The organism is Sphingomonas bacterium (assembly GCF_028292945.1).
GTDB lineage: Bacteria > Pseudomonadota > Alphaproteobacteria > Sphingomonadales > Sphingomonadaceae > Sphingomonas.
The window spans coordinates 1-57309 of record NZ_JAQGLJ010000008.1 but is presented as its reverse complement, the minus strand read 5'-3'; the positions used below and the strand labels follow the sequence as shown (position 1 = coordinate 57309).

At 68.3% G+C, this 57309-nt stretch carries 53 protein-coding genes (1 of these 53 only partly in view); 22 read left to right on the top strand and 31 right to left on the bottom strand.

The genetic code is table 11. The features are described from left to right. The 3 genes in view from JWN21_RS01230 to JWN21_RS01220 are tightly spaced (at most 59 nt apart) and all read right to left on the bottom strand, a layout consistent with a single transcriptional unit that may run on beyond the window. A protein-coding gene (locus JWN21_RS01230; protein ID WP_299645574.1) for a CPBP family intramembrane glutamic endopeptidase crosses the window boundary here: on the bottom strand, window positions 1-52 show its 5' end (the start). The gene continues 689 nt to the left of window position 1, outside the view; 52 of the gene's 741 nt are visible here — the first part of the coding sequence; its start codon is at window positions 50-52; the stop codon falls past the left edge of the window. After that, the gene (gene glpX, locus JWN21_RS01225; RefSeq protein WP_299645573.1) at window positions 45-1010 is read right to left on the bottom strand and encodes a class II fructose-bisphosphatase; all 966 of its coding nucleotides are present in this window, start codon (window positions 1008-1010) and stop codon (window positions 45-47) included. The genes JWN21_RS01230 and glpX overlap by 8 nt, the downstream gene beginning before the upstream one ends. A 59-nt stretch (window positions 1011-1069) precedes the next feature. Further along, a complete protein-coding gene (locus tag JWN21_RS01220; protein WP_299645572.1) occupies window positions 1070-1876 on the bottom strand; it encodes a hypothetical protein in 807 nt (268 codons plus the stop codon). A gap of 228 nt (window positions 1877-2104) precedes the next feature. Here JWN21_RS01220 and JWN21_RS01215 point away from each other — a divergent pair, with 228 nt between their 5' ends. Further along, a complete protein-coding gene (locus JWN21_RS01215) occupies window positions 2105-3061 on the top strand; it encodes a PIG-L family deacetylase (protein ID WP_299645571.1) in 957 nt (318 codons plus the stop codon). A 59-nt stretch (window positions 3062-3120) separates the two neighbouring features. On the opposite strand, the gene dapD is transcribed toward JWN21_RS01215, so the two are convergent. After that, the gene (dapD, locus tag JWN21_RS01210) at window positions 3121-3936 is read right to left on the bottom strand and encodes a 2,3,4,5-tetrahydropyridine-2,6-dicarboxylate N-succinyltransferase (protein ID WP_299645569.1); all 816 of its coding nucleotides are present in this window, start codon (window positions 3934-3936) and stop codon (window positions 3121-3123) included. Next, window positions 3933-4598, bottom strand: a complete 666-nt coding sequence (locus JWN21_RS01205; protein ID WP_299645568.1) for a pyrimidine 5'-nucleotidase — start codon at window positions 4596-4598, stop codon at window positions 3933-3935. The genes dapD and JWN21_RS01205 overlap by 4 nt, the downstream gene beginning before the upstream one ends. A gap of 356 nt (window positions 4599-4954) precedes the next feature. Here JWN21_RS01205 and JWN21_RS01200 point away from each other — a divergent pair, with 356 nt between their 5' ends. Both JWN21_RS01200 and JWN21_RS01195 read left to right on the top strand, forming a co-directional pair. Further along, a complete protein-coding gene (locus JWN21_RS01200; RefSeq protein WP_299645595.1) occupies window positions 4955-7030 on the top strand; it encodes a S8 family peptidase in 2076 nt (691 codons plus the stop codon). Window positions 7031-7047: 17 nt separating this feature from the next. After that, complete coding sequence (locus JWN21_RS01195) at window positions 7048-8046, top strand: LLM class flavin-dependent oxidoreductase (protein ID WP_299645567.1); 999 nt, start codon at window positions 7048-7050, stop codon at window positions 8044-8046. Window positions 8047-8171: 125 nt separating this feature from the next. Here JWN21_RS01195 and JWN21_RS01190 read toward each other — a convergent pair whose 3' ends face one another. Then, a complete protein-coding gene (locus JWN21_RS01190) occupies window positions 8172-8750 on the bottom strand; it encodes an arylesterase (RefSeq protein WP_299645566.1) in 579 nt (192 codons plus the stop codon). Window positions 8751-8872: 122 nt separating this feature from the next. Between JWN21_RS01190 and JWN21_RS01185 the strand changes: the two genes are divergently transcribed. Next, window positions 8873-10303 (top strand): phospholipase D-like domain-containing protein, encoded by a 1431-nt coding sequence (locus JWN21_RS01185; protein ID WP_299645565.1) that lies wholly within the window; start codon window positions 8873-8875, stop codon window positions 10301-10303. 31 nt (window positions 10304-10334) lie between these two features. Here JWN21_RS01185 and JWN21_RS01180 read toward each other — a convergent pair whose 3' ends face one another. Genes JWN21_RS01180 through JWN21_RS01170 form a run of 3 tightly spaced genes read right to left on the bottom strand, consistent with a single transcriptional unit; the run spans window position 10335 to window position 12612 of the window. Further along, window positions 10335-11720: a HAMP domain-containing sensor histidine kinase gene (locus JWN21_RS01180; protein WP_299645564.1), complete on the bottom strand. Its 1386-nt coding sequence runs from the start codon at window positions 11718-11720 to the stop codon at window positions 10335-10337. Window positions 11721-11724: 4 nt separating this feature from the next. After that, window positions 11725-12390 (bottom strand): response regulator transcription factor, encoded by a 666-nt coding sequence (locus tag JWN21_RS01175; protein ID WP_299645563.1) that lies wholly within the window; start codon window positions 12388-12390, stop codon window positions 11725-11727. A 12-nt stretch (window positions 12391-12402) separates the two neighbouring features. Further along, a complete protein-coding gene (locus JWN21_RS01170) occupies window positions 12403-12612 on the bottom strand; it encodes a hypothetical protein (RefSeq protein WP_299645594.1) in 210 nt (69 codons plus the stop codon). 348 nt (window positions 12613-12960) lie between these two features. Here JWN21_RS01170 and JWN21_RS01165 point away from each other — a divergent pair, with 348 nt between their 5' ends. Further along, window positions 12961-14739 (top strand): ABC-F family ATP-binding cassette domain-containing protein, encoded by a 1779-nt coding sequence (locus JWN21_RS01165; protein WP_299645562.1) that lies wholly within the window; start codon window positions 12961-12963, stop codon window positions 14737-14739. Here the strand turns inward: JWN21_RS01165 and JWN21_RS01160 are convergent. Genes JWN21_RS01160 through JWN21_RS01140 form a run of 5 tightly spaced genes read right to left on the bottom strand, consistent with a single transcriptional unit; the run spans window position 14736 to window position 22271 of the window. Beyond that, the gene (locus tag JWN21_RS01160; RefSeq protein ID WP_299645561.1) at window positions 14736-15527 is read right to left on the bottom strand and encodes a DUF815 domain-containing protein; all 792 of its coding nucleotides are present in this window, start codon (window positions 15525-15527) and stop codon (window positions 14736-14738) included. The two genes, JWN21_RS01165 and JWN21_RS01160, sit on opposite strands and share 4 nt — an antisense overlap. 10 nt (window positions 15528-15537) lie before the next feature. After that, entirely contained in the window at window positions 15538-17529 is a 1992-nt protein-coding gene (locus JWN21_RS01155; protein ID WP_299645560.1) for a tetratricopeptide repeat protein, read from the bottom strand. Then, entirely contained in the window at window positions 17522-18868 is a 1347-nt protein-coding gene (prsR, locus tag JWN21_RS01150) for a PEP-CTERM-box response regulator transcription factor (protein ID WP_299645559.1), read from the bottom strand. The genes JWN21_RS01155 and prsR overlap by 8 nt, the downstream gene beginning before the upstream one ends. Then, window positions 18865-20886, bottom strand: a complete 2022-nt coding sequence (gene prsK, locus JWN21_RS01145; protein ID WP_299645558.1) for an XrtA/PEP-CTERM system histidine kinase PrsK — start codon at window positions 20884-20886, stop codon at window positions 18865-18867. The genes prsR and prsK overlap by 4 nt, the downstream gene beginning before the upstream one ends. Further along, the gene (locus JWN21_RS01140; protein ID WP_299645592.1) at window positions 20883-22271 is read right to left on the bottom strand and encodes a TIGR03013 family XrtA/PEP-CTERM system glycosyltransferase; all 1389 of its coding nucleotides are present in this window, start codon (window positions 22269-22271) and stop codon (window positions 20883-20885) included. The genes prsK and JWN21_RS01140 overlap by 4 nt, the downstream gene beginning before the upstream one ends. Before the next feature lie 122 nt (window positions 22272-22393). Between JWN21_RS01140 and JWN21_RS01135 the strand changes: the two genes are divergently transcribed. After that, entirely contained in the window at window positions 22394-23452 is a 1059-nt protein-coding gene (locus JWN21_RS01135; protein ID WP_299645591.1) for a mannose-1-phosphate guanylyltransferase/mannose-6-phosphate isomerase, read from the top strand. Here JWN21_RS01135 and JWN21_RS01130 read toward each other — a convergent pair. Continuing rightward, the gene (locus tag JWN21_RS01130) at window positions 23439-25052 is read right to left on the bottom strand and encodes a DUF6311 domain-containing protein (RefSeq protein WP_299645557.1); all 1614 of its coding nucleotides are present in this window, start codon (window positions 25050-25052) and stop codon (window positions 23439-23441) included. The genes JWN21_RS01135 and JWN21_RS01130 overlap by 14 nt on opposite strands. Before the next feature lie 54 nt (window positions 25053-25106). Further along, on the bottom strand, window positions 25107-25985 hold the full coding sequence (locus JWN21_RS01125) for a hypothetical protein (protein WP_299645556.1): 879 nt from the start codon (window positions 25983-25985) through the stop codon (window positions 25107-25109). A 140-nt stretch (window positions 25986-26125) separates the two neighbouring features. Here JWN21_RS01125 and JWN21_RS01120 point away from each other — a divergent pair, with 140 nt between their 5' ends. After that, window positions 26126-26731: an aspartyl/asparaginyl beta-hydroxylase domain-containing protein gene (locus tag JWN21_RS01120; protein ID WP_299645555.1), complete on the top strand. Its 606-nt coding sequence runs from the start codon at window positions 26126-26128 to the stop codon at window positions 26729-26731. Window positions 26732-26884: 153 nt separating this feature from the next. Here the strand turns inward: JWN21_RS01120 and groL are convergent, their stop codons facing one another. The 7 genes from groL to JWN21_RS01090 all read right to left on the bottom strand — a co-directional run bounded on the left by groL (window position 26885) and on the right by JWN21_RS01090 (window position 33018). Then, on the bottom strand, window positions 26885-28519 hold the full coding sequence (gene groL / locus JWN21_RS01115; protein WP_299645553.1) for a chaperonin GroEL: 1635 nt from the start codon (window positions 28517-28519) through the stop codon (window positions 26885-26887). A gap of 76 nt (window positions 28520-28595) precedes the next feature. Then, window positions 28596-28883, bottom strand: a complete 288-nt coding sequence (gene groES / locus JWN21_RS01110) for a co-chaperone GroES (protein WP_299645552.1) — start codon at window positions 28881-28883, stop codon at window positions 28596-28598. A 41-nt stretch (window positions 28884-28924) separates the two neighbouring features. Beyond that, window positions 28925-29392, bottom strand: coding sequence for a hypothetical protein (locus JWN21_RS01105; protein WP_299645551.1), 468 nt, complete (start codon window positions 29390-29392; stop codon window positions 28925-28927). Beyond that, window positions 29278-29775: a PDZ domain-containing protein gene (locus JWN21_RS13925; protein WP_367182892.1), complete on the bottom strand. Its 498-nt coding sequence runs from the start codon at window positions 29773-29775 to the stop codon at window positions 29278-29280. Before JWN21_RS13925 ends, JWN21_RS01105 begins: the two co-directional genes overlap by 115 nt. A gap of 54 nt (window positions 29776-29829) precedes the next feature. Next, a complete protein-coding gene (locus tag JWN21_RS01100) occupies window positions 29830-30444 on the bottom strand; it encodes a hypothetical protein (RefSeq protein WP_299645550.1) in 615 nt (204 codons plus the stop codon). A 171-nt stretch (window positions 30445-30615) separates the two neighbouring features. Next, window positions 30616-32019 carry an MATE family efflux transporter gene (locus JWN21_RS01095; RefSeq protein ID WP_299645549.1) on the bottom strand — a complete coding sequence of 468 codons (1404 nt, stop codon included), beginning with the start codon at window positions 32017-32019 and terminating at the stop codon, window positions 30616-30618. 174 nt (window positions 32020-32193) lie between these two features. Continuing rightward, entirely contained in the window at window positions 32194-33018 is an 825-nt protein-coding gene (locus JWN21_RS01090; RefSeq protein ID WP_299645548.1) for a class I mannose-6-phosphate isomerase, read from the bottom strand. A 186-nt stretch (window positions 33019-33204) separates the two neighbouring features. On the opposite strand from JWN21_RS01090, the gene bamD reads away from it, so the two are divergent. The 7 genes from bamD (at window position 33205) to JWN21_RS01055 (ending at window position 43296) form a co-directional block, all read left to right on the top strand. Next, window positions 33205-34197, top strand: coding sequence for an outer membrane protein assembly factor BamD (bamD, locus tag JWN21_RS01085; protein WP_299645547.1), 993 nt, complete (start codon window positions 33205-33207; stop codon window positions 34195-34197). Window positions 34198-34380: 183 nt separating this feature from the next. Then, window positions 34381-36039, top strand: a complete 1659-nt coding sequence (recN, locus tag JWN21_RS01080) for a DNA repair protein RecN (RefSeq protein ID WP_299645546.1) — start codon at window positions 34381-34383, stop codon at window positions 36037-36039. Continuing rightward, entirely contained in the window at window positions 36036-36338 is a 303-nt protein-coding gene (locus tag JWN21_RS01075) for a hypothetical protein (RefSeq protein ID WP_299645545.1), read from the top strand. The genes recN and JWN21_RS01075 overlap by 4 nt, the downstream gene beginning before the upstream one ends. Next, on the top strand, window positions 36335-38407 hold the full coding sequence (gene ligA / locus JWN21_RS01070; RefSeq protein WP_299645544.1) for an NAD-dependent DNA ligase LigA: 2073 nt from the start codon (window positions 36335-36337) through the stop codon (window positions 38405-38407). Before JWN21_RS01075 ends, ligA begins: the two co-directional genes overlap by 4 nt. Window positions 38408-38550: 143 nt before the next feature. Next, complete coding sequence (locus JWN21_RS01065; RefSeq protein ID WP_299645543.1) at window positions 38551-41229, top strand: TonB-dependent receptor; 2679 nt, start codon at window positions 38551-38553, stop codon at window positions 41227-41229. Window positions 41230-41350: 121 nt separating this feature from the next. After that, on the top strand, window positions 41351-42487 hold the full coding sequence (locus JWN21_RS01060) for a sensor histidine kinase (RefSeq protein WP_299645542.1): 1137 nt from the start codon (window positions 41351-41353) through the stop codon (window positions 42485-42487). Then, on the top strand, window positions 42484-43296 hold the full coding sequence (locus JWN21_RS01055) for a LytTR family DNA-binding domain-containing protein (RefSeq protein ID WP_299645541.1): 813 nt from the start codon (window positions 42484-42486) through the stop codon (window positions 43294-43296). Before JWN21_RS01060 ends, JWN21_RS01055 begins: the two co-directional genes overlap by 4 nt. 348 nt (window positions 43297-43644) lie before the next feature. Here JWN21_RS01055 and JWN21_RS01050 read toward each other — a convergent pair whose 3' ends face one another. Both JWN21_RS01050 and JWN21_RS01045 read right to left on the bottom strand, forming a co-directional pair. Further along, entirely contained in the window at window positions 43645-43917 is a 273-nt protein-coding gene (locus JWN21_RS01050; protein ID WP_299645540.1) for a DUF3297 family protein, read from the bottom strand. A gap of 96 nt (window positions 43918-44013) precedes the next feature. Then, window positions 44014-44391 carry a hypothetical protein gene (locus JWN21_RS01045; RefSeq protein WP_299645539.1) on the bottom strand — a complete coding sequence of 126 codons (378 nt, stop codon included), beginning with the start codon at window positions 44389-44391 and terminating at the stop codon, window positions 44014-44016. Between the two features lie 132 nt (window positions 44392-44523). Between JWN21_RS01045 and JWN21_RS01040 the strand changes: the two genes are divergently transcribed. Both JWN21_RS01040 and JWN21_RS01035 read left to right on the top strand, forming a co-directional pair. Then, window positions 44524-44922, top strand: a complete 399-nt coding sequence (locus JWN21_RS01040; RefSeq protein WP_299645589.1) for an EVE domain-containing protein — start codon at window positions 44524-44526, stop codon at window positions 44920-44922. Between the two features lie 150 nt (window positions 44923-45072). Further along, entirely contained in the window at window positions 45073-45669 is a 597-nt protein-coding gene (locus JWN21_RS01035; RefSeq protein ID WP_299645538.1) for a L,D-transpeptidase family protein, read from the top strand. Window positions 45670-45685: 16 nt separating this feature from the next. On the opposite strand, the gene JWN21_RS01030 is transcribed toward JWN21_RS01035, so the two are convergent. The 3 genes from JWN21_RS01030 to JWN21_RS01020 all read right to left on the bottom strand — a co-directional run bounded on the left by JWN21_RS01030 (window position 45686) and on the right by JWN21_RS01020 (window position 48761). Then, window positions 45686-45889 (bottom strand): hypothetical protein, encoded by a 204-nt coding sequence (locus JWN21_RS01030; RefSeq protein ID WP_299645537.1) that lies wholly within the window; start codon window positions 45887-45889, stop codon window positions 45686-45688. Window positions 45890-46231: 342 nt separating this feature from the next. Beyond that, on the bottom strand, window positions 46232-48067 hold the full coding sequence (typA, locus tag JWN21_RS01025) for a translational GTPase TypA (RefSeq protein ID WP_299645536.1): 1836 nt from the start codon (window positions 48065-48067) through the stop codon (window positions 46232-46234). 145 nt (window positions 48068-48212) lie between these two features. After that, on the bottom strand, window positions 48213-48761 hold the full coding sequence (locus JWN21_RS01020; protein WP_299645535.1) for a DUF4142 domain-containing protein: 549 nt from the start codon (window positions 48759-48761) through the stop codon (window positions 48213-48215). Window positions 48762-48946: 185 nt separating this feature from the next. Between JWN21_RS01020 and JWN21_RS01015 the strand changes: the two genes are divergently transcribed. The 3 genes from JWN21_RS01015 to JWN21_RS01005 all read left to right on the top strand — a co-directional run bounded on the left by JWN21_RS01015 (window position 48947) and on the right by JWN21_RS01005 (window position 52169). Then, window positions 48947-50158, top strand: a complete 1212-nt coding sequence (locus JWN21_RS01015) for a toxic anion resistance protein (RefSeq protein WP_299645534.1) — start codon at window positions 48947-48949, stop codon at window positions 50156-50158. Between the two features lie 3 nt (window positions 50159-50161). Continuing rightward, on the top strand, window positions 50162-50881 hold the full coding sequence (locus tag JWN21_RS01010) for a hypothetical protein (protein WP_299645533.1): 720 nt from the start codon (window positions 50162-50164) through the stop codon (window positions 50879-50881). A 79-nt stretch (window positions 50882-50960) separates the two neighbouring features. Further along, on the top strand, window positions 50961-52169 hold the full coding sequence (locus JWN21_RS01005) for a vanadium-dependent haloperoxidase (protein WP_299645532.1): 1209 nt from the start codon (window positions 50961-50963) through the stop codon (window positions 52167-52169). Here the strand turns inward: JWN21_RS01005 and JWN21_RS01000 are convergent. The 3 genes from JWN21_RS01000 to ubiA are packed head-to-tail and all read right to left on the bottom strand — an operon-like array spanning window position 52166 to window position 55231. Further along, the gene (locus JWN21_RS01000) at window positions 52166-52951 is read right to left on the bottom strand and encodes a 3'(2'),5'-bisphosphate nucleotidase CysQ (RefSeq protein WP_299645531.1); all 786 of its coding nucleotides are present in this window, start codon (window positions 52949-52951) and stop codon (window positions 52166-52168) included. The two genes, JWN21_RS01005 and JWN21_RS01000, sit on opposite strands and share 4 nt — an antisense overlap. Continuing rightward, on the bottom strand, window positions 52938-54293 hold the full coding sequence (locus tag JWN21_RS00995) for a TldD/PmbA family protein (RefSeq protein ID WP_299645530.1): 1356 nt from the start codon (window positions 54291-54293) through the stop codon (window positions 52938-52940). The genes JWN21_RS01000 and JWN21_RS00995 overlap by 14 nt, the downstream gene beginning before the upstream one ends. 32 nt (window positions 54294-54325) lie before the next feature. Beyond that, complete coding sequence (ubiA, locus tag JWN21_RS00990; protein WP_299645529.1) at window positions 54326-55231, bottom strand: 4-hydroxybenzoate octaprenyltransferase; 906 nt, start codon at window positions 55229-55231, stop codon at window positions 54326-54328. 110 nt (window positions 55232-55341) lie between these two features. Between ubiA and JWN21_RS00985 the strand changes: the two genes are divergently transcribed. The 3 genes from JWN21_RS00985 to JWN21_RS00975 form a co-directional block, all read left to right on the top strand. Continuing rightward, window positions 55342-55506 (top strand): hypothetical protein, encoded by a 165-nt coding sequence (locus JWN21_RS00985; protein WP_299645528.1) that lies wholly within the window; start codon window positions 55342-55344, stop codon window positions 55504-55506. Continuing rightward, complete coding sequence (locus JWN21_RS00980) at window positions 55506-56252, top strand: 16S rRNA (uracil(1498)-N(3))-methyltransferase (RefSeq protein WP_299645527.1); 747 nt, start codon at window positions 55506-55508, stop codon at window positions 56250-56252. The genes JWN21_RS00985 and JWN21_RS00980 overlap by 1 nt, the downstream gene beginning before the upstream one ends. A 416-nt stretch (window positions 56253-56668) precedes the next feature. Continuing rightward, the coding region (locus JWN21_RS00975) for a glutamate-cysteine ligase family protein (protein WP_299645526.1) at window positions 56669-57309 on the top strand (641 nt) is incomplete at its 3' end.

Sequence of the window (57309 nt, the reverse complement as noted above, 5' to 3'; positions counted from 1 at the left end):
GGGCGGCGAGCTGCGCGGCGAGCAGGCCCGCCACGGCGAGCCGTTCAGCCAATCCGGTGTTCGCCCTTCACCCAGCGCACCGTACCCGACGACGCGCGCATCACCACGCTCTCGGTGGTCATGATCTTGCCCTTGCGCTTGACGCCCGCGAGCAGCGAGCCGTCCGTCACCCCCGTCGCGGCGAAGATGCAGTCGCCCTTGGCCAGGTCGGTCAGGTCGTATTGCCGGTCGAGGTCGGTCACGCCCCACTTCGCCGCGCGCGCGCGCTCGTCGTCGTTGCGGAACAGCAGCCGGCCCTTGAACTGCCCGCCGACACAGCGCAGCGCGGCGGCCGCCAGCACGCCCTCCGGCGCGCCGCCCGAACCCATGTACAGGTCCACCGTCGTGTCCGGGTTGGTGGTCGCGATCACGCCGGCGACGTCGCCATCGGGGATCAGCATGATGCCGCAGCCCAGCGCGCGCAGTTCGGCGATCAGCGCCTCGTGGCGCGGCCGGTCGAGCACACAGGTGATGATCTCGGCCGGCGACACGCCCTTCGCCGCCGCCACTGCGCGCACGTTCTCGGCCGGCGAGCGATCGAGGTCGATCACGCCGTCGGGATAGCCCGGTCCGACCGCCAGCTTGTCCATGTACACGTCGGGCGCGTTGAGCAGCCCGCCGGCTTCGGAGATGGCCAGCACCGCGAGGCTGTTCGGCCCCGCCTTGGCGCAGATCGTGGTGCCCTCCAGCGGATCGAGCGCGATGTCGATCTTGGGCCCCGTGCCCTGCGCGCTGCCGACCTTTTCGCCGATGAACAGCATCGGCGCCTCGTCGCGCTCGCCTTCGCCGATCACCACGGTGCCGTCCATCGCCAGGCTGTTCAGCGCCTCGCGCATTGCCTCCACCGCCGCCGCGTCCGCCGCCTTCTCGTCGCCGCGCCCGGTCAGCGTCGACGCGGCGATCGCGGCCGCCTCCGTCACGCGCACCATCTCCAGCACCAGCAGGCGGTCCAGCGGGTTTTCGTTCGGCATCAGGGCGTCCTCTTGTCGCGAGTCCGGTTAGGGGCGCGAGGGGGCCGGGGCAAGCGCGCTCACGACCCCAGCGCGGCGCAATGCGCGGCGAGATAGCCGTTGACGTCGCCCACCAGCGACCCGCCGAAGCGCGGGTTCAGCTCCAGGATCATCGCCCGCCCGTCCACCAGCTTGTAATTGAAGCAGCACGTGCCCTCGAACCCCAGCGCGTCCAGCATCGCCGCGCACGCCGGCAGCACGTCGCCGGGCTCGGCCGGCGCCATGGACCGATAATGGTCCACCGCGCCGCGCACGCTCAGCTCAATGCCCATGTCGTAGCGGTAACACAGCGAGTAGCGCACCCGCGCGTCGACGCGCAGCAGGTGCAGGACATATTCGTCCGCACCCTCCACCGCGACCTGGGCGAAGCTGTCGGGCGACGGCTCGTCCTCGCCCGGCGCGCGGACGATGACGACGCCCTTGCCGAAATCGCCGCGCCGCGCCTTGCGGACATAGGGGTAGCGGTTCGGCGGCTCGGGCAGCACCGCCGGGATCGCGTCGCCGAAGCCGAGCGCCACCATGTGTTCGTTGAACAGCAGCTTGTCGTCGCAGATGTCGAGCAGCTCCGCCTCGGGCAGCACCGCGCGACGCTTGTCGGTGTTGGCCGCCCGAGCGAGCGCGATCTGGTCGATGCGCAGCGGCACGACCAGATCGTAGGCGGCGAAGTTGACCGCATCGAACGCCGCCACCGTGATGTCGAAGCGCGCGTGATCGGCGAGCCGTTCGATCGCCGGGCCTTGCGTGGAATGGTCGCCGAACAGGATGCGGGGGCGTGGCGGCGCGGCGCGGGACTGGAGCCGGGGTTCGGGCTGTGGGTCGGTCGGCATAGAGGTGGCAACGGACAATCGAAGGAGGAACCGTCACGGCTGGCGACGCGGTGGCGCCCGATACCCGATCCGCCGCGTTCACGCCATCGCCAGCCCCCTGCGGTCCCCGCCCGACAGGTGCCGGCAACAGATTGCGCCGCGTGCACTTCGGTGTCGCAATCGCGCGAAGCGGGCTGGTTGAACGCACGCCCACCGCGTCGGACGGCAAGGTAATCGTGGGCAACCATCATGACAATGAAGCAAGCCGCTTCGCCCAGCATTGCGATCTGCATCCCGGTCCGTGACGAGGCGCGCAACCTGCCGTCGCTGTTCGCGGCGCTGGACGGGCTTGCCCACGCGACCACCGCGACGGCTCACGTTTGCCTGCTACTCGACGGATGCACCGACGAAAGTGCGGCACTCGCGGCCGCCTACCGGGCCCGGTCGCGCTACCGGGTGCGGATTGGCGAGGTCGTAGGCTCGCCACCCAATGCCGGCCGGGCACGCCGGCGTGCGCTGGAGCTGGGCGCGGAGGCGGTCGGGGTACAGGCGCTGTTCGTCGGCCATCCGCTCGCCGCGAAGATCGCCGATGTGTCGATGTACCTGCGCCAGCCCTGCCCCGACGCCCAGCGCATGCAGGTGGGGTGCCGCTATCGCCGATGGCGTCCTGCGTCCCCTGCTGTGAGACTGCGCGTGGGCAGTCCGCGTAGCCTTCTGACGATCGCGCCGCGTCCCGACGACGAGAGCATCGGCGCCTGGGCGCCCATTCGATTGCTGCGCGGGCGCGGCACGACAGTGCGGGTGCTGGTCGTGGCCGATGGCGCGGCGTCCCATTGCAACAGCCCTCGGTGGCCCCGCGCGCGGCTGGTGCGTGAACGACAACGAGAGACCCGCCGCGCGATGCGGGCGCTCGGCGTCGCCGCGAGCGCGATCACGTTCCTGGGCCTGCCCAACGGGGCGTTGGCCAGTGCGTCCGCGGCCGTCCGACGCGGTATCCGTATGCGATGGTCCGCTCGCCAAAGCCGCTGCTGGTGGTCGCGCCGACGATCGGCGCCGACCACGCCGACCACCGCGTCACCGCCGCCGCCCCACCGCCGCCATTCAACGCCGGTTCCTCACGCCGTCGCGTCGCGACTGCGGCAGCGAACCGTCGCACGGACGGGGCACTGGGCGGTGCCTGCCTGCCGTCGCGCCCGGCGGCGATGATCCATCCGTCCGACCGCCGCCGTGCCGAGGCCGCGCGGCACGATCCACGCAAACGCCCGTCAATCCCGCAACAGCTCGTTGATGCTCGTCTTGCTCCGGGTCCGCGCGTCGACTCGCTTGACGATCACCGCGCAGTACAGCCCCGGGTTCGCGCCGGTCGAACCCGGCACCACCACCGCATAGGGCGGCACCGCGCCCTGGAAGACCTCGCCGGTGGCACGGTCAATGATCTTGGTCGACGCGCCCAGATAGACGCCCATCGACAGCACCGCGCCCTCGCCGACGCGCACGCCTTCGGCCACTTCGCTGCGCGCGCCGATGAACGCGCCGTCGCCGATGATGACGGGATCGGCCTGCAGCGGCTCCAGCACGCCGCCGATCCCCGCGCCGCCGCTGATGTGAACGCCCTTGCCGATCTGCGCGCACGACCCGACCGTCGCCCAGGTATCGACCATCGTCCCCTCGCCCACATACGCGCCGATGTTGACGAAGCTAGGCATCAGCACCGCGCCCTTGCCGACGAATGCACCGCGCCTGACCACCGCGCCGGGCACTGCGCGGAACCCGGCGGCGCGGAACTGCGCCTCGTCCCAGCCCGCGAACTTCAGCGGCACCTTGTCCCAATAGCCGCCGGGCATGACCGCGTTGTCGTTGAGCCGAAAGCTCAGCAGCACCGCCTTCTTCAGCCACTGGTTGACGCGCCAGCCCTCGCCCCCAGAAGCAGAGGGGTCAGGCTCGGCCACCCGCGCGGTGCCCGCGTCCAGCATCGCCAGCGCCGCCTCCACCGCATCGCGCACCGGCCCGCGCGTATCCAGCCCGAGCGACGCGCGCTCCTCCCAGCCCGCATCGATGGTCGCCGCCAGATCGTCGCTCATACGTCCTCCAAAATTTCGTGCAGCCAGGGTCCGAGTGCCGCGACGGTATAGTCGATGCCGGCGCGCGCGTCTCCGGGAGCCTGCTCGGACCCGTTGTCGACCCACACCGTCGTCATCCCGATCGCCTTTGCGGGCGGCAGGTTGCGCGCCATGTCGTCGACGAACAGCGCGCGGGCCGGATCGATGCCGTGCGCGTCGCACAGGCCGCGATATGCGGACGCGGCGGGCTTGGGACGCAGCTCCATCGCGTGGATGTCGTGCACCGCCTCGAAGCTCTCGCCGAGTCCCAGCCGCTCGAGGATGCGACCGGCGTAGGGCAGGTCGCCATTGGTGAAGACCAGCTTGCGCCCCGGCAGCCGCGCGATCGCGGCGGCCAGCGGCGCGTCATGCTCCAGCACGTCCATCTCGATGTCGTGGACGTCGGCCAGAAAGTGGTGCGGATCGACGCCATGCTCGATCATCAGTCCCGCCAGCGTGGTGCCGTGCGCGTGGAACCAGCCCTTCTGCAACGCCCGCGCCGCCGCGTCGTCCAGCCCGAGCAGTCGCGCGATGTACGTCGTCATCCGTTTGTCGACCGCCTCGAACAGGTTGCACCGCGCCGGATACAGCGTGTTGTCCAGATCGAAGATCCACGCATCGACATGACGGAGCGCCGGGGGCATCGCGCGAACGTGTAGGTAAAGCTTCGCGGCGCGGCAACCCGCCCCCGGACGACGCGTTAAGCTGATGTAAAGCTGCAAGATCACAAGTATTTAGCCCACTTCCCAAGAGGATGGCGGACATGGCGGCAAGGGCGTGGTTGCTGCGGGGTGCGGCGTTGATCTGCACAGCAGTCTTGGGGGCGTGCGGCGGCGGCAGCGGTGGAGGCGTCCAGAGCACGCCCGCCCCCCCGATCGCGGTCACGCCGGCCCCGACGCCCACCCCCACCCCGACACCCGTTCCGACCCCCACCCCGACGCCGACCCCCACCAGTGCCGTCGATACACCCGAATACCGCGCCACGGTGGGCGCCGTGAGCATGAATGCGCTCGCCGCCTACAATGCCAATGCTACCGGTGCGGGGGCCGGCATCGCGGTCATCGACAGCGGCATCGACCTCGCCAGCGCGGAGTTTGAGGGCCGGCTGTCGTCCGCCTCGCAAGCCCTGGCCGGCAACACCAGCATCGATGACGCCGACGGCCACGGCACCGCCGTCGCCTTTACCGCCGCCGGCCGCCGCAACGGCGCGGGGACGCATGGCGTCGCCTACGGCGCGACCGTGATCGCCTACCGCGTCGACCGCCCCGGCAGCTGCGCCGAGCCCGAGACCGACGAGGGCGAGGGCGGCTGCCGCTTTGGCACCGACGCGATCGGCGCGGGCGTCGACGCGGCCGTCACCGCAGGCGCGCGCGTCATCAACATCTCGCTGGGCGGGTCGGAGATGCCGTTCTCGCTGCAACAGGCGATCGGCCGCGCGACCGCGGCGGGGATCGTCGTCGTGATCGCTGCCGGCAATGACGGCACCGACAACCCCGATCCCTTCACCAACGTCGCCAACACCCCCAACGCCAATGGCGCGATCATCGTCGCCGGCTCGGTCGGCACAGGCGATGGCGTGTCGAGCTTCAGCGACAAGGCCGGCACCGGGGCCGCGACCTATCTGGCGGCGGTCGGCGAACGCGTCCGGGCGCCCAACGCCGACAACCTGCCGCGACTGTGGTCGGGGACATCGTTTGCGGCACCACAGATCTCGGGCGCGGTGGCGCTGCTCGCGCAGGCGTTCCCGAACTTGACGGGCGCGCAGATCGTGAGCCTGCTGCTCTCCACCGCGCGCGACGTGGGCGCGCCAGGCGTCGACCCGGTCTATGGCCGAGGTATCCTGGATCTGACGCGCGCCTTCCAGCCAGTCGGCACATCGACGGTGGCGGGTGCGACCGCGACCGTGTCGACCACCGGCGGCAGCACCGGCTGGACCTCCGCGCCAATTGGTGACGCGCGCTCGTTGGGGGTCGGCGCGGTGATACTCGACGGGTTCGAGCGCGCGTTCGCGATCGACCTCGCGCAGTCGATCGGCCGTGCCGCGCCGGCTCGTCCGCTCGGCAACGCGCTGACCGGCGTGACCCGTCACACCAGCTTCGCCGTCGGCGGCACCGCGGTGGCGATAACGCTCCAGCCCACCCGCACCGGCCTGACGCTCGAACCCACCCGCCTCACCGGCCGCGATGCCGACGCCGCGCGGGCGATCGCCGGCTCGATCACGCAGCGGCTCGATGCGAGGACCAGCGTCGCCTTCGGCATTCGGCAGAGCGCCGCCGGCATGTCGGCGCAGCTCGGCGGCGCGCGGGAGCCTGCGTTCCTGATCGCCCAGAGCGATGCGACCGGCTTCGACACCGCCGCCGGATCGTCGATGGCCGTGCGGCATCGCCTCGGCCGGCTCGGCGTCACCGCTACCGCCGAAGCGGGCGCGGTGCTGTCGCCACGGGGACGACTGATGCCCGGCGCGCGCCAGTGGCAGCGCACACCGTACGACCGGGTCAACCTGGCGGTCGACCGGCAGTTCGGGCCGGTCATCGCCACCGCCGCGCTCACGCGGCTGGGCGAACGCGACACGCTGCTCGGCAGTCGGCTTGACGCGGCGCTCGGCAGTCCCGGCGGCACCAGCTGGTTCGCCGACGCCGGCGCGCGACTCGACAGCGGCGGGTGGACCGTCGGCGCGCAGTATCGCGCGGGTCGAACCGACGCGCGGGTCCGTGGCATGACGGGCAGCGGCAAGCTCAACACGAACGCCTGGTCCGCCGATGTCGGCAAGACCGGCGTGTTCGGCGGCGACAGCATCGGCCTGCGCATCGCTCAGCCATTGCGCGTCGCCAGCGGCGGCCTCGACCTGACGCTGCCGACCGCCTGGCATTACGCCACCCGCAGCGTCGGCACCTATAGCACCCAGCGCCTCAACCTTGCGCCGACCGGCCGCGAGCTCGACCTAGAGGCGCGCTACGCCTTTGCGCTCGCGGGCGGCGCGATGCACACCAACCTCTACTGGCGACGCGATCCCGGCAACGTCGCCGCCCTTGCCGACGATTACGGCGCGGCGCTGAGGTGGTCGTTCGGCTTCTGAGCACCCATATCGGTTCGATGACCCGCCTCTCGCTCCTAGACCTCGTCCCCGTTGTGGAAGGCGGCACCGTCAGGCAGGCGCTCGCCAACGCCGCCGATCTAGCCGCGCATGCCGAAGCGGAGGGATTCGCGCGCTACTGGGCGGCCGAGCATCACGGGATGCGCGGCATCGCCAGCGCCGCGACCGCCGTCGTGCTCGCGCATGTCGGCGCGGCGACCAAGACTATCCGCATCGGCTCGGGCGGCATCATGCTGCCCAATCACGCGCCGCTCGTGATCGCCGAGCAGTTCGGCACGCTCGACGCGCTATTCCCCGGTCGCATCGATCTGGGACTGGGGCGGGCCCCCGGTTCCGATCAGCGCGTCGCGCAGGCGCTGCGGCGCACTTTGGCGAGCGACGCCAACGACTTCCCGCGCGATGTGATGGAGCTGCAGAGCTATTTCGCCGATGACGGCCGAACGGGCATTGCCGCAACGCCGGGCGCAGGCGCGTCGCCGGAGATGTGGATCCTCGGCTCCAGCCTGTTCGGCGCGCAACTCGCCGCCGCGCTTGGCCTGCCGTTCGCCTTTGCGTCGCACTTCGCACCGGACGCACTCGATCAGGCGATGGCGATCTATCGCCGGGACTTCCGCCCTTCGGAGCGGCTCCAGCAGCCCTATGCGATGGCCGGCTTCAACGTCTTCGCCGCCGACACGCAGGAGGAAGCGGAACTGCTCGCCTCGTCGCAGGCGCAGTCGTTCGTCGCGCTGCGCACCGGCAACCCGCGCCAGCTACCCCCGCCGGTCGTCGGCTATCGGGAGTCGCTGGGGGCGCAAGGATCGGCGATCCTCGATCATGTCCTGCAATGCTCCGCCGTCGGCACGCCAGAGACCGTGGCGGCCGGGATCGCCGCTTTCGTGCAGCGCACCGGCGTCGACGAGGTGATGGTCTCGACCAGCATCTACGATCACGCGGCGCGGAAACGCAGCCTGACGCTGACGGCGCAGTCGGTACGAGGGTCGGCGCTGGCTGCCTGAAGTTGGAAGAAGGCTTCGTACCATTCTCCTCCCGGCGGAAGCTGAGGCCCAGTCGGCCGCGCCGGGGGCTAGCCACCTCCTCTGATGACCGCGCGGCGGACTGGGGACAGCTATCTTCGTTGGCTTCAAGCAGCCCTACGTTGCGCGCCCGCCAGCGCCGCCTCCACCTGCGGCAGGATGCGCGTCGCGACGATGCCGATCGCCTGGGCGTTGGGGTGTATTCGATCGCGCAGCGTCAGCTCCGCCACGCCCGCCACCCCGGCCAGGAAGAACGGATACAGCGGCACGCCATGCGCCTTTGCCAGCGCGGGAAACACGCCATTGTACCGCTCGGCGAACGCACCCAGAAATGGCGGTGCCCACATCCCCGCGAGCAGCACCGGAATATCGCAGCGCGCCAGTTCGGTCAGGATCGCGTCCAGATTTTCGCGCATCCGCTCGGGTGCGATCCCGCGGAGCAGGTCGTTGGCGCCCAGCGCGACGATCGCCAGTTCGGGCCGCGCCGTCAGCGCCGCCAGCACGCGCGCCAGCCGCGCCCGTCCTCCCGCGCTGGTGTCGCCGGAGACGCCCGCGTTGACGACACTGGCCGAGGCGTAGCGCCGGCGCAGCAGAACCTCCAGCTGGCGCGGAAAGGATTCGTGGGGCGCGAGCCCGTAGCCGGCGGTCAGGCTGTCGCCCAGCGCGAGAATGTGCGGAAACGTCATGCCGGATAGGTAGGTTCGGCCGGACGGATTGGTAGAACTTCCAGCGACTTAGTCACGCCGCTCTGCAATGCCGCAAAAATCGCGGGTTGCGTGTGGAGGCCTAGTTGCGCAACGCCGCGCCGATGCTGAGCGAAGGAGACAATGTCTGGCGCGTGGTCCAGGCCGATCGAATGGCGGTGATCGTCGATGCCGACCGGTATTTCACCATCGCGCGCGACACTTTCCTCAAGGCGGAGCGCCGTATCCTGCTCGTCGGCTGGGACTTCGACGCGCGCATCGTGCTCAGCCACGAGGGCGAGGGGCCGAAACCGATCGGCGAGTTCCTGTACTGGGTGGTCGAGCGCAATCCCGATCTCCACCTCTACCTTCTGCGCTGGGATATGGGAGCGGTGAAGTCGATCTTCCGCGGCCGCACGCTGTTCACCATCCTGAAGTGGATGCGGCACCCGCGTATCACCGTCCGGCTGGACGGCCACCACCCGACCGGATCGTCGCACCATCAAAAAATCGTTTCGATCGACGACCGGCTCGCCTTTTGCGGCGGCATCGACATGACCGGCGAGCGGTGGGACACCAGCAATCACGCGGACGAGGATCCCGGCCGCAAGGGGCCCGGCGGCAAGCCCTACAAGCCGTGGCATGATGCTACTACCGGCGTCACCGGCGAGGCCGCGCGTGCGATCGCGGAACTTGCGCGGCATCGATGGGCGGCGGCGGGTGGCGGCGAGCTGCCACCACTGGACGTGCCGGGCAGCGGCTGGCCCGAGGGGCTTGGCATCGATTTCGAGAATGCACGGATCGGCATCGCGCGTACCGAACCGGCGATGCCCGACCGCGAGCCGGTCATGGAGATCGAGAAGCTGTTCCTCGCGCAGATCGCGGCGGCCAGACGCTGGATGTATTGCGAAAGCCAGTATTTCGCGTCGCGCCGCATCGCCGAGGCGATCGCCCGGCGCCTGGAGGAACCCGACGGCCCCGAGTTCGTGATCGTCAACCCGCTGACCGCGCAGGGCTGGCTGGAGCCGATCGCGATGGACACCGCTCGGGCGCGGCTGGTGGAGGCGCTGCGCGGTCGCGACCCGCACGGGCGGCTGCGCATCTATCATCCCTACACGGCCGGCGGCGAGCCGATCTATGTCCATGCCAAGATCACGATCGTCGACGACTGCTCGTTGCGCGTCGGCTCCGCCAACATGAACAACCGTTCGCTGCGGCTCGACAGCGAGTGCGATGTGGTAATCGACGCCGCGCTGCAGGACCAGCCCGTCGAGCCGCGCATCGAGGCGATCCGGAATGACCTGCTTGCCGAACATCTGGGCACCACGCCCGAACGGGTCGCTGAGTTGCTGGCCGAGACCGGTTCGCTGATCGCCACGGTGGAGCAGCTGCGTGGGCCGGGCCGCTCCTTGCGCCCTTACGAGGTGCCCGACCTGCCGGCGATCCAGCAATGGCTGGCCGACAACGAAGTGCTCGATCCCGAGAACCCTGACGAGATGTTCGAGCCGCTCAGCGGCAAGGGCTTGTGGCGCGGGCGGTTGGGGCGGCGCAAGTAAGACCTCTCCCGGCTGCGGGAGAGGGGCTTGGCTAACCCGCCGCCGGCAGCCGCAACCGCACCAGCAACCCGCCCAGGTCTTCGCTCTCCTCCAGCGCCACCGTACCTTCGTAGATCTCCGCCACGTCGCGCACGATCGCTAGGCCCAGCCCTGTCCCCGGCTTGCCCGTGTCCAGCCTGACGCCACGGTCGAAGATGCGGACGCGCTCCTCTTCGGGGATGCCCGTGCCGTCGTCCTCGACCAGGATCTCCACGAACCCGGCCTGCGCCGCCACGGTCACGAACACGCTGCCCCCGCCATATTTTGCGGCGTTCTCGACCAGATTGCCCAGCATCTCGTCCAGATCCTGCCGTTCGACATGCGCGCACAGATCCTTCGGCCCCTCCGAGTCGATGCGGACATGCTGATACAGGCGCGCCACAGCGCGCTCGACCGACTCCACGCTCGGCCACACCGCCGCGCGGCTGTGCGCCGATCCGCGCCGCCCGACGGCGCGCGCGCGTGCGAGGTGGTGGTCCACCTGCCGCCGCATCGTCCGCGCCTCGCGCACCACCGTTTCCGCCAGATCGTCCGCGCCTGCCGTCGCCGCGTTCATGATCACTGTCAGCGGCGTCTTCAGCGCATGCGCCAGGTTGCCGGCATGCCGCCGCGCCTCCTCCGCCTGCCGTTCATTATGCTCGATCAGGGCGTTCAGCTCATCCACCATCGGTGCGACCTCGACCGGCATCGCCGACGACACGCGGTTCGACCGACCGGCCCGCATCAATGCGATCTCCTCGCGCACGCGGCGCAACGGCCGCAGGCCGTAGACGGTCTGCAAGGCGGCCAGCACCAGCAGTCCCAGCGCCAGCAGCGCGAACGATCGGATCACCGTGCGCCGGAGCACCGCGATCTGCGCGTCCAGCGCCTCGCGGTTCTCCGCCACCTGGAACCGCCACACCGTCGTCGACCCGGGCAGCGTCACGTCGCGTTCGACGACGCGCAGCTTCTCCGGCGCAAACTGGGCGCTGTCATAGGAGTGCACGTTACGGTCGGCATGCGCGGTGCCATAGGCGAGCGCCCGGTCCCACAACGACCGCGACCGGTACGGCTCCTGCCCCTTGGCGCTGACTTGCCAGTACAGGCCCGAGCCCGGCTCCAGAAACCGCTGATCCGCCGGCTCGCGGGTGTTGATCACCTCGCCCACCGGGCCGATCTCGGCGGAGGTCAAAAGCGACGTCAGCACATATTGCAGCTGATCGTCGAAGTTGCGCGTGACCGCGACCGACAGCACCCGGTCCAGCGCGAACCCGCCACCCGCCAGCAGCAGCGTAATCCATGCCGCCGCGATGAGGATCATGCGCCGCTGCAGCGAGCCGGTGTGGGTGGCGGAAGAGGCTCGTTCAGTCACGCGCGATTGGCCGTCTTCCTTCCCCATCAACTCACGCGTCCGGGTCTTCCAGACTATATCCCAGCCCGCGGATGGTGGTGATCACGTCCTGCCCCAGCTTCTTGCGGATGCGCGTCACGAACACCTCGATCGTGTTCGAGTCGCGATCGAAATCCTGATCGTAGATGTGTTCGATCAACTCCGTCCGGCTCACCACCTTACCCTTGTGATGCAGCAGGTAGGAAAGCAGCTTGTACTCCTGCGCAGTCAGTTTCACCGCCTCACCCGCGCGGGTGACCTTGCCCGATCGTGTGTCGAGACGGATGTCGCCCGCGTTCAGCTCCGAACTGGCATTGCCCGACGCGCGGCGGATCAGCGCGCGCAGCCGCGCGATCAGCTCCTCGGTCTGGAACGGCTTGGCGACATAGTCGTCGGCACCCGCGTCCAGTCCTGCCACCTTGTCGGACCAGCTGTCGCGCGCGGTCAGCACCAGCACGGGCATGACGCGCCCCTCCTTGCGCCAGCGATCCAGCACCGTCAGCCCGTCGACCTCCGGCAGGCCAAGATCGAGCACCACCGCATCATAGCTTTCGTTGGCGCCGAGATAATGGCCTTCCTCGCCGTCGGTGGCGAGGTCGACCGCATAGCCCGCAGCCTCCAGCGTGTTCTTCAACTGAGTGCCGAGTGTCGGCTCGTCCTCGACGATCAGAACGCGCATGAGAAGCTTCCCCTATCGATCCGTTCGACCGAGGATCTGCCCGGAACGGCCATCCACCTCGACCCAGATCACCGCGCCATTGCGCAGGAACTTGAGCGTGTAAACCGCGCTCACCCCATCGAAGTCGAAGCCGAGATAGTCCGCGCCACGCATCGACGGCACGACACGCGCCTCGATCTCGCGCAACGGCAGGATGCGCCCGCCCCGCCGCTGCTCGAACACGAGCCACTGCTCGCCGCGATGAGGACGGCCGAGATGGGGTGGGCCGCGCTGAGCCACGGGCATCGGCAAGTCCATCGACGCGGGCATCGAAATGGGGGCGGCCCAGAGACTCAACCAAAGCAACAACATGAGAATTGTCTAGCTAGGACGCTTTGAACCCCCTGTGAATAGGGCTGAAAGGTGGCCGACAGCCGCCGCAGACGGCAGGGTTAGGGCCTGACGCGGGTCCGGGCGCACGTACCTCGAACCGCGTCCCGCCCTCACCCTGCCGCTTCGCGGCTGTCCGTCTCCCGAGAAAGCGGGAGAGGGTTGATGACGGCGCGAACGCTGACCCCTACATGCCCCTCCATGGCGGCACCTGTATTAGCATATGAAGACCTCGGCATCATCCAGGGCTCTGGCTGGCTGTTCCGCCACCTCGACCTTCATCTCGGCCAGCGCGATCGCCTCGCGCTGATCGGCCGCAACGGGGCGGGCAAGTCGACTCTGCTGCGCCTGATCGCAAATCAGGTCGATGCCGACGAAGGCCGGCGCACGATCGTACCGGGCACGCGGGTGGTGATGCTGGAACAGGAACCCAGCCTCGCCGGCCATGCGACGCTTGCCGATTATGTCCTCGCCGGCGATGATGCCCCGGCCGCGCACGAGGCGGACGCGATTGCGGATCAGCTCGGCATCGACCTGTTGCGCGACGCCGTCACCGCCTCGGGAGGAGAACGTCGTCGCGCCGCGATCGTCCGCGCGCTGGCGCTGAAACCCGACGTACTGCTGCTCGATGAGCCGACCAATCACCTCGACATCGTCGCGATCGAGTGGCTGGAAAGCTGGCTCCAGCGCTTCACCGGCGCGTTCGTCGTCATCAGCCACGACCGCACCTTCCTCACCCGCCTGACGCGGCAGACGCTATGGCTCGATCGCGGCGCGCTGCGGCGCGCGGAGGTCGGCTATGGCGGCTTCGAGGCGTGGACGGAGACGGTCTATGCCGACGAACAGCGCCAGGCGGAGCGGCTGGACGCGCGCCTCAAGCTGGAGGAACACTGGCTCCAGCGCGGCGTGACCGGCCGGCGGCGGCGCAACCAGGGCCGACTGTCCAAGCTCAAGGAAATGCGGGCGCAACGCGCGTCGATGATCGGCCCGCAAGGGGCGGCAAACCTCGCCATCGGCACCGATGACGTGCGCACCAAGACGGTGATCGATGCCAAAAACGTGTCCAAATCATTCGAGACCCGCCCCATCATCCGCGACCTCACACTGCGCATCACGCGTGGCGACCGGATCGGCATCGTCGGCGCGAACGGTGCCGGCAAGACCACGCTGCTCAAGCTGCTGACCGGCGAACTCGCGCCCGACAGCGGCACGGTCAAGCTCGCCAAGACGCTGGACGGCGTCATCATCGACCAGCAACGCAAGCTGATGGCTCCAGACAAGCGTGTCCGCGACGTGCTGGCGGATGGCGGCGACTGGATCGAGGTGCTGGGCGTCCGCAAGCACATCCACGGTTATCTCAAGGAGTTCCTGTTCGACCCGTCGCTGGCCGAGGCGAAGGTTGGTTCGCTGTCGGGCGGCGAACGTTCGCGCCTGCTGCTCGCGCGCGAGTTCGCGCGGCCGTCGAACCTGCTGGTGCTGGACGAACCCACCAACGACCTAGACCTTGAGACGCTCGACCTGCTGCAGGAGGTGATCGGCGATTACGAAGGCACCGTGCTGATCGTCAGCCACGACCGCGATTTTCTCGATCGCACGGTCACGATCACGCTCGGCCTCGACGGGTCGGGCAAGGTCGATGTGGTCGCCGGCGGCTATGAAGATTGGGAGCGCCAGCGCAGCCGCTCGCTCGCCGCTCCGCGCAAGCCGACGACCAAGGCAGCACCGGCGGCGATACCCGCTTCAGCCAGAAAGCTGACCTACAAGGACCAGCGCGACTACGATCAACTGCCCGCGCGTATCGAGGCTATCGATCAGGCCATCGCCCGCGACGAAGCGGCGCTCGCCGACCCCGCGCTCTACGTCCGCGATCCCGCCGCCTTCACCAGGCTCACGGCCGCGATCGATCGCGCGCGCGCGGACAAGGAGACGGCCGAACTGCGCTGGCTCGAACTCGCCGAGCAGGTCGAGGCGCTCGCCTAGAGCGCCTGCCCCGCCCGCCCGGCGATCTCCACGACATATTGCCAGGCGACGCGCCCGGACCGGCTGCCGCGTCGCTGCGCCCATTCCAACGCCTGCGCCGCTGTCCACGCAAGGCCATGCTCGGCGGCATAGCTGGCGACGATCGCCAGATAGCCCTCCTGATCGAGCGCATGGAAGCCGAGGCTCAGCCCGAATCGATCGGCAAGCGCGAGCTGGTCGTCCGCTGCATCCCGCGGATTGATCGCCTGTTCCGCCATGTCGCGCGGCTGTAGATGACGACGATTGCTGGTGACGAGCAGCCTGAGATGGGCGGGGCGCGGTTCCGCCCCACCCTCCAGCAGCGACCGCAACGCACGCGCGTCGGCCGGCGCGTCCACGCCGACATCGTCGACGAATACCGCCGCCGGTCGTGGCACCCTCGCGGATGCCGAGAACAGCGCCGGCAGGTCGTCGAGCCCGCCCGCCACGATCAACGCCAGTGCTGGATGCTCGCGCTGCACCGCCGCCACAGCCGCCTTGGCGAGCGCCGACTTGCCGCTGCCGCGCGCGCCCCAGAGCAGCACGTCATGCGCCGCGTGTCCCTGCGCCAGCCGTGCCAGGTTCGCGACCAGCGCGTCGCGCTGCCGGTCGAGGCCGAGCAGCCGGTCGAGCGGCAGCGCCACCGACGCGATCGGCCGCAGCGCACCGTCGCGCCAGCCATAGGCGGCATGGGCGATCGGATCGGCGGGTGCCGGCGGCGGAGGCGACAGTCGCTCCAGCGCCGCCGCGATGCGTTCAAGTGGGTCCACCGCCGCGCGGTTAGCCCAATCGCTGCCGATGCGCGAGATAGACGCGATTGCCCGGTGCGAGGCTGATCGCCTTGTCGAACAGCTGACGCGCGCGGGGATCCCCGTCCGCAGCCAGCGCCACGCCATAGGCATCGCAAACGTCCGGGTTCATCGGTGCCAGCCGATACGCGGCCTGCCCATAGCGCCGTGCGACCGCACTCCCATCCTCCTCGGCATATGCCCGCGCCAGATCGGCGAGCAGGCTGGCGTCGCGGTTGCCGATCCGCCGCCGTACGCCTTCCAGCGTTTCGATCGCCGCCGCCGCCTGTCCCGATGCGACCTGCCAGCGGCCGAGCAGCCGGCGCGCAACCAGGCTTTGCGGGTTCTGGCCCAGGTACAAGGCCAGGGTGGCCGCTGCATCCTGCGGCTTGCCGGCGCGGCCCAGCGCATCGATCAGCCGCATCGCCGTCGGCTCGTCGAACCGCAGGTCCGCCGCGCGAGTGAAGGCGGCCGCCGCCTCGCCGTCGCGTCCGCTCGCGGCAAGCGTGTCACCCAGCGCCACAAGGGCGGCCGGATCGCGCGGCGCGGCGGCGGCGAGGCCACGGGCCCTGGCCAGTGCCCCGGCCTGATCCCCGGCCGCCATCAGCCCCCGTATGATACCCAGCGCATAAGTCGGATCGTCTGCCGCCATAGCCGCGCCGCCGACCAGCGACGGGAGCGTTTCGTCGGTGGCGAACAGCGCGCTCGCGTCCGCCCGCTGCGCGCCGACCCGGTCCAGCCACCCAGCCGCCTGCCCGCGGTCGCCCGCCGCTTCCCACGCGCGTGATGCCAGGTGTAGCGAATAGCCATCCGCGTCGCCGCGCAACGCGAGGGGCCGCAGCATGTCGAGTGCCGCCCGCGCGTCACCCGTACGCAACAGCGCGCCCGCGAGCAGCCGCCGTGCATCGACATTCATCGGCTGCATGGCGACCAGCCGCCGCCAGCGTGCCACCGCCTCTTCGTTGCGACCGGTCGCTGCATCGATTGCACCGTTGAGCAGCAGCGCGCCGGGCAGATCGTTGAGGCCGCCGCCGGCTGCGGTGAGCAGCCGTCGCGCCAGTTCCGCCTGCCCCCCCCGCGTCGCGATCACCGCCTGGATGTATCGGGCGGGAGCGCTGCCGGGCCGAGCGCGCAGCGCCTTCCGTGTCGCCGCCAGCGCCTCCACGTTGCGCCCCGCCTCGCCCAGCGTTGCCGCCTGTTCGATCAGGGCCGGATAATGGAACGCATCGCGGGTCAGCGCCGCCTCGAGCCACGGCAGCGCCGCCACCAGCCCGAACCGCGCGCGCACCACCTCGCCCTGCAACGTCAACGCCGCCGGCTCACCTGGCGCGAGCCGAGCCGCCATCGCCGCCGCATCCGCCGCGCCGCCCATCTCGCCGGCCGCCAGCCGCAATCGCCCAAGCGTTGTCCATGCCCGCGCGTCGTTCGGGGCGATCGCGACCCTCTGCTCCAGCACCGCCTGCGCCTGCGCGCCCTTGCCCTGCGCCGCCAGCGCGAGCGCCCGGACCCGCGCAACCAGCGGCGCATCACCCGGCCAGGCCTTGGCGGCTTCGTCTAGCGCGCGCTCGGGCTGACCCTGCAGCGCACGCGCATGCGCCCGCAGCGCGTGCAGTTTTTCGAGCGGCACCCCGACCTGCGCGGCGCGATCGAGCGCCGCCTCCGCCGCCAATCCTTGGCCGAGTTCCAGATGCGCCCGCGCCAACAGCTGATGAGCCGCTCCCGAACGGGGTTCGGCTCCGATTGCGATCTCCGCGTTCCGGCGTGCGGCGCTGTAGTTGCCCGCGTCCAGCGTCTTCTGTGCATCGGCCAGCGCCTTGCCGGCATCCGGCGGACCCGGCCGGCTCGCCCACAGGATCGCGCCGATCAGCAGCACCGCAGCGGCGATCACGCCGCCCAGCCGCAGCTGCATCCGCGTCAGGCGCGGCAACGCCCACCGCTTCTTCCGTCTCGACCGCAACAGCGGATAGGCGCTCACGTCAGGCATGGAGGTCATAGCTCTTGAGCAGGTCGTACAGCGTCGGTCGGCTGACGTTGAGCAGCCGCGCCGCGCCCGAGATGTTGCCGTCGGCGCGCGCCAACGCGCGCCCGATCGCCTTGCGATCGGCGGCCTCGCGCACCGCACGCAATTCGATCGCCTCGCCGCTCTCGGTCGGGGCGAGATCGAGATCGGCGGCGGTCACGCGCCTGCCCTCGGCCATGATAACCGCGCGCTTGACGCGGTTTTCCAACTCACGCACGTTGCCCGGCCACCGCCACGCATCCACCGCCGCGCGAGCATCGGGTGCAAGGCCCGTCACCTGAGGGTTCAACGTCGCCGCGTAACGCCCGACGAAGTGCTGCGCCAATACTGTCGCGTCACCGGACCGCTCGGCGAGCGCCGGGATCCGCACGACGATCTCGGCCAGTCGGTAGTACAGGTCTTCGCGAAAGCGCCCGTCCGCGACCATCGCGTCGACATCCTGATGCGTCGCGCAGACGACTCGCGTGTCGACGGGGATCGCCTTGCGCCCACCGACCCGCTCGATCACGCGCTCCTGCAGGAACCGCAGCAGCTTGACCTGCAACGCGGCCGGCACGTCTCCGATCTCGTCGAGGAACAGCGTTCCCCCCGCCGCCTGTTCGACCTTCCCGATCACCGTCTTGACTGCGCCGGTGAACGCTCCGCGCTCGTGTCCGAACAGCTCCGATTCCAGCAGCGTTTCGGGAATCGCGGCGCAATTGATCGCCACGAACGGCCCGTCACGACGGGGCGACGCGTCGTGCGTGCCTCGGGCGAGCAGTTCCTTGCCGGTTCCGCTCGCGCCCAGCAGCATCACCGACACATCGGCCGGTGCCACGCGCTCCAGGGTGCGGATGGCGCCGGCCATCTCCGGCGAGGCATAGATCATGCCGCCGAAGCCGCCCGGCGCGGCGCGGGTCGCCAGCCGCCGGTTCTCGGTCTCCAGCGCATGGACGTGAAACGCGCGCGCGACGATCAGCCCCAGCTGATCAATGTCGATCGGCTTCGCATAAAAATCCCAAGCCCCGTCGGCGATCGCCTGCAACGCCGACGCGCGCTCGCCATGGCCCGAGGCGACGATGATCTTGGTTTGCGGCGCAAGCGTCTGGATCGCAGCCAGGGTCGCGAAACCCTCGGCCGTGCCGTCCGGGTCCGGCGGCAGGCCAAGATCGAGCGTCACCACAGCGGGCGCATGCTCGCGCACCGCCGCCAGCGCCTCGGCGCGATCGCCCGCAACGACGACCTCATAGCCCTCATAGGCCCAGCGAAGTTGACGCTGAAGACCGGGATCATCCTCGACGACAAGCAGAACGGGCTTGCTCATGCCGCCGCCTCCAGCGGGGGTGCGGCGGGCAGGACGATGCGAAAGCGCGTGCCTTCACCCTCGCGGCTCTCAACCGATAACGTGCCGCCCATGGCGGTCACCAGCTGCCGCGCCTCGAACGCACCGACGCCGAAACCGCCCGCCTTGGTGGACGCGAAGGGCCTGAACAGCTCGTCGCGGACGAATGCCGCCGCCATCCCTGCGCCCTGATCCGCTACCTCGATCGTCACTTGAGCGCCATCGCCCGCCGCGCTCAGGGTTACGGGTGCACCGGGTGCACTCGCCTCGACGGCATTCTGCACGAGATGGGCGAGCACCTGCTCCAGTCGTTGGGACCGTGCGAGCGCCCAGACCGGCGCGGTCACGACCGTCACCGGATGCTGTACCCGCCACCGCCGCGCCACCCGCTCGCACGTGCCCGCGACATCGACCGAATCGTGCGGCTCGGCGGGACCATTCTCGCGATGCGCGAGTCGCGCGAGCAGCGCGGTCATGCGATCGGCGGAGTCCCGCAACGTCGCTACCATGTCGGCGCGGAACGCAGGGTTGGCGGCGTGACGCTCGGCGTTGCGCGCGACCAGCTGCTGTTGGCTGACCAGGTTCTTGATGTCGTGAAGAATGAACGCGAACCGCCGGTTGAACTCGTCAAACCGCTGCGCCTCCGCCAGTGCGCGACCGGCACGCTCCTCGGCGAGGAAGCTGGCCGCCTGCCGTCCGGCGACACGCAGGAGGTCGAAATCCTCCCAGTCCAGCGCACGTGCGACTGGCGCTCGGGTCAGCAGCACCAGTCCCGCGAGCACCTCTCCGTGGATCAGCGGCACCAGCACCCAGGCGTCCTCGCGCGCGAGTATCCAGCCCGGCACGGCCGCCGCGTCGCTATCCGCCTCGCCGCGCCGAATGGCGTCCAGCTCGATGATCCGACGGGTCTCGACGCAATAGGCTGCGAGCAGCTCGGTTCCAGCCTCGCTCCGGCCTTCCCACCGCCATCCGGCAGCGACGGTCAACCCGGCGCCGTCAGGCGTCAGCAACAGTCCTGCCTGCGCATCCAGCAGCCGCGCCACCGCCTCGACGGCGCGGCGTTCCAGGGGTTCGGCGGTCGACGCCAGGGTCTCGGTGAAACGCTGCCACTCCACCCGATAGTCGTAGCGATGGCGGAACAGATGCTTGGCCAATTTCACCTTGGCCCAAGCGCCCAGCCACGATGTCGACACGAGCGTCAGCAACGCCGCCGCCGCGCCGATCACCACGCCTGCCTGCAACGCGCGCGCGTGGCCGCCACCCCACGCCGCCGCCAGCGCGGTCAGACAGGCGACCAGCCCCAGATAGCCGACCAGCGCCACCGCGATCAGCGCGTTGGTTGTCGCGGGTCGGGACAAAGCGAGCGTCCAGGCGGCGCGACGTTGGGACGCCAATCCGAGCAGCAATGCCATCGCTGCCGCCGCGATGCCTCGCATCAACGCCAGCGCTTCGCCCGCCGCTGGGCTGGCGTAAGCGACGACGGCGAGCAGCAGGTCGGCGCTCCATAGCAGCGCCAAAGCGATCGCGATCAACTGTACGCCGCCGCCTTCCGGTGCGGCGCCATAGAGGTGACGGGCAAGGACCAGTGCCCCGGCCGCCGCCATCATCTGGAATACCAGGTGCGCGGTTGCCAGCTCGGCCTGACCGCTGTGTACCGTCGCCGCCGCGGCGGCCACCGCCAGTCCCGCGCCGGACAGCGTCACGGCCGCCACCGCCAAACATAGGGCCGCCAGCGTCCAGCCGGCGGTCCGGTCGCGCCGCACCAGCGCGAACGCAAAGCCGAGCCAGGCGAGATTGCGAACCGCCTCCATCACGCGTGTGGCAAGGTCGCTCGGGCCGATGCCCGCGATGGCGAGCGCCCACAGTGCCGACAGGGCCAGCGCCGTCGCGAACGCCACGCGCGGACCAGCGTCGCGCGGCCGTCGCCATACCGCCAGCGTCGCCGCGGCGAACAGCAGCGCGGCGAGCGCGTGGCTCCAGAGGATGAGCTGACCGGTCACCGCGCCCCCGTCGGCCAGATCACGACGCGCAGGGTCTGCAGCAGGATCAGCAGGTCCAGAAAGGGCGAGTAGTTCTTGGCGTAATAAAGATCGTATTCCAGTTTGTGGCGGGCATCCTCGACCGATGCGCCATAGGGATAGTTGATCTGCGCCCAGCCGGTGATGCCCGGCTTCACCATGTGCCGCTCGGCATAATAGGGCAGCTGCTGCTCCAGCTCGTGGACGAACTGGCGTCGCTCCGGACGCGGACCGACGAAGCTCATTTCGCCCTTCAATACCGTCCACGCCTGGGGCAGCTCGTCGATGCGGACCTTGCGGATGAAGCGACCAACGCAGGTGACGCGCGGATCGTTCTGCGTGGCCCACTGCGCCTGCCCCGCCACTTCCGCGTCGACACGCATCGAACGCAGTTTCAGGATGCCGAAGTCCTGGTTGTAGAGGCCGACGCGGGTCTGGCGATAAAAGGCGGGTCCGCGGCTCTCCAGCTTGACCGCCAGCGCGGCGAGCAGAACCAACGGTAGCGTCAGCACCAGCAGGATCAGGCTGGCTACAATGTCAAATGCGCGCTTGACCACGCCCGACACCATCCGCCCGGACGCGAAGCCATCGGAGAAGATCAGCCAGGACGGATTGACGCTGGCGAGGTCGATCCGTCCTGTCTCGCGCTCCAGAAAAGTGGAGATTTCGCAGACCTGCACGCCCGTAGTCTTGACGCGCAGCAGATCGGCCAGCGGTAGCGCGTTGCGCCGTTCCTCCAGCGCCATCACCACCTCCGATGCACGGAGGCTGGTGACATAGGCGGCGAGGTTGACGATCGACTCGCGCGGCCTGGCTCCCGCGACGACCGGAGCGGATTCGCTCATCGCGACGAAGCCCGCTGCGATGAAATTCGCGCCGGGTTGCGCCGCCAGGTCACGGATCTGCGCCGCTCGCCGGCCAGCGCCTAGGACCACCACCCGCCGCTTGAACGTTTCTCCACCCAACGCCCGGCCCAGCAGCGCCCGCACACCGACCAGACCCACGCACGCGAACGCCATCGAATATAACAGGTTCGATCGCCAGAAGCTGATCGACGGCACCATGAAATACAACACGGAAAGGAACAAGGCGCCCAGCGACACCGCCACCGCCAGCCGCGCGGCGGCGAACCGCAGCGACAGGAACGAGCCCACGCCATAGGCGCCGACCGCGACCAGCGCGACCTGCAGCGCTGCCGCGAACGACAGCAGCTGCGGCAAGCGGTCGCTGACGGGCGGCATGTCCATGCCGATCTGATAAGCACGCGCTACCCAGCCTGCTTCCGCCGACAGCATCAGCAGTACGGCATCCACGAGCCCGAGCAGCAGCACCGCATGGGGCACATAATGCTTGAACAGCCTGACCATCGCGCTCGCTTCTCCGACAGGCGGTGTCAAGCGGACCGACACCTCCTGCGCTTGCCTACGCGCGCAGTGGCAAACGAAGCGTGAAGGTTTGGCGCGCGGCGCCGATGGTCTACATGGTCCCCATGCACCACCGTCAGATCATCCCCGTCATCCTCTCAGGCGGGTCGGGCACGCGGCTGTGGCCGATGTCGCGGCCCGAGCGCCCCAAGCAGCTGCTCGCCCTGACCGCGGACGACACGATGCTGCAGCTGACCGCGCGCCGCGCGACGGGCGAGCGCTTCGCCGCGCCCATCGTGGTCGCCAACGCGCGCCACGCCGACCTGATCGATGAACAGCTCGCCGCGATCGGCGTCGCCCCGGCGGCGGTGGTGCTGGAACCCGTCGGGCGGAACACCGCGCCGGCGATCGCCTTGGCGGCGATCGTGGCAGGCGGCGGCGAAGACGCGCTGCTGGTCATGCCGTCGGATCACGTCATCACCGATACCGAGGCATTCTACGCCGCCATCGCCCGCGCCATGCCGCTCGTCGCGCAGGGTTGGCTGGTGACGTTCGGCATCCATCCCGACTCGGCGGAAACCGGCTATGGCTGGGTTCAGCGCGGCGAGCCGATCGGCGATGGGGTGTTCCGCGTGCGTCGCTTCGTCGAAAAGCCGGCAGGGGACGCTGCCGAGGCGATGCTGGGGGCGGGCGACCATAGCTGGAACGGCGGCATCTTCCTGTTTCGAGCCGACATGTATTTGCAGGCGCTGGCGCAGCACGATCCTGCGATCCTGGTCGCGGTCGAAGCGGCGATGGCGGCCGCCCGGAGGGAGGGCACGCGCATCCTGCCGGAAGCGGCGGCGTTCGCGGCATCACCCGACGATTCAATCGATTACGCCGTCATGGAAAAGGCGGAACGGGTCGCGGTCGTGCCGGTCGCGATGGGGTGGAGCGACGTCGGCAGCTGGGACGCGTTGCACGCGATCAGTGATCGCGATTCCAACGGCAACGCGCATGGCGGCATCGGCGAGGTGCTGGCGATCGACACCCGCAATTGCCTCGTCCGCTCGGACGGCGTGCGCGTGGCATTGGTCGGCGTTGAGGACCTGATAGTGGTGGCGTCGGGCAACGACGTGTTGATCCTGCCGCGTGGCCGCAGCCAGGAGGTCAAGAAGCTGATCGAAGCGTTCAAGGGCAGGTGAGCGGCGCAGGCCGGCTTGGCGCGATCAGCCTGATCCCGTCGATCGTCTGAACGCGAGCGGCCACCGCTGCGGGGACGGGTCCGTCACTCAGCAACACGTAAAGGCGCGTCGGCTCGAGGCGACCGGCGCGAAAGGCTGCGGCATCGGCGTCGAGCCGTGCTTGCGTCGCGCGGGATACCCGCGACGAATAGGTGTAGCGCACCGGGCGACAGTGCACGATCGCGCGCCAGCTGACCTCCTGTAGCAGTTGCAGGTCGCGAAACGGCTCGGCAGGTTCGAACTGTACGTCCGCCGCTCGCGCGATCAGCGCCTGCCAGCGCGGATCGGCGGTGCGCATGAAGGCTCGCGGCTCGGTTGCCCGCGCGCTGGTCGCGCGAACCGCCGACAGCATCGGCGCGACATCGATCACCTGCAGCGCAAGCGCCCCGGCAAGCACCAGACTTGCTCGCGCCAGCGTCGCCGAGCCGATGATCGCCACAAAGGCCAGGGTATAGGTCAGCGGCCACACCAGGCGCCCCGATGCGCGGATCGGATCGAGCGCGTCGACCAGCATCGACGGCAAGTTCAAGGCGAACAGCGGCAGCCCACGCCACATCGGCGCCGGCCCGATCGCGAGCAGGAGCAACACGCCGAAAGCGGGCAGCAGCCACGCCATGCGCCGGAGCAGTACCCGCTGGCTATCGTCCGCTTGCCCCGAGACAAACCGCGCCGCCGCGAACAGCACCAGCGCGATCAGTCCCGCGCCCAGATAGTTGAACCCTTCGAACCCTCTGCCCTCGGGCATGGCGGGTGAGGAAATCGGCAGCGCGGTATACCCAGGATTGCCCGGGTTCCACCACGCATCCAACGCGGCCGGAAATTGCCCATAGCTGTGCGTCGAGCGATATGGTCCGTCGAAAACGCCGTTCAGCGCGAGCAACCCGACAGTGGGAAGCAGCGTCAGCAGAGCCTGCCCGGCGGTCCTGAAGTTTCGCTTGTCTCGCGCCAGCTGCGCCACCAATGCGCTGCCCCAGAAGGCGGCGACCATCAGCAGCAGATAGCTATGCACCAGCGCCGCGACCGCCAGCAGCACCGCCCAACCGATCGCGCGCTCGGCACGACGCGGCTCCAAAAAGAGCCAAAGGCTCGCGAGGATCAGCCATTGCGCGCACAGGCTGGGATGGCCGTAACGATTGAACAGCACCGGCATCGCCGTGAGCAGCGCTACGCCAAGCCACGCCGCCAGTGGGTCCGCGACGCGCGGTCGGATCAGCAGGGCCGCAAAGGTCGCCTGCAACAGCACGCACAGTAGATACCAGATGCCAACGAACTGTGCGTCCGGTGGCAGGAGCGAGGCGAAAGGCCGGAGCAAGACGCCCAACAGCGGTATGCTGTCGGTGAACAGCAGCGGCAGGCCCTCCGGTGCGGACAGCAGCGGCTGGTGAAGCCCCCACCCGCCGGAGCGCAGGTACGCCGCAAGTCCCAGCGCGCTCTGACCGCGATCTTCGCCCGACACCAGCCAGCCGACATTGGTCGGCCACAACACCGCCGGGTGCATCCACGCCACGAAGACCAGAATGGCAAGTACGACGACAGCTGATGGGAACACAGATCGGCGCATGACACACTCCCATGCACCCCACATGGTTAACGGATCAGGCCAGTCGCTCGTAGCTCAGCGCCTTGGGTTCGAAATGGCGGCTGCGAGCAAGCGGTCATACAAGCCACCCACATGCCGCTCGATGCCCTCGCGGATGTCATTCGAGGCATCGGCTTGCTTGGCCGCTTCATCGGCGACGAACATTCGTTCCGGCCGCTTGGCATGGCGGCGGGTCGTGGCAACCATCGCCGCGCGCTCCTCGACGCCGATGGTGATCCCGAAATGCGGCAGGATCGTCGAGAAGACCGCGTCAGGCAGCGCTGCGTAGTCGACGACCCTCCCGCCCCCGTGCTCCAGGCCGTCCAGTGCGGCTGCGCAAATGCGGGCAAGGACATGGTAGCCAAAGTCGTCCAGCGTGGGGGCAAGCCCGAGCATCACGCCTGGATGCAGCCCTGGAACCATCTGCATGCCAGGTTGGCGGGCATGGCTGACCATCACCTCAACCGGGTCACGGCACAGGAACACCCACGGCACGCAAGGAAAGGCGCGCCGGAAGATCGGCAGCAGCGGCATGTGCCAGCTGTCGAGCTTGACGATAAAGTGACGAGCCTCGGGCGTGCGCCTGCGGCCGAGTGCGCGGACGATCGCGTGCAATATCGGGATCATATCCTCGCCGCCGCGGCGCAGGACATCGTCGATCGGCGGCGCCTCGGAGACCGCGATTACCGACGGAAGTGCAGCCAGCATTTGCGACACCAGGGTCGACCCGCAGCGCGAGAGGTGGAAGATGAAGCCGCTCGGCTGCAGGGTGTCGGCGAGTTCCGCTGCATCGCCCAGCTCAGCCAGCGCGGTGAAACAAGGGTCGCAGCTGCGCCGTGCCTTTGCAGCGCTGTCCTCGAAGAACGGCTCTGTCAGGCGACGGTCGGCGAAGTCCGCCCAACGCACGGCCGCCACGCCGCCGACGGTCGAGACCGCGATCGGCAGCCAATCGCGCGACGGCCAAGAGGGATGGGTCGTCACTGCCTCGCTCATGTGGCTTTCCAAGTGTCGCGTGCCGCCATACCCGTGCCCGCGATGCGGCAAGAGGACCTGACATGACAAGGCTCGACGCGCAGGAGAGCATGGCATTCGCCGACCGCGTACGGCTGCCGTTGCTGTTCGATGCGGCGGCGATGGCCGCCGATCTCGCGCGGCTCGAGGCCTTGGCGTGGACAGATCACTTCGTTCGGCAGAACTATTCCGGCGTTTGGAGCGTGGTGCCGTTGCGGGCACCGGCGGGCGAAACCCACCCGATCCGCATGATCGCGCCGCAGCCGGCGGCGACGAGCTGGGTCGATACACCGCTGCTCGATCATGCACCCGCCTGCCGGGCAGCGATCGAGACGTTCCGCTGTCCGGTAACGGTGGCCCGGTTGATGCGGCTCACGCCGGGGTCTCGCATTCACGAGCATAGCGATCCCGATCTGGCGGCCGAGGCCGGCATGGCGCGCATCCATGTCGTCGTCACGACCAACCCCGACGTGGAGTTTCTGGTCAATGGGCGCGCGGTGACGATGCTGCCGGGGGAGTGCTGGTACCTGCGCCTGTCGGATCCGCATGCGGTGTTCAACGGGGGAAGCACCGATCGCGTGCACCTGGTCCTCGACTTGATGGTCGACGAGTGGCTGACCGCGGTGATCGCTCGGGGTGAGGCGGAATAGAATGAGAAAAGCCGGCGGATTGCGCCGCCGGCTTTCATTGCAAGGGCGCGGGCAAAGCCCGCGGTGGACGTCAGAGGTACCGGCGGACAGCCGCCGGTACGCTGGCCGATCCGACGCGAGTCCTGCGCCAGCGTGGCGCAGGCCGCGTTCGGATCAGAAGTCCATGCCGCCCATGCCGCCGCCGCCCATGGGCATCGCCGGCTTGTCGTCGGGCATCTCGCTGACCGCCGCTTCGGTGGTGATCAACAGGCCGGCGACCGAGGCTGCGTTCTGCAGCGCGGTGCGCACGACCTTGGTGGGATCGATCACGCCGGCCTCGACCAGGTTCTCGTACTTCTCGGTCTGGGCATTGAAGCCGATCGTCTGGTCGGCGCTCTCGAGCAGCTTGCCCGAGACCACCGCACCGTCGTGACCCGCGTTGCTGGCGATCTGACGGACCAGCGCGGTCAGCGACTTGCGGACGATGTCCACGCCGCGCGTCTGGTCGTCATTCTGGCCGGTCAGGCCTTCCAACGCCTTGGTCGCATAGAGCAGCGCGGTACCGCCACCGGGGACGATGCCCTCTTCGACCGCTGCGCGGGTCGCATGCAGCGCGTCGTCGACGCGATCCTTGCGCTCCTTGACCTCGACCTCGGACGAACCGCCGACCTTGATCACCGCGACGCCGCCGGCCAGCTTTGCCAGCCGCTCCTGCAGCTTCTCGCGGTCGTAGTCGGACGTGGTATTCTCGATCTGCTGACGGATCGCTTCGGTGCGACCCTTGATCGCTTCGCCATCACCCGCACCATCGACAATCGTGGTGTTGTCCTTGTCGATCGTGACGCGCTTGGCCGAACCCAGCATCGCGGTCGTGACGCTCTCCAGCTTGATGCCGAGATCCTCGGAGATCATCTCGCCCTTGGTCAGGATCGCGATGTCCTCCAGCATCGCCTTGCGACGGTCGCCGAAGCCCGGTGCCTTGACGGCCGCAACCTTCAGGCCGCCGCGCAGCTTGTTCACCACCAGCGTGGCGAGCGCCTCGCCCTCGATATCCTCGGCGATGATCAGCAGCGGTCGACCCGACTGGACGACCGCTTCCAGAATCGGGAGCATCGCCTGCAGGTTTGACAGCTTCTTCTCGTGGATCAGGATGAACGGATCGGTCAGCTCGACCGTCATCTTCTCCGGGTTGGTGATGAAGTACGGCGACAGATAGCCGCGGTCGAACTGCATGCCCTCGACGACGTCCAGCTCGAACTCGAGACCCTTGGCCTCCTCAACGGTGATCACGCCTTCCTTGCCGACCTTCTCCATCGCTTCGGCGATCTTCTCGCCGACGACGGTGTCGCCGTTGGCGGAGATGATGCCGACCTGGGCGATCTCCTTGGTGCCCGAGACGGGCTTGGAGCGCGCCTTGAGGTCCTCGACGACCTTGATCACCGCGAGGTCGATACCGCGCTTCAGATCCATCGGGTTCATGCCGGCCGCGACCGACTTCATGCCCTCGCGTACGATCGCCTGGGCGAGCACGGTGGCCGTCGTGGTGCCGTCACCGGCGTTGTCGTTGGTCTTGGAGGCCACTTCGCGCAGCATCTGCGCACCCATGTTCTCGTACTTGTCCTTGAGCTCGATCTCCTTGGCGACGGTGACGCCGTCCTTGGTGATGCGCGGTGCGCCGAAGCTCTTGTCGATGACGACGTTGCGGCCCTTCGGCCCCAGCGTCACCTTTACCGCGTCGGCGAGGATGTCGACGCCGCGCAGGATGCGCTCGCGCGCGTCACGACCAAATTTTACGTCCTTGGCTGCCATGGTGGCTACCCTTTCAAATGCGGAAGTTTACAAGTTTGACGATGCGTACCGGCGGAAACTAGTTCCCGCCGAAGGCTCAGCCGACGATCCCGAGGATGTCGGATTCCTTCATGATCAACAGCTCTTCGCCGTCGACCTTCACCTCGGTGCCCGACCACTTGCCGAACAGGATACGGTCGCCGGCCTTCACCTCAAGCGGGTGAACCTCGCCGGACTCGGACCGTGCGCCGGTGCCGGCGGCGACAACCTCGCCCTCCTGCGGCTTTTCCTTGGCCGTGTCGGGGATGATGATCCCGCCTGCGGTCTTCTCTTCGGCTTCGACGCGGCGTACGAGGACGCGGTCGTGCAACGGACGAAAGTTCATGGAGGCGTGTCCCTCTGACGTTTGTGACAGGTTTTTGGCACTCACCTGAGTCGAGTGCCAGCAGGACGCATATGTGGAGAGCGGATGAACGCGTCAAGGGGTGGAACCTGCGACTGCCTTGTCGGATTACACCCTAGATCGTGGCCGCGCGGGCCAGGCAATGCGCATGTTGCCTTGGCCGTCTTCGCCTTTTCGAGTGAACCGTGACACTTGATCAGCGCCTGAATGCGCCGTTCTTCGCGCTTTTTGGCGTTTTCCGCGGCTTCACAATCCTGTTGCGCGCGCATCGTTGTGACCCTGTCACGTTCGGCTGCCGCGCGCCCTTCACCCTCGGCCGCAATCCGGGACGCCTCGGCCGCATGGCGCGCCTCGTCCGCACGATCATCCCGCACGATCAAGCCGCCGCTCGATGGCGAGTTGGCGGCTGACTTGGCCGCCGCCGCCCGTGCGGCGGAAGCCTTCGCGGCAGCGTCCGCGTCAGCGCGGCCGCGGCTATCGATCTCGGCCACGCGCGCGTCGATCTCCGCCTTGTGGCGCTCCGCATCGGCTCGAGCAGGCCGCCGAACAAGCCGCCGCCGCCACGCTTCTTGCGCGGTGCCGGCGGGGTCCGGCGCGTGTAGATCGCCGAAGTCTCCACCGGCGCGGTCGCTGCCGGCGCTGGCTGGGCGGCTGCCGCGACCGCGATCGGCGCCTCCAGTGTCACCCGTACCGACGACTGCCGCCCGGCACGCAGGGTGGAAAGGCGGACACTCGTGTCGGCAGAGTATTTGGCGATCAGAACGGCAAGGCTCTGCGCTGAGGTGACCCGCTCGTCGTTGAAGGCGAGGATGATGTCACCGGTACCGATCCCGGCGTTTGCCGCTGGGCTTGTTGCGACGACGTTCGCGACCAGCGCTCCCTGACCGGGGGCCAGCCCAAGCTGCGCCGCCCAAACGTTGTCGATCGGTTACCAAGAGACTCCGAGATAGCTCCTTGACCCCGAACTGTCCGCCGTGATCGTTGGCGCGCTCATCTGCTGCCGGCCGGAAGCGGGTTGGGACAAGTCGCCCCCCGAACCCGCCTCGGCCCCGCTGGGCTGGGACCGAGGCGAAATCATCGCATAATTCCGCGCAGTTTGGCCGGGCGAAAGGATCAATGTGCCGAGATCGGCTATCCGGGCGCCGAGCAGCGCCTCAAGCTCCGCCTCCTTCTTCTTGCCCCCGAAAGAGGTGAGCCGACTTCCCGCCCACCGCGCTCCGAAGCCATTGGCACCGCCTCGATAGTCCGACTCCAGCAATACAGTACCACCGCATGACGACTTCGTCGTTGGCGCGCCGGCCACGCCCAAATCGATATAGTGCGTGTCGTAGAGAACCTTGGCCTTGTAGCGACCGTCCTCGTTCAGCGTGATCGTAGCTTTGATTCCCGTGTCGTGAATCCACGTTCTGCCCACAAGCTGGGGCAGGATGCCGGGATCGAGCGCACCCGATGGACTGCGCGCAACCGGCTCTGCCGTGGCTGCCGGCAAGGGCGCGGCGGCGGGTCCGGTGGTTTGCGCCGGCTCGGCCGTGACGGGCGCCAAAACGCGATCTGCCGTGATGCTTGCGGCCGGGAACCGTCAACTGCAGCAGAAGCGCGGCCAACGCGCCTCGCACGACATGACCTGCCAATATGTGGGTCCCCACTTCGCGCGCAGGGTAGATCGATGGGCAGGCTCCTACAATGTAGCCCGTTTGGGTTAGCCGCACGGCGATTAAGAGGGCAACAACCCCAGCCGCGCCCGTGCCGACCAGCGCCAGATCAGCAGCACCGACACCACCGCGAGCCCGGTTGCGAGCCCCCACCAGATGCCGACCGCGCCGAGCGGCGTGCGGAAGCCGAGCAGCACGGCGGTGCCAAAGCCGACCACCCAATACCCGCCCAGAGCCACCAGCATCGACACGCGCGTATCCTGAAGCCCGCGCAGCACGCCCTGCGCGACCGCCTGCGCACCGTCCATCAGCTGGAATATGGCAGCGACGCCTAGCAGCCTGATCGCCAGCGCCTCCGCCGCAACCGTATCGGGCAGGTCCCGGTCGAGATATACCGACACGAACAGCCCGGGCACCGCCCAGGTGATCAGCGCCGTGACCGCCATGATGCCGATCCCCAGCAGCAGCGCCGAGTTGCCGGCGCGCGCTATCCAGCGGTGATCGACCGCACCGTAGGCCATGCCAACGCGGATTGTCGCAGCCTGCGCGATGCCGAACGGGATCTGATAGATGACTGCGGCGACGTTGAGCGCGACCGCATGCGCGGCGACCTCGACCGGGCCGATCAGCCCCATCAGCAGCGCGGCACCGCCGAACAGCCCGCCCTCGAACGTCCAGGTCAGCGCGATCGGCGCGCCCAGCCGCGCCACCTCGCCCATCCGGGCCCAGTCGGGACGCCACCAGCGCCCCCACAGCCGGAACCGCCGCAGCTGGCGGTCGAGCTGGAAGATTGCCGCATAGGCGAAGCACATCGCGATCGACACCAGCACCCCCGCCAGCGCCGATCCCTCCAGCCCCAGCGCGGGCACGCCGAGGTGCCCGAATACCAGCGCCCAGTTCGCCAGGATCGCGACGCCCAGCGCCAGCGCGGTGACGATGAACGCCCAGCCGGGCCGCCCGAGCGCCGCCGCCGTCAGCCGCATCAGGCCCGCCACGACGGCAAACGGCACGCCCCAGGCCGCGATGCGCAGGAACGCGCCCGCGCGCGCCGCGACGACAGGGTCCTGGCCGAGTGCCACGAACAGCGCCTCGCCCTGCCACATCAGCCCCATGATCGGCCCACTCGCCAGCACACCCAACCACAGACCCGATCGGAACGAGCGCCGCGTGTCGCGCACCGTGCCGACACGGCGACCGATCGCGGCGGCGATCAGCGGCTCGGCGGCCGAGGTCAGCCCGATCATGGCCCAGCACAGAACATTGAACAGGAACACCGCGATCGTCGCGGCGGCGAGCTCCGTCGTGCCCAGCCGGGCGACGAACACCACATCGACCGCGAACACCGCCATGTGAAGCAGGTTCGCGCCCACGATCGGCGCGGCGAGCCGGGTGAGCGCCGTAAGTTCGCCACGCGCAGACGTGGGGCCAAGGCCGGCCGTCGGCGAAAGGGTGCCGGGGTGGGCCATCGGCGGGCTTTAGCGGCTGATCAAAGCGACGTCACCAATCCTCCCCGTTCACGGGGAGGTGGCAGGCGCTAAGCGGCTGAGGGAGGGGGCTCGCGGCGCGGGGTGACGATCATGGCCCGCCCCCTCCACCACCGCGCTGCGCGCGGCGGTCCCCCTCCCCGTCCCGGGGAGGATTTAAATGCGCTTCACCCCAGGATAGGCGAACAGCAGGTCCGCATCCTCGCTCGCGCGCACCGTCTCGCTCCCGCGCACCGTGACGCACTCGCCGGCCTTGAACGCCAACCCCGCGACCTCGCCTTGACCCGCGATGACGACCAGCCAGCCCTGCACCCCATCGGGCATCTCCACCGCACGCTCGCCACCGGCCCAGCGCTCCAACACGAACTTCGGCCCTTCGACCGCGATGTCGCGCCCTTCAGCAGCGCGACCGGGCGAGACCATCGGTCGATACGGCTCGGTGCTCGCAACCGCCATGCCGTCCGCCAGGTGCAGCTCGCGGTCGCTGCCATAGTCGAACAGGCGATAGGTCGTTTCGGAGTTCTGCTGCACCTCGATCAGCGTCAGGCCGCCGCCGATCGCGTGGATCGTCCCGGACGGGCAGTAGAAGAAGTCGCCGGCCTGCACCGGCTTCCAGTCGAGCAGCGCCTCGATCGTGCCGTCCTCCGCCGCCTTCGTCAGCGTCTCGCGGTCGGTCCGCACCTTCGGCCCGAGCGCGATCGTGGCACCGGGATCGGCGGCGAGGATGGTCCAGCACTCGTCCTTGCCACGCGGCAGATCGCGCGCGTGCGCCTGCGCGTCGTCGGGATGGACCTGGATCGACAGCTTTTCGGCCGTGAACAGATATTTGATCAACAGATCCGGGGTAGTGTCGCCCCGCGCCTGATACCAGACCTCGCCCACCGGCGCGCCGCCGTCCGCGACGTCCCCAAAGCCCGGCCACAGCGTGCGGCGGCCCCAGGGTTTCTCGACGCGATGAGTCTGCAGCAGGGTGGCGGGCATGTTCGGTCCTCGAGATTGGGCAACGCTATCCTCAAATTCCGTCACCCTGAACTTGTTTCTAGGGCCCGTGCGAAACGCAGGCGATACATCCTGCCGCCGACGTTGCGCATGGATGCTGAAACGAGTTCAGCATGACGACAGGCAGAGGTCTGTTAACCCGCTCCATCCCGCGCTAAAGGCTGCCTCATGCGTATTCTCCAGTCCCGCGCCATCGCCCTGGCCCTCACGGCCGCCCTTTCCCTATCCGCCTGCGCCGGTCGCAGCGGCGTGCGCGGCGACACGCCCTACGTCGCGCGCGACGTGGGCACGCTCTATTCCGCGGCGAAGACACGGCTGGACCAGGGCACCTACAAGGAGGCGGCGGCGCTGTTCGACGAGGTCGAGCGTCAGCATCCCTATTCCGTCTGGGCGCGACGGGCGCAGCTGATGAGTTCGTTTTCCTATTATCTCGACCGCGACTACACGCAGTCGATCCAGTCGGCGACGCGCTTCCTGACGGTGCACCCGGGCAATCGCGACGCGCCCTATGCCTACTACCTGATCGCGCTCGGCTATTACGAGCAGATCCAGGACGTCACCCGCGATCAGAAGATCACGCGCCAGGCGCTCGATTCGCTGGGCGAGCTGACGCGACGTTACCCGACATCGCGCTATGCCGCCGATGCGCGGCTCAAGGTGGATCTGGTCAACGATCACCTGGCCGGCAAGGAGATGGAGGTCGGCCGCTTCTATGCGACGCGCGGGCAGTGGCTCGCGGCGTCGATGCGCTTCCGCAATGTCGTGGAACAGTATCAGACCACCACCCACACGCCCGAGGCGCTGATGCGGCTGGTCGAATCCTACTTGGCGCTCGGCGTGTCGGAGGAAGCGCAAAAAGCGGCGGCGGTGCTCGGCCGGAATTATGCCGGCTCGATCTGGTACCAGCGCTCTTTCAAGCTGATGCAGGATCATCCCGCACAGCAGCTGGCGGCGGTAACGCCCGGCGCACAGGCGGTGCCACCGGGGCTACCGGGCGCGAGGGCGGCGTCGCTGCCGGGTGACTCGGGCACGGGAACGACCAACCCCAGCGCACCGCGCGCGAGCGATGCGGCGGCAGGCGCGCCTTCGGCTCCCACCTCGGGGCCGGCGACCACCGTACCGGGCAACACCGCGCCGGTGCCGACGACGACGCCGAACTGAATCTCTCGTTTCGAAATAGCACCTCCCCGGCGAAAGCCGGGGCCCAGCCGAAGCAAATAGAACGATGCGGGAGCATCGATCGGCGCCGTGCGCCGATACTGGGCTCCGGCTTCCGCCGGGGAAGCGCACGGGAATGAGGGGAACCCTCCCGCTCGGCCGGTTGCCTCGCTATATGCGATCCCGATGCTGACCGCGCTCTCCATCCGCGACGTCGTCCTGATCGAGGCACTGGACCTGCGGTTCGATGCCGGCCTCGGCGTGCTGACCGGCGAGACCGGCGCGGGCAAGTCGATCCTGCTCGACGCGCTGGGACTGGCGCTGGGCGCGCGCGGCGACAGCGGGCTGGTACGCCACGGCGCGGCGCAGGCGAGCGTGACGGCGAGCTTCGATCCGCCCGCCGAGGCGCTGGCGACCCTGCTCACCGACGGCGGCTTCGAGGTTGAACCGGGCGAGCCGCTGATCGTCCGCCGGCTGGTCAAGGCCGATGGCGGCAGCCGCGCCTTCGTCAACGATCAGCCTGCGTCGGCCGCGTTACTGCGTGAACTGGCCGGGCATCTAGTTGAGATACACGGCCAGCATGACGATCGCGGGCTGCTCGTCCCGGCCGGGCACCGCGCGTTGCTCGACAGCTTCGGCCGGGTGGATGCCGCTCCCGTCGCCCGCGCATGGGAGCGGCTGCGCAACGCCGAGGCGGCGCTTGCCGCCGCGCAAGGCGAGATCGCGACGGCGCAGGCGGATCGCGAGTGGCTGGAACATGCCGTGGCCGAGCTGACGGCGCTCGCGGCGGAGCCGGGCGAGGAGGAGACGCTGGCTGATCGCCGCCGCACGATGCAGCGCGCGGAGAAGATCGCGGACGACCTGCGCGCGGTCGAAACCCATCTGGAGGGTTCGGACGGCGGACTGTCGCGGCTGCGTCAGGCGGCGCGGGTGCTGGAACGGATCGCAGCCGATCACCCGGCGCTAGCGGACGCGCTGGCGGCGGTCGATCGCGCGGTGATCGAGGGCGCGGCGGCGGAGGAACGGCTACGCGACGCCGCCCGTGCGCTGGAATTCGATCCCCGCGCGCAGGAGGATGACGAGGCGCGGCTGTTCGAACTCCGTGCGATGGCGCGCAAGCATCGCGTTCAGCCCGACGAACTGGCGGCGCTGGCCGACGACCTGCGCGCCAAACTCGATCGTCTCGACGCAGGCGAGGAGGGCATGGCGGCGCTGGGCGCCGCAGTAGCGCGCGCGCAGAAGGAGTATCGCAACGCCGCGGCGACGCTCACGGCGACCCGGACCGACGCCGGCAAGCGCCTCGACGTGGCCGTCGCGCGCGAGCTTGCACCGTTGAAACTGGATGCGGCCCGATTCCGCACCGCGCTGGTTCCATTGAACGAGGATGGCTGGTCGCCCGTCGGCGCCGACCGGATCGAATTCGAGATTTCGACCAACCCAGGCGCGCCGTTCGCACCGCTGACGAAGATCGCCTCGGGCGGCGAGCTGTCGCGGTTCATCCTCGCGCTCAAGGTCGCGCTCGCCGAGCGCGGGGCTGCGCGGACGATGGTGTTCGACGAGGTCGATCGCGGCGTCGGTGGCGCGGTGGCGTCGGCGATCGGCGAGCGGCTGCAGCGGCTTGCGGAAGGAACGCAGCTGCTGGTCGTCACCCACTCGCCGCAGGTCGCGGCCAGGGGCGCACAGCACCTGCTGATCGCCAAGAGCCACGACGGCACCGTGACCCGCACCGGCGTCCGCACGCTCGACGAGGCCGAACGCCGAGAGGAGATCGCGCGCATGCTCTCCGGCGCGGCGGTGACCGCCGAAGCGCGCGCGCAGGCCGATCGCCTGTTGGAGGCGGCATGACCCCCGCCCATCGTCGCGAGGCGCGGTTCGCGCTCGCCATGCTGCCGGTCGGCGTGGTGCTGATGGTGATGTCCGCCGTCGCCTTTGTCGCCGTCCTACTGCTGGCGCTGGCGGCACCCTTTCGGGGCGGACCGTGGTTGCAGATCGAGCTGTGGGCGCTCGTCGCAGCGGCGGTGGCGGCACGAAACACCGCTGCGGGGATCGCGATCACGGCGGCGCTGGACTGGCGGCCGCTGCCGATGGCGTTACTGCTGAGCGGGTTGATCGTCGCCGCCTGGCCGGGGTGGTGGCTCGGATGACCGACCCGCCGACCAACAGGGCTCACGCCGCCGCCGAGCTGAAGCGGCTGGCGGCCGAGATCGCGCACCACAATGCGCGCTACCACACCGACGACGCGCCCGAGATCGCGGACGCGGACTTCGATGCGCTGGTCCGGCGCAACGCGGCGATCGAAGCGGCCTTCCCCGAGCTGGCCCGTGCCGATTCGCCGAGCAAACAGGTCGGCGCGGCTCCGGCGGGGCATCTTTCCAAGGTGGCGCATGCGCGGCCGATGATGAGCCTCGACAATGCGTTCTCTGACGAGGACGCGCGTGAGTTCGTCGGACGGGTCCGTCGGTTCCTGAAGCTGGCCGATGACGAACCTGTCGCATTGACCGCCGAGCCCAAAATCGACGGGCTGTCCTGTTCGCTGCGCTATGAAGAAGGTCGGCTGGTCCGCGCCCTCACGCGCGGCGACGGTGCGGTCGGCGAGGACGTGACCGCCAACGTCGCGGCGATCGGCGACATCCCGCAGACCTTGCCCGCCGGCGCGGCGCCCGTGTTCGAGGTGCGCGGCGAGGTGTACATGGAAAAGGCCGCCTTCACGGCGCTGAACGCACGGCTGCTCGCCGAAGGCGGCGAGGGCGCGCGCCAGTTCGCCACTCCCCGCAACGCCGCCGCGGGATCGCTTCGGCAGAAGGATGCGAGCGTCACCGCAAGCCGACCGCTGCGTTTCTTCGCGCATGGCTGGGGCGAGGCGACCACCTTGCCAGGCGAGACGCAGGCGACGGTGGTGGAGGCGCTTCGCGGCTGGAGATTCCCCCTCGCCGACGGTTTCAGGCGTTGCGACGACCTGGAGGCGGCGCTCGCCGTCTACGCCGCGATCGAGGCGGGGCGTGCCGACCTGCCCTTCGACATCGACGGCGTCGTCTACAAGATCGACCGGCTCGACTGGCAGGCGCGGCTGGGCAGCGTCGGCCGCGCGCCGCGCTGGGCGCTAGCGCATAAATTCCCGGCCGAGCGGGCGCAGACGACGTTGAACGCGATCGACATCCAGGTCGGGCGTACGGGCAAGCTGACCCCCGTCGCGCGGCTGGAGCCGGTGACGGTCGGGGGCGTCGTCGTCACCAACGCGACGCTGCACAACGCCGACGAGATCGCGCGGCTGGGCGTCCGTCCCGGCGATCGCGTGGTGCTGCAGCGCGCCGGCGACGTGATCCCGCAGATCGTCGAGAACCTGACGCGGGACGAGGAACGGCCCGCCTTCGACTTCCCCGCCCATTGCCCTGCCTGCGGCAGCGAGGCGGTGGCGGAGGCAGGCGAGGTCGACATCCGCTGCACCGGCGGGCTGATCTGCCCCGCCCAGCGGCTGGAACGGCTGCGCCACTTCGTCAGCCGGGGCGCGCTCGACATCGACGGACTGGGCGAGAAGACGCTGGTCGAGTTCATCGATCTGGGCTGGATTACCGAACCAGCCGACATCTTCCGCCTGTCCCGTCACCGCGACGCGCTGATCGGGCGCGAGGGCTGGCAGGCGAAATCGGTGGACGCGCTGTTCGCGGCGATCGAGGCGAAGCGCGCGCCCGACGCCGCGCGGCTGCTGTTCGCGCTCGGCATCCGCCATGTGGGCGCGATCACCGCGCGCGACCTGATGAAGCATTTCGGCACGCTGCCGGCGCTGCGCGACGCCGCCGAGGCCGCGCGCGCGGGCGATCCGGACGCGCTGCACCAGCTCCAGGGCATCGACGGCATCGGTCCCAGCGTCGTCGCCGCGCTGGGCGACTTCTTCCACGAGGCGCACAATCGTGACGCGTGGGACGACCTGCTCGCGCAGTTGTCGCCGCCGCCGTTCGCCGTGACGGTTCGGGCGTCGGCGGTGAACGGCCAGACGATCGTGTTCACCGGCACGCTGGAAACGCTGAGCCGCGACGAGGCAAAGGCGCAGGCGGAGGCGCTGGGCGCGCGCGTCGCCGGCGCCGTGTCCGCCAAGACCGACTTGGTCGTGGCCGGTCCGGGCGCCGGCTCCAAACTGAAGAAGGCGGCCGAGCTCGGCGTTCGGATCATCGACGAGGCAGGCTGGGCCGAGATCGTCGCGCGGGCGTCGCCGTGACTTTTTTGCAACGCAACATAGATTGAGTCGTGCTCGACCCGTTCACGGCTAGCCGCTGTCACCGAAGCGCAATACTATCCTGCCACGGCGATTAGCAACCGGTGCCGATTCTGCCGCGCCAGCAACGCTCCAAGGGGTTTTTCATGCGATATCAGTTCCTTCTCGGTGTGGCGGCAGCCGCGCTGGCGATTCCCGCAGCCGCCAACGCTCAGTCGACCGGATCGATCGATTTCGAGGACAAGGGTGCCGAGGAGGTCGTTGTCACCGGTAGCCGCGCGCAGGAGGTCGGCGGCATCGCCGCGCCGGACACGACCAAGGCGAAGCAGGTCATCTCGCAGGAGCTGATCAGCCGGCAGAATCCCGGCCAGTCGATCCTCGACACGATCAACCTGGTGCCGGGCGTCAGCTTCCAGAACAATGACGCGTACGGTTCGTCGGGCGGCACGCTCAACATCCGCGGCTTCACTGGTGATCGCGTGTCGCTGACGGTCGACGGCATCCCGCTCAACGATTCGGGCAACTACGCGATCTATTCGAACCAGCAGTTCGACCCCGAGATCATCGGCGAGGTCAACGTCAACCTGGGCACCACCGACGTCGACAGTCCCACGGCGTCCGCCGCGGGCGGCACGGTCAACTACCGTACGATCACGCCGCGCGAAGAGCTCGGCGCCATGCTGTCGGCGTCCTACGGCGACTTCAAATTCCACCGCGTCTTCGGCATGATCGAGACCGGCAACCTGACGTCGTTCGGCACCCGCGCCTTCGTGTCGGCGTCGAAGGCCACCAACAACAATCCGTTCAACAACTATGGCCGGGTGAACAAGCAGCAGTACAACGCCAAGATCTATCAGCCGATCGGATCGGGTGGCGATTTCATCTCGATTGCCGGTCACTACAACCAGAACCGCAACAACTTCTTCGGTTCGTCGCCGCTGCGTACCGATGCGCCCCGCGTCGTGGGCGGCCTCGCCACCAATCGCTTTCCGACCAGCAGCGACGAGCGCCGGTATAACATCAACTTCCCGTGCAACGTCGATACGCCGCAGGCCGGCGTAGCCGATACGATTGCTCCTGCGCCGGCCGCTCCAACGGCAGGCGCCAGCTGCGGCACCGAGTTCGACCGGCGCTACAATCCGTCGAATACGGGCAACGTTCGGCTCGCATCGCGCTTCACCGTCGGCGCGCTGACCTTCACGGTCGACCCCAGCTATCAGTACACAAAGGCGAATGGTGGCGGCACCGTGTCCGGTGTTGAGGGCGCTCTGCGCGACATCAATCCGGCAGGGGGCACCGCGACCGTTGCGCAATGCACGACGGCGCCCAACAGCGCGACCAACACGTGCGTCTCCGGGTATCTGGGCGGCGTGCCCTATTTCGGGCGTGACGTGAACGGCGACGGCGATGTGCTGGACACCGTGACCGTGCTGGCGCCGAGCCAGACCCAGACGCGCCGCTATGCTGTGATTGCGGGTGTGCGCTGGGACTTCAGCCAGGGCCAGGCGGTCCGCGTCGGTTACACCTTCGATCGCGCCCGCCATCGCCAGACCGGCGAGGTTGGCCTGCTCCAGATCAGCGGCGAGCCTGATGACGTCTTTCCGGTCAACAATCCGCTGGCGGACGTCACCGGATCGATCCTGCAGAAGCGCGACCGTCTCTCCTATGCGACGCTGCACCAGCTGTGGGGCGAATATCGCGGTGAGTTCATGGACGGACGTCTGGTGCTCAACGCCGGTGTGCGCGCGCCTTTCTTCGAGCGCGATCTGAACAACTTCTGCGCCACCAGCTCGGCCGGCGGCTTTGTCGAGTGCTTCGGCCAAGGTAACTCGCGCTACACGACCTATGCGGCGCTGAACCCGACCCTTCAGGGTCCGCAGCAGCGCGTGTTCAAGTACGACAAGGTGCTGCCGAACGTCGGCTTCACCTTCGACGTGGTCGACCGGCTCAGCGTGTTCAGCAATTATTCGAAGGGCGTCTCGGTTCCGGCGACGGACAATCTCTACAACAGCTTCTTCTTCGCCGCGAACACCGCCCAGGCGCAGCCGCGGCCCGAGACGACGGACAACGTCGACCTCGGCCTGCGCTATCGCGGCAGCACCCTACAGGCACAGGTCACCGCCTTCTACAACGCGTACAAGGACCGCCAGGCTTCAGCATTCGATCCCGAACTGAACGTTTCGGTGTTCAGGAATCTCGGCGAGGTCGAGAAATACGGCATCGACGGCTATGTGTCGTACCGGCCGATCCCGGCATTGAACCTTTACGTGTTCGGCTCGTATCTGAAGTCGAAGATCAAGGACGATGTGATCGCAGGCGAGTGCACCGCGACACAGGTCACCGCCGGCTTTCAGGGCTGCACCACGCTCAACGCCCCGATCTTCGCGCCGACCGCCGGCAAGCGCGAATCGGGGTCGCCGACCTATACCTATGGCGGCACCGCTCGTGTCAGCGCCGCCGGTCTCGACCTGGGTCTGACCGGCAAGCGCACCGGCCCGCGCTTCATCTACGACACCAACCTGCCGGTCGTTGCGCTGGTCGGCACGGCCACGACGCAGCTTTTCCCCGCCAAGACGCCGGCCTATTGGTTGGTGAACCTCGACGCGCGCTACAGCCTGGAGCGGTTCGGACTGGCGCGGACCCACTTCCAGCTCAACGTCTACAACCTGTTCGACCAGTTCTATGTCGGCGGTTTCGGCGGCGGCCTGAACCAGGTCATCAACAGCAGTGCAACGACGGGCGCGGTGTCCGGCTACGGCAACCCACCGAACGTCCAGATCGGTGCGCCACGCACCGTCAGCGGCACGATCACCATCGGCTTCTGATCCGACCCGATCATCGAGGGGCCGTCGTTCTTCAGGGAACGGCGGCCCTTTTCGCGTCTGGACGGCAGGCGTGTCTCCGCCCTTCCGCCCCGCGCCGCCGCCGCCTATACCCGGCCCACCGATGGCCTCCCTCGCCCCCCGTCAACACCCGCCGCTCAACGTCCGGCCGTTCTTCGAGGACAAGGGCCGCGCGTTCTGGACGCTGCAGGCCGTCGGCTGGGGTGGCTATCTGATCGTTCGGGAGGCGGCATCGATCTCGGGCGGGCCGTCGATGGACGTCGTCGTGCCGGTGCTGATCGAAGCGATCCTGGGCTATTGCCTGACACTGCTGCTGTCGACGCTGTACGGCTATTACCGGCGCATGCCCCGCGTGGCCGGTGTCGTGCTGACCGTCGCGACGCTGCTCGGGGCGACGCTCATCTACGCGTTTCTGGTTGCCTTTGCGTTTTCGTTCATCTCGCTGCGCAATCTTGCGCCGGGGGTCTCGCTGGCGCAGTTCATCAGCGCATTTTACATCTGCTTCACCGTGCTCGCGGGCTGGTCGGCACTCTACTTCGGAATCAACTTCTACATCCTGGTCGAGGAGCAGATCGACCAGATGCGCGACCTGGAGATGCAGGCGTCGTCCGCGCAACTGGCGATGCTACGCTATCAGCTAAACCCGCACTTTCTGTTCAACACGTTGAACTCGATCTCGACGCTGGTGCTGCTGAAACAGACCGATCGCGCCAACGCGATGCTGTCGCGGCTGAGTTCGTTCCTGCGCTACACGCTGGCCAATGAACCGACTGCGCATGTCACCGTGGCGCAGGAGGTCGAGACGCTGAAGCTGTACCTCGAGATCGAGAAGATGCGCTTCGAGGCCCGGCTACGCCCCAAGTTCGACATCGATCCCGCAGCCGAGCGCGCGCGCCTGCCCTCGCTGCTGCTTCAACCCGTGGTCGAGAACGCGATCAAATACGCGGTCACGCCGCAGGAAGAGGGCGCCGATATCTGCATCGAGGTGCGGCTCGCCGGAGATCGCGTGCAGATCACCGTGTCCGACACCGGACCGGGGTTGCGCGAGGGAGCGGCGCTGCCCAGCCTGTCCACCGGCGTCGGGCTGCCCAACATCAGGGAGCGGTTGGTACAGGCCTTTGGGCCCGACCAGCGCTTCGTGACCCGCTCGACACCCGAAGGCGGGTTCGCGGTGGCGATCGAGATCCCGTTTCAGCTGGAAGACACGCAACGGACCAGCTCACCAAGCGAGGCAGCATGACCATCCGCACCATCCTCGTCGACGACGAGTCGCTCGCCACCCAGGGACTTGAACTTCGTCTGCAGCGGTTCGACGATGTCGAGATCGTCGACCGATGCATCAACGGCCGCGAGGCGATCCGCTCGATCAAGACGCACAAGCCCGATCTCGTCTTTCTCGACATCCAGATGCCCGGCTTCGACGGCTTCTCCGTGGTGTCGGGAATGCTGGAGGTGGAGCCGCCCTTGTTCGTCTTCGTCACCGCCTATGGCGATCATGCGCTGCGCGCATTCGAGGCGCAGGCGGTGGATTACCTGATGAAGCCGGTGGACGAGGCGCGCCTTGCCGACACGATGGACCGCGTCCGCCAGCGGCTGAGCGAGAAGCACAGCGTCGGCGAAGCGGCGATGCTCAAGGATGCGCTCGCCGAGCACGCGCCCGAGGCGGCGGCCGACCTGGCAGGGGATGCGCACTCCGGCGGCGGCGAGCTCGCCGCCAACCGGTTCGAAAAGATCATCAACATCAAGGACCAGGGCCAGATCTTTCGCGTCGATATCGACACGATCGAACTGATCGAGGCGGCGGGCGATTACATGGTGATCAAGACTGGCGACAATTCGCTGGTGCTGCGCGAGACGATGAAGGACCTGGAGAAGCGCCTCGACCCGCGCCGTTTCCAGCGCGTCCATCGCTCGACGATCGTCAACCTGGATTTGGTCAAGCAGGTGAAGCCGCACACCAACGGCGAATGTTTCCTGATCCTGAACTCAGGCGGCAGCGTAAAGGTCAGCCGCTCGTACCGGGACGTCGTGGCGCGGTTCGTCCACTAGGTAAACCGAAGCTCGGCTACCAGGCCGCGCTGGCCCCGCCCACGGGCGAACACCACAGCCTGCGCTGCCGCCCTGGAACTCGATGATTGTAGCACGTCGCCGGTTCAGCCTTCCCTGGCGAAGTGCTTTATCCCGGCAAACCCTAACGGCTTTTGTAAGTAGTGTTGCCGTACCTGTCCGCTTACGAGCAACCCCAAGCAGGAACCGGGGGGTTTTGGCATGTTGCACGCCATGAAATTGGCCGCGATCAGCTTCGCGCTGACCGCCACGGTTATTTCCCTTACCGCGCCCGTTCGCGCCGATCGGGTGAGCGACGTTCGGCCGCAGAGCGCGTAGCCGAACCCTTGATCAGTCCTCCAGCGGTTCGCCCTCCGGACCCGCTGCGGGCCGCTCGAACCATGCCTCGACCGGGCCGGAGAGCTTGATCGTCAACGGCCGCCCCTGCCGGTCGACCTTCTTGCCCAGTGCGACGCGAATCCAGCCCTCGGGCAAGCTATACTCTTCCACGTCCTTGCGTTCGGCACCCTTGAAGCGGATGCCGATGCCGCGCTCCAACGCTTCCTGGTTGAAAAAGGGGCTGCGCGGGTCGGAGGACAGATGGTCCGGAGGCGTGTCGGTCATTGCCGGCTCTTAGCCGCGCTCGCGCCGCCACGGCCACAAAAAAGCGGCGCGAGGATCGCTCCCCGCGCCGCCCTCATGCCTTAAGCGCAGATCGGCTTATTGGCAGATCCGCACGCGAACGCGACGTCCGACATACGGGTCATAGCGCCGCTCGGTCCAGCACCGCTGCTGATAGTCGTGCTGATTGTAGTAGCTGTACGGCTGCTGGTAATAGTTGTTGTAGCTGTTGTTGTAATAGCCGCGCGGTCCGCCATTGTAATAACCGCGATCGTAGTACCCACCGCGATTGCCGCTGGATGCGATCGCCGCGCCGAGGCCCAAGCCGATGATGCCACCGACGATTGCGGCACCCGCCGCGTCACCGCCGCGATGGCGACGATCGCGATAATATTGCGCTTCGGCGGGCGCCACCGCCACTAGCGTGCTCACCGCCAGGGCACCGCCCAGTACCGCCTTCTTGATCAGTCCCGTCATGATGACCTCCTACTCGTTACACTCGGTCGAGGACTAAAGAACGGACATCGCCGCGACCTTGTTGCATGCTCTGCCCGATTCGCGCTGAACGGGCGTGGAATGAGACGTTAAGCTACTGTTTAGGAGGCGGACCTGGCCTTTTGGCTATTGAAGAGCGAACCGGCCTCGTACGGCTGGACCGACCTGGTCCGCGACGGCGGCACCGAATGGGATGGCGTCCGCAACCCAGCCGCCGCGAAGCACCTGCGCGAGATGGCGGTGGGTGACGAGGCACTGATCTATCATAGCGGACCGCAGAAGGCGGCGGTGGGCGTCGTGCGGATCGTGCGGGGCGCGCAACCCGATGGTGACGATGGCCGCTGGGTCTCGGTCCGGATCGAACCGGGTGCTCCCCTGCCCCGCCCGGTCACATTGGCGACGATGAAAGCAACGCCCGCGCTCGCCGACATGGTCGTGCTGCGTCAGTCGCGATTGTCGGTCTCGCCGGTCGGCGATGCGCAATGGGCGGTCATCATGAAGCTCGCCCGATGACTGCCACCCGGCTGATGGGCGAATTGATCGACACCTCGCCCGATCTCTTGGACGAGCAAGATCCTCGGTCGCGCGATCTTAACCGCCAGGCGTTAGGCTTGCGCGATGAACTCGCTCTCCCTCCCTCGCCTTCTCGCGATAGCCGTGCTGGTGATAGGCGCCGGCTTAGGCATTCTGGCGTTCGCCAACCGGACAGTGCCCCCTGCAACGGTCGTGGTGGCGGTGCCCGAGCCGGTTCGCATGGCTACGGTGTCCCGCCCCGCGCCCAAGCCATCGCCCACGCCGGCGCCGCTGGTCGTCAGAAGCGTGCTGCCGATTTCTGGTCCACTGAAATTCGGCGAGCACCATTGGGACGAAACGCGAGGGGTCACGGGACCTTTGATCATCACCGTCGATCTTGAGGCGCAGGTGCTGTCCGTGTTTCGTGACGGGCACGAGATCGGCGCGACCGCGATCCTGTACGGCGATAACGACAAGCCAACACCGCTCGGGCATTTCCCGATCACGGAGAAGGACGCGGTTCACGTCTCCAGCATCTACGGCTCGCCCATGCCCTACATGCTACGGCTGACCAACGACGGCATCTCCGTTCATGGCGCGGAAGTCGAGTGGGGCTATGCCACGCACGGCTGCATCGGCGTGCCAGTCGCCTTTGCGAAGAAGCTGTTTGGGGTGGTAAAGCTGGGCGATGTGGTGATCATCACGCGCGGCAAGACGCTAACGATGGGGCAGCCGATCACGGCCTGACAGGCGACTCCACCACCTACGCGGCCACGCCGCCCGCTTTCTCGCGCACCAGCCTCACCACCGGCTCCGTACCACGAGTGATTACCACCTTGTGGCCGCCGAGCACCTGCTCGATGAGGTCGTCTAGGTAAGTTTTCGCCTCGTCTTCGCTAACACTGATGTAGGCGGCTCGCTTCCGGCGACCCGCACGCTTGCGCTCGTGCGGGTCGAGGATCGGCATGCGCAGACGGACCGACTTGAACGTCTCCTCAACCCTCTCGTATCGCTTCTTCCATCAATGCACGAAGGCGATAAAATCCCCGCGATACCTTGATGACCGACGGATCATCCCGAGAGTGTAAACGTCGCTCCACGAATGCTGTTGCGAGGTGTATCGGGACTGACCTCACGAATCCGGCTAAGCACGACGCTCTAACGCAATCCACCCGGCTCCGACCCGAGCAATGCTTTCGCCTCGTTCCTAATCTGCGCCTGCGTGAGCGGCCTTCGTGATTTCACCCGAGACCCTAGGAATCGAGCATTGCACGGGATGGCGCTCTAGAGAAAGCGCCTGATCCCTTGCTCAGGCCGCCTGCTTCTGCCGCCCCGCCTTCTTGCGCTCGTGCGGGTCCAGGAAGCGCTTGCGCAGGCGGATCGACTTGGGCGTCACCTCGACCATCTCGTCGTCGTCGATATAGGCGATCGCCTGTTCCAGCGTCAGCTTCTTGGGCGGGGTCAGCCGGATCGCGTCGTCCTTGCCTCCGCTCGCGCGGAAGTTCGTCAGCTGCTTGGCCTTCATCGGATTGACCTCAAGGTCGTCCGTCTTGGCATTCTCGCCGATGATGATGCCCTCGTACAGCGGGTCGCCGGGCGCCACCATCAGGATGCCGCGCTCCTCCAGGAAGCCGAGCGCATAGGCGTTGGCCTCGCCGCTGCCGTTGGAGATCAGCACGCCGTTCTTGCGGCCCTCGATCTGGCCCTTGTGCGGCCCGTATTTCTCGAAGAGCCGGTTCATGATCCCGGTGCCGCGCGTGTCGGACAGGAACTCGCCGTGATAGCCGATCATGCCGCGGCTGGGCGCGGAGAAGGTGATGCGCGTCTTGTTGCCGCCCGACGGCCGCATGTCCGTCAGCTCGGCCTTGCGGATCGCCATCTTCTCGACGACCGTGCCCGAATACTCCTCGTCGACGTCGATGATGACGGTCTCGTACGGCTCGGTCTTCTTGCCGTCCTCGTCCTCGCCGAACAGCACGCGGGGACGGCTGATGCCGAGCTCGAAGCCCTCGCGGCGCATCGTCTCGATCAGTACGCCCAGCTGCAGCTCGCCACGGCCCGCGACCTCGTAGCTGTCACGGTCGGCGGCTTCGGTCACCTTGATCGCGACGTTGGACTCGGCCTCGCGGAACAGGCGATCGCGGATCATGCGGCTCGTCACCTTGCTGCCCTCGCGCCCGGCCATCGGGCTGTCGTTGACGGCAAAGCGCATCGACAGCGTCGGCGGGTCGATCGGCTGGGCATGGAGCGGATCGGTGACACTGGGGTCGCAGATCGTGTTCGACACCGTCGTGGTCGCCAGGCCCGCGATCGAGATGATGTCGCCCGCGCTCGCCTCGTCCACCGGCACGCGCTCCAGCCCGCGAAACGCCATGATCTTGGACGCGCGGCCGGTCTCGACGATCTTGCCGTCGTTATCGAGCGCATGGATCGGCATGTTGGTCTTGACCGAACCCGAGAACACCAGCCCTGTCAGGATGCGACCCAGGAAATTGTCGCGATCGAGCAGCGTCACCAGGAACTTGAACGGGCCGTCGGGATCCGCGCTGGGCGGCGGCACGTGGTTGACGATCGTCTCGAACATCGGCGTCAGCGTGCCCTCGCGGGCATCGGGATCGGTCGAGGCATAGCCGTTGCGCCCGGATGCGTAGAGCACCGGGAAGTCGAGCTGCTCGTCGGACGCCTCCAGGCTGACGAACAGGTCGAACACCTCGTCCAGCACTTCCTGGATGCGCGCGTCGCTGCGATCGACCTTGTTAACGACGACGATCGGCCGCAGCCCCAGCGCCAGCGCCTTGCCCGTCACGAACTTGGTCTGCGGCATCGCGCCCTCTGCCGAGTCGACCAGGAGGATCACGCCGTCGACCATCGACAGGATGCGCTCCACCTCGCCACCAAAGTCGGCGTGGCCGGGCGTGTCGACGATGTTGATGCGGGTGTCGCCGTTGGTCCCGTGCCACTCGACCGAGGTGCACTTGGCCAGGATCGTGATCCCGCGCTCCTTTTCCAGGTCGTTCGAATCCATCGCACGCTCTTCGATGCGCTGGTTGTCGCGGAACGTGCCGGACTGGCGAAAGAGCTGGTCGACGAGCGTGGTCTTGCCGTGATCGACGTGGGCGATGATCGCCACGTTGCGGAGGTTCATGGGTTTTCCTGGGCTGGGGCGGGCGATCCCGCGGCGTTTCGTCGGCGCGCATAGACGAAATGGTGCGATGCGGGAAGAGCAGGCACGCGAACGGGCGCGGAACCTCTCGATTCCGCGCCCTTCAAGCTGGCCTAGTCGCGACCTCTTACATGCGCGACATGTTGTGGCCGGGCATGCCGTTCATCATCCTTTGCGCGTCGGTCAGGTGCTTGCGCACGACCGGCACCGCCGTACGCGCCGTCGCCCGCAGCGGGGCGGCGTCGCCATTGGCAGCGTAGCTGCTGTGCAGATCCAGAGCCGCCTGATGCGCGGGCACCTGCTGGCCGAAGTAAACGCGGTCGAAGTCGGCGGGCGACGCGGCGTTCAACTCCGCCAGCGACGGCGCGGCGCGCGGGTCGAGCATCGGCGCCGGCGGTGCGAGCCGGGCGCGCATCGCCGCCCTCGTCGTCGCGGCCGTGGTCTTGTTGTGATGCTGGATCAGCATGGCCGCGTAACGCCGCGTCCGCGCATTGGGCGACTTCTTCACGGCGATGCGGCTCGACTGGATTTCGTACTGATCGGACATGCCCGCGGCCATGACATAGGGCATGGCGCTGGTCCTCGCCTCGGGCGGAGGAGGCGGTGGAGGGGTCTGGGCCAATCCGGGAGCGGCGAAAGCGAGCGCTAGCGCTGCGCCGGCGAACTTGATCTGCATCAATGTTTCCTTTTAATAGAGTGGGTTACCGGCCGAACAACCCGCGATTTGATCGCTTCGTTCCACCCGATGACGGCCACTCGGCAAAAAGGGTCGCACTTACCGTCTTACCTTTACAACACACTTTGCGATCGGTTCGCCAAGCCCTAAGGTGGCGCCGATTACGAGCTGGAGCTGGACACGAGATGGCGACCACCACCGAGACGCTGACCGCCGAACCGACGCTGACGCTGACCCCGCCCGATCCCGTGCCCGTCGTTCAGGCGACGAAGGCGGCGGGGCTGGTGCCGGTGTCGTCGGACGCCAAGACGAAGCTGGACGAGCGTGTCGACCAGTTTGTCAGCGAGCTGATCGCGCAGGACGTCAACAGCCCGGAATTCGGCCGCCGCGTCGATGCGATCACCGCGATGGGGCAAAAGGAGATCCGCGACGCCGCGGGCCAGTCCAACCGCTTCCTCGACCGCCCGATCCGCGCGATGGATCAGGAAGGCGGCGTCGGCAAGGACCTGGCCCAGTTGCGCCGGGTGGTGGAAGACCTCGATCCCGGCAAGAAGGGCAACCTCACCGCGCCGCAGAAGCTGTTCGGGATCATCCCGTTCGGCAACAAGATGCGCAATTATTTCGACACCTACAAATCGAGCCAGACGCACATCAGCTCGATCCTGAAGGGCCTCGCCTCCGGCAAGGACGAGCTGTTGATGGACAATGCCGCCATCGACACCGAACGCGCGAACCTGTGGGCCTCGATGGGCAAGCTGGAACAGATGATCCACCTGTCCAAGACGATGGATCAGCGGCTGGAGGACAAGGCGCTCGAACTCGACGCGACCGACCCCGCCAAGGCCAAGGCGATCCGCGAGACGGCACTGTTCTACACCCGCCAGCGCACGCAGGACCTGCTGACGCAGATGGCGGTGACGGTGCAGGGCTATCTGGCGCTCGATTTGGTCAAGAAGAACAATGTCGAGCTGGTGAAGGGCGTCGACCGCGCGTCGACGACGACCGTCTCGGCGCTGCGCACCGCCGTCACCGTCGCGTCGGCGCTGACCAACCAGAAGCTGGTGCTGGAGCAGATCACGCAGCTCAACACCACGACTGCGAACATCATCGACTCGACCGGCAAGCTGCTCAAGGACAACACCGCGCGCATCCACGAGCAGGCGGCGTCGGCGACGATTCCGCTGGAGACGCTGCAGCGCGCGTTCCAGAACATCTACGACACGATGGACGCGATCGACACGTTCAAATTGAAGGCGCTCGACTCGATGAAGGTGACCGTCACGTCGTTGGGCGCGGAGGTGGAGAAGTCTAAGGGCTATATCGCCCGCGCGGAAGGTGCGGCGCAAGGCAAGGTTGGCGGACCGTCCCCCGCGCAGTTCCAGCTCGAGGCGGTTTAAGCGGTGAGCGACGTCGACGACCAGATCGCCCGCGCGCGCGCCTCGATGGAGCGGATCGCGGGCGATTACGGCCAGCAGGTGCGGGTTCACCGCAAGCGCATCGCGCGCAAGGCGACCGGCGTCGGCAGGCGGCTGGCGCTGATCGCGGCTGCGGATGCGGCGATCCTTATCGCCGCCGCGATCTTGGGCGGTGTGATCGGCGGCTTGGGGGTGCTCGGGTTTTTGGCGGTGATGATGCTGCTGGTCGCGGTAACGCTGGCCATCGCGCTGGCGCCGGCCGCGAGGCCGCCGACCGAGGAGAAGCTCCGCCAGACCGACCTCAAGACCCTCCCCGCGCAGACCGAACGCTGGCTGGAGGCACAGCGCCCCGCCCTCCCCGCCCCCGCGGTGCGGCTGGTCGACAGCATCAGTCAGCGGCTGGAGCAGCTCTCCCCGCAACTCGCGCGCGTCGATGACGAGACCGACGCCGCCTACGAAGTCCGTAAGCTGGTCGGCGAACAACTGCCCGCGTTCATCAAGGATTACGAGCGCGTCCCCGCGAACCTGCGCACGGTGGAACGCAACGGGCGCACCCCCGACGCGGAACTGGTCGACGGCCTGAAACTGATCGAACGCGGCATCGGGGACATGACGGAGCGCCTCGCGGCGGCGGACCTGGATCAGCTGCAGACCAGGGGCCGATATCTGGAGATGAAGTACCGCGATGACGCCGGCCATTCCTGACCCTATGGATGTCGCTTCCGTCCAATAACCCGGGGCTTGAGGCCGATAATCTCGCGTCGCGACGGGCGGGACATGGGACATGGAAATCAGGCTGTTGGCGGCGGCGGCCGCGCTGTTGGCGAGCGCGCCGGTACGGGCTGATGTGGTGATCGACTGGGCCGAGTACGCCGTCAAGCTGGAGCCGGGCGCGGGCGACGCGCCGGAGGCGGGGCTCGCCAGCTCCAAGATGGCAATCGCGATGTTCGAGGCCGCCAACGCGATCGACCACCGCTACGCCAGCTTTCTGGGCATGGCTGCGGCCAGGCGCGGAGCATCGCTGGATGCCGCCGTGATCGCGGCCGCGCGCGACGCGCTGGTCGGCTGCTACCCCGACAAGAAGGCCCGCATCGTCGAGAACGCCGCCTTTGCGATCGCGGCGCTGCCGGATTCGGCTGAGAGCAAATCCGCCGGCGAGGCGGTGGGCGCGGCCGCTGCCGTACTCGCGCTCACCCATGTCGGGCTGGACACCACGGTGATCCAGAAGGCCTATCGCCCGTTCACGCGCCCCGGCACCTGGGTCGGCGCGTCGCTGCCGGTGTTCGAACCCTACAACCAGGCGCTGAAGCCCTGGGTGATCGGCCGAATCGACGCGGTACGGCCCGGCCCGCCGCCGGCGCTCGCGTCCGACCGCTATGCCAGCCACCTGAACGAGGTGAAGCGGCTGGGCGGCAGGCAGTCCACCGAGCGCACCGCGCATCAGACGCTGATGGCGCGGTATCGCATCACGCCCAATCTGATGCCGATGATGCGCTACATCGCCGACATGCCGGGTCGGAGCACCGTGCAGAACGCGCGCATGCTCGCGCGGCAGTGGATCGCCGAATATGACGAAAGACTGGCGATGGTGGACGCCAAGATGCACTATAATTTCTGGCGGCCGATCACCGCGATCCGCAACGCGGAGGATGACGGCAATCCGGCGACCGTGCCCGATCCGGGCTGGCTGCCGTTCATCAACACGCCCAACCATCCCGAATATCCGTGCGGACATTGCGGCTACGCAGCGGTCGCGGCGACGATGCTCGCAGCCGAGGTCGGTGACGCTCCGCCGGGCGGTGTGGTGGTCGCGTCAGAGTCGATCCCGGATGCGGTCGTGATGCGCATGCCCACCTTCGACGACTGGGTGCGGCAGGTCAGCCTATCACGCACGCTTGGCGGTGTGCATTACCGGTTTTCAAACGAAGCCGGCGAGGAGATTGGTCGTGCGGTCGCTACGCGCGTGCTGAAGATCATGCGACCGTTGCGCTAGACCACGCTCGCCAACCGTCCTGCTCGCTCCGCCAGGTGCGCCACCGCCGCGCGGTGCAGGCCCGGAGCACTTGCGAGTACCCCGAACGCCTGCGGTCTCGGCTTGTTGAACTGGAGCGGCAGGCCCAACGCGTCCGTCACCCGCGCGCCGGCTTCGCTCGCGATCAACGCGGCGGCGGCGATGTCCCATTCCGCGCCCCAGCGGAGTGTCGCGACGAGGTCGGCCTGATCGGCGGCGACCATGGCGATGCGAAGCGCGATGGAGTTGGGTTGGGTGACGCAAGCGAACAGCCGATCCGCCTTGGGGAGGGCCACGGCGGGAATGCGTGCGCCGTCGAGCTGCGTGCGGTCGCTCGCGTGCAGCCGCTCGTCGCCCCGCCACGCCCCCTGCCCGACGCCTGCCCGCCACACCTCGCCGCGCGCGGTCGCGTCGAGCACGCCCAGCACCGCGCGCCCGTCCTCCACCAGCGCGACCGAAACGCACCAGCCGTCGCGGCCCTGCATATAGGCGCGCGTGCCGTCGATCGGGTCGACCACCCACACGCGCCGCTTCGCGAGCCGGTCGGGCGCGTCGGCAGTCTCCTCCGACAGCCAGCCGGCCTCGGGCAACAGCGCGGTCAGCCGCTCGTGCAGCAGGGCATCGACGGCGAGATCGACCTCGCTTACCGGCGAGCCGTCCGCCTTGGTGCCGCGCCCGTAATCGCCCCGCCACCGCCCCAGCGCCAGCGCGCCGGCCTCGGCGCAGATCGCCGTCACCGCGTCGAGCAGGTCACCCGCTGGCAATGGTCATCCCGTCGACGCGGATCGTCGGCACGTTGATGCCGTAGCGGAACTGGAGGTCATTGGCGGGTGTGAGCGCGCGATACATCTCCAGCAGATTGCCCGCGATCGTGAACTCCGACACCGGCCCGGCGATCTCGCCGCGCACGATGCGAAACCCTGCCGCGCCGCGGCTGTAGTCGCCGGTCGTGCCGTTGACGCCCATCCCGATCAGCTCGGTGACGTAGACCCCGTCGGCGATGTCGGCGAGCAGCGTCGCGACCGGCTCGCGACCGGGGGCCATGTACAGGTTCGACGTCGACACGCCCGGTGCGCCGTTGACGCCGCGCGCGGCATGACCGGTTGGCGACAGGCCCAGCTGACGTGCGGACGCGGTCTCGAGCAGCCACGTCTCCAGCACGCCCTCGCTGACGATCGCCATCGGCGACACCGGCAGCCCCTCGCCATCGAAGGGGCGCGAGCGCAGGCCGTGCGGGCGGTGCGGGTCGTCCTGTACGCTGACGCCGGCCGCGAACACCGCCGTGCCGAGCGCGTCGAGCAGGAAGCTGGTCTTGCGCGCGATCGCGCCGCCGGTGATCGCGCCGATCAGATGGCCGAGCAGCGACGCGCCGACGCGCGGGTCGAACACGACCGGCATCGGCCCGCTCGCTACCTTGGCCGGATTCAGGCGCGCCACGGCGCGTGCGCCCGCTCGCGCGCCGATATCGGCGGGGGCGTCGAGATGGTGGCGGCGGCGCGCGGCGTGGTGCGCATAGTCGCGCTCCATGCCCGCGCCTTCGCCCGCCAGCACGCTCGCCGACAGGCCGTAGCCGGTGGTGGCATAGGCGTGCGCGAAGCCGGTCGACGTCGCCAGCGCCCAGACCCCGCGCGATGCCGACGCGCCGCCGCCTTCGGAGTTGGTGACGCCCGGCACGGCGCGCGCGGCGTCCTCCGCCTCGAGCGCCAGCAGTTTCAGCTCGGCGGGCTCGGCCGCGCCGCTCCCATTTGCCAGATCGTCGAGGTCGAGCTGCGGCGGATCGCCGTGCAGCAGCCGGTCGGCGGGAGCGAGGCCGGCCCACGGATCTTCGGGTGCCTCGCGCGCCATCGCCACCGCGCGCGCGATCAATGCGTCGGTGCCGATATCGAGGTCGGCGGTCGACACGCTCGCCGAGCGCTGGCCGACGAAAACGCGCAGGCCAAGCTCGTGGCCTTCGGAGCGGCCGACATCCTCCAGCTTGCCGAGGCGCACCGAGACGTCGAGCGAGGCATCGGCGGCGAACACCGCATCGGCGGCATCGGCGCCGGCGCGGATGGCCCGGGCGACGAGATCGGCGGCGCGATCACGCGCCTGGTCGGGGGTCAGCATCGAGGCGACTTAGGCTCGCGACGCTCCGCGCGCTAGGTCCCCACCACCACGCACGCCAGCATCACCAGCAGCCCGATGAAGCGGTTCGACCGGAACCTATGCAGCGCGTTGCCGTCCTCCTGGGGTCGCAGCGTCGCCGCCTGCCACAGCAGGTGCCAGGCGGCCGGCACCAGCGCCACAGGTGCCAAGGGATCAGCGCGGATCTGCCACAGCGCTCCGGCCCACAGCGCCAGTGCCATTACATAGAACAGCGCCACGCCGAGGCGCACATGCCGCCCCATGCGCAACGCCGACGACCGCACGCCGACCAGCGCGTCGTCCTCGCGATCCTGCAGCGCGTAGATCGTGTCATAGCCGATCACCCACGCCACCGAGCCCGCGTAGAGCAGAGCGGCGGCGAGCGCGAAGCCGCCCGTCACCTCGACCCAGCCGACCAGTGCGCCCCACGAGAACACCAGCCCCAGCCACGCCTGCGGCCACCAGGTAACCCGCTTCATGAATGGATAGGCGGCGACCAGCGCCAGGCTCACCACCGCCACGGCGGCGGCGGTCGGGCGCAGCTGCAGCAGCACGACCAGCCCGACTAGGCTCAGCGCGGCGAGCCAGACCCAAGCCGCGCGCACCGACACCAGCCCGCTCGGGATCGGCCGCGCCCGCGTCCGCGCCACCTGCGCGTCGAGATCGCGGTCGACGATGTCGTTATAGACGCACCCCGCACCGCGCATGGCGATGCTGCCGAGCAGCAGCCACGCCAGCAGCTGCCACCGCTCGAAGGCTCCCCCCGCCAGCGCCACGCCCCAGGCGCACGGCCAGAACAGCAGCCACCAGCCTATGGGACGATCGAACCGGGCAAGCAGGGCGAGTCCGCGCAGCTTGTCGGGCAGCAGGCCGATCATGCCGGGGTGTTCGGTGTCGGGAACGGTCGGTGTGTCTGTCATGCCGGGCATCTAGACTCCTCCGTCATTCCCGCGAAGGCGGGAATGACGGGGATGCTGGCATCGGCGGCGGGCAAACGCTACCCGCGCTGCATGGCTATGGTTGCACTGGAATGATCGGCCTGTCGGTCGCGGTCGGCCGTTTCATCGAGGCGCTGTTCTGGGCGATCCTGCGCGTCGCGGGCACCGTTGCGGTCGCGGCGGTCGCGGCGGCGCTGGTCCTGACCGTCATTTTCATCCTGATCCGCCGCTGGCGGCGCAAGCGAAGGCGCGTCTGATGGTCGCCACGCCCGCCTGGCCGCCGCAGTCGACGCCCCGGCTGTTCGTCGACCACGCGCTGACGCCCGGTCCGCTGTCGCTGAACGGACCGCCCGCGCATTATCTGGCGCAGGTGATGCGGCTGAAGGTCGGCGATCCCGTGAAATTGTTCGACGACCGCACCGGCGAATGGCTCGCCACCGTCGCGAGCGTCGGCAAGCGCGACCTGACCCTCAACGTGACCGAGTTGTTGCGCCCCCGCGAAACCGTCCCCGACCTGTGGCTATGCGCCGCGCCGTTGAAGAAGGGCCGCGTCGACTGGCTGGCGGAAAAGGCGTGCGAGCTGGGCGTCGCGCGGCTCGTGCCGGTGGTGACGCGCCGCACGGTGGTGGACAAGCCCAACGCCGACCGCCTCCGCGCGCACCTGATCGAAGCGGCCGAGCAATGCGGCCGCACCACGCTGACACAGCTGGCCGAGCCGGTGAAGCTCCCCGCGCTGCTCCGCGATTGGCCGGCGGAACGGGCGTTGTTCTTCGCCGACGAGACCGGCGGAGTCCCCGCGTTCGACGCGATGCGCGCGCATGCGGGTCCGGCTGCGGTGCTGATCGGGCCGGAAGGCGGATTCGACGACGAAGAACGCGCGGCGATCCGCGCGCTGCCGCAGGCGATCGGCATCAGCCTCGGCCCGCGCATCCTGCGCGCTGACACGGCGGCGGCGGCGGCGGTCAGCCTGTGGATGGCCGCGGCGGGCGACTGGCGCACGTGAATGACCGCAATTGGTAGTTAGCGGACGTTCCGTGCCCGTCGAGCGGGCCGTACCTTCCAAAAGAACCAAATCGTATGCGCGACGCAGATCACTGCGAGCCAGAAGATCATGGGCCGCATATCAACCGGCCCCACAAGCCCACTACCGACGAAGGTCAATGCCGCAAAAATGCTCGCGGATACCGCGAAGGCAACAGCATTCGACCCGAGCGAACGAGGCAAGATGGCCAGCGGCCCAAGGCACACTGGGACCACCGTTGCTGCCACTATAACAAACCCGACTAGCCGTTCCATCACAGGATCGTATCGGCCCGAAGGAATGTCCGCTACTGGGCGTTAGCCGCCATTCCCACTCGTCCTCTCCGATCCTCACCACCCCCCTAGCCCGCCCCCGCGCCCGCGCGTAAGGCGCGGCGCATGACGACGAAAACCGTTGCAAAGCCGAACTCGCCGATCATCGAGTCGCGCGACCAGCTGATCGCCAGTTTCGCGCGCGGCGAAAAGCCGGCGGAGCGCTGGCGGATCGGCACCGAGCATGAGAAGTTCGTCTACAAGCAGGCCGATCACCACGCGCCAAGCTACGACGAGCCCGGCGGCATTCGCGACCTGCTGATGGCGCTGACCGAGTTCGGCTGGACGCCGGTGCTCGAGGACGGAAAGGTCATCGCGCTGTCCGGCGCGGACGGGTCGGTCAGCCTTGAGCCGGCCGGGCAGATCGAGCTGTCGGGCGCGCCGCTCGAAAACCTGCACGAGACATGCGCCGAGACCGGCCGGCACCTCGATCAGGTCAAGGCGGTGGGCGACCGGCTCGGCCTCGGCTTCCTGGGTCTCGGCATGTGGCCCGACAAGACCCGCGCCGAGCTGCCGGTGATGCCCAAGGGCCGCTACGTCATCATGCGCAACCACATGCCGCGGGTCGGCAGTCTTGGCCTCGACATGATGCTTCGGACCTGCACGGTGCAGGTCAATCTCGACTATTCGTCCGAAGCCGACATGGCGAAGAAGTTTCGCGTCGGCCTCGCGCTGCAACCGCTCGCCACCGCGCTGTTCGCCAATTC

Coding starts and splice junctions, on each gene's coding strand:
- JWN21_RS00980 (WP_299645527.1), top strand. CDS start 55,506: ATGGTCGCCACGCCCGCCTGGCCGCCGCAGTCGACGCCCCGGCTGTTC.
- JWN21_RS01055 (WP_299645541.1), top strand. CDS start 42,484: ATGACCATCCGCACCATCCTCGTCGACGACGAGTCGCTCGCCACCCAG.
- bamD (WP_299645547.1), top strand. CDS start 33,205: ATGCGTATTCTCCAGTCCCGCGCCATCGCCCTGGCCCTCACGGCCGCC.
- JWN21_RS00985 (WP_299645528.1), top strand. CDS start 55,342: ATGATCGGCCTGTCGGTCGCGGTCGGCCGTTTCATCGAGGCGCTGTTC.
- JWN21_RS01075 (WP_299645545.1), top strand. CDS start 36,036: ATGACCCCCGCCCATCGTCGCGAGGCGCGGTTCGCGCTCGCCATGCTG.
- JWN21_RS01220 (WP_299645572.1), bottom strand. CDS start 1,876: ATGCCGACCGACCCACAGCCCGAACCCCGGCTCCAGTCCCGCGCCGCG.
- glpX (WP_299645573.1), bottom strand. CDS start 1,010: ATGCCGAACGAAAACCCGCTGGACCGCCTGCTGGTGCTGGAGATGGTG.
- prsR (WP_299645559.1), bottom strand. CDS start 18,868: ATGAGCAAGCCCGTTCTGCTTGTCGTCGAGGATGATCCCGGTCTTCAG.
- JWN21_RS01180 (WP_299645564.1), bottom strand. CDS start 11,720: ATGGGGAAGGAAGACGGCCAATCGCGCGTGACTGAACGAGCCTCTTCC.
- JWN21_RS01095 (WP_299645549.1), bottom strand. CDS start 32,019: ATGGCCCACCCCGGCACCCTTTCGCCGACGGCCGGCCTTGGCCCCACG.
- ligA (WP_299645544.1), top strand. CDS start 36,335: ATGACCGACCCGCCGACCAACAGGGCTCACGCCGCCGCCGAGCTGAAG.
- JWN21_RS01050 (WP_299645540.1), bottom strand. CDS start 43,917: ATGACCGACACGCCTCCGGACCATCTGTCCTCCGACCCGCGCAGCCCC.
- JWN21_RS01120 (WP_299645555.1), top strand. CDS start 26,126: ATGACAAGGCTCGACGCGCAGGAGAGCATGGCATTCGCCGACCGCGTA.
- JWN21_RS00995 (WP_299645530.1), bottom strand. CDS start 54,293: ATGCTGACCCCCGACCAGGCGCGTGATCGCGCCGCCGATCTCGTCGCC.
- JWN21_RS01005 (WP_299645532.1), top strand. CDS start 50,961: ATGGAAATCAGGCTGTTGGCGGCGGCGGCCGCGCTGTTGGCGAGCGCG.
- JWN21_RS01020 (WP_299645535.1), bottom strand. CDS start 48,761: ATGCAGATCAAGTTCGCCGGCGCAGCGCTAGCGCTCGCTTTCGCCGCT.
- JWN21_RS01135 (WP_299645591.1), top strand. CDS start 22,394: ATGCACCACCGTCAGATCATCCCCGTCATCCTCTCAGGCGGGTCGGGC.
- JWN21_RS01190 (WP_299645566.1), bottom strand. CDS start 8,750: ATGACGTTTCCGCACATTCTCGCGCTGGGCGACAGCCTGACCGCCGGC.
- JWN21_RS01140 (WP_299645592.1), bottom strand. CDS start 22,271: ATGGTCAGGCTGTTCAAGCATTATGTGCCCCATGCGGTGCTGCTGCTC.
- JWN21_RS01215 (WP_299645571.1), top strand. CDS start 2,105: ATGACAATGAAGCAAGCCGCTTCGCCCAGCATTGCGATCTGCATCCCG.
- JWN21_RS01130 (WP_299645557.1), bottom strand. CDS start 25,052: ATGCGCCGATCTGTGTTCCCATCAGCTGTCGTCGTACTTGCCATTCTG.
- recN (WP_299645546.1), top strand. CDS start 34,381: ATGCTGACCGCGCTCTCCATCCGCGACGTCGTCCTGATCGAGGCACTG.
- groES (WP_299645552.1), bottom strand. CDS start 28,883: ATGAACTTTCGTCCGTTGCACGACCGCGTCCTCGTACGCCGCGTCGAA.
- dapD (WP_299645569.1), bottom strand. CDS start 3,936: ATGAGCGACGATCTGGCGGCGACCATCGATGCGGGCTGGGAGGAGCGC.
- JWN21_RS01045 (WP_299645539.1), bottom strand. CDS start 44,391: ATGACGGGACTGATCAAGAAGGCGGTACTGGGCGGTGCCCTGGCGGTG.
- JWN21_RS01175 (WP_299645563.1), bottom strand. CDS start 12,390: ATGCGCGTTCTGATCGTCGAGGACGAGCCGACACTCGGCACTCAGTTG.
- JWN21_RS01185 (WP_299645565.1), top strand. CDS start 8,873: ATGCTGAGCGAAGGAGACAATGTCTGGCGCGTGGTCCAGGCCGATCGA.
- JWN21_RS01195 (WP_299645567.1), top strand. CDS start 7,048: ATGACCCGCCTCTCGCTCCTAGACCTCGTCCCCGTTGTGGAAGGCGGC.
- ubiA (WP_299645529.1), bottom strand. CDS start 55,231: ATGACAGACACACCGACCGTTCCCGACACCGAACACCCCGGCATGATC.
- JWN21_RS01065 (WP_299645543.1), top strand. CDS start 38,551: ATGCGATATCAGTTCCTTCTCGGTGTGGCGGCAGCCGCGCTGGCGATT.
- typA (WP_299645536.1), bottom strand. CDS start 48,067: ATGAACCTCCGCAACGTGGCGATCATCGCCCACGTCGATCACGGCAAG.
- groL (WP_299645553.1), bottom strand. CDS start 28,519: ATGGCAGCCAAGGACGTAAAATTTGGTCGTGACGCGCGCGAGCGCATC.
- JWN21_RS01030 (WP_299645537.1), bottom strand. CDS start 45,889: ATGCCGATCCTCGACCCGCACGAGCGCAAGCGTGCGGGTCGCCGGAAG.
- JWN21_RS01155 (WP_299645560.1), bottom strand. CDS start 17,529: ATGCCTGACGTGAGCGCCTATCCGCTGTTGCGGTCGAGACGGAAGAAG.
- JWN21_RS01165 (WP_299645562.1), top strand. CDS start 12,961: ATGGCGGCACCTGTATTAGCATATGAAGACCTCGGCATCATCCAGGGC.
- JWN21_RS01205 (WP_299645568.1), bottom strand. CDS start 4,598: ATGCCCCCGGCGCTCCGTCATGTCGATGCGTGGATCTTCGATCTGGAC.
- JWN21_RS01200 (WP_299645595.1), top strand. CDS start 4,955: ATGAATGCGCTCGCCGCCTACAATGCCAATGCTACCGGTGCGGGGGCC.
- JWN21_RS01015 (WP_299645534.1), top strand. CDS start 48,947: ATGGCGACCACCACCGAGACGCTGACCGCCGAACCGACGCTGACGCTG.
- JWN21_RS01060 (WP_299645542.1), top strand. CDS start 41,351: ATGGCCTCCCTCGCCCCCCGTCAACACCCGCCGCTCAACGTCCGGCCG.
- JWN21_RS01090 (WP_299645548.1), bottom strand. CDS start 33,018: ATGCCCGCCACCCTGCTGCAGACTCATCGCGTCGAGAAACCCTGGGGC.